Origin of the sequence: Streptomyces sp. NPDC016459 (assembly GCF_040632845.1) — a bacterium.
Taxonomy (GTDB): domain Bacteria; phylum Actinomycetota; class Actinomycetes; order Streptomycetales; family Streptomycetaceae; genus Streptomyces.
The window spans coordinates 1-57,671 of sequence record NZ_JBEYCR010000024.1 but is presented as its reverse complement, the minus strand read 5'-3'; the positions used below and the strand labels follow the sequence as shown (position 1 = coordinate 57,671).

Here is a 57,671-nt window from a genome sequence, read left to right as displayed (position 1 = left end):
ACGCTCTCGAGGACGTGATCCGTGGTGTCCGGGGCGGCCTCCCGGGCGGCGGGGTAGAAGACCTTCTCCTCGATCCACGCGTGCGTGGTGAGTTCCCGGATCACCTCGTCCGCGATCTCCCGCTTCCGCTCGTACGCGTCGTCGTCCGCCCGCTCGAACTCCTTGAACAGCTTCTCCACGGTCTTGTGGTCGTCCCGGAGCAGTACGATCCCGTCCATCACGGGCCCCTTCCTTGTCGTCGGCCTCACGAGCGGTTGCCCCGGGCCGGTACTCCCATTCCTCGCCGTTGCGGCCGCAGTCACCCGCACCCCCGGCGGGAGGACCGCCGGGGGCACGGGTGGGGCCGATGCGCGCCCGTGGTCTAGGAGGCGCGGTGCTTCAGGTCGTCGACGGCCTTCGTGCCGCGCTTGCGGCCCTTCTCGCCGGCCTCTCGGGTCTTGCCCTTCATCTGGTCGGCCTTGCCCTCGGCCTCCAGCCCCTTCTTGCCCGTCGCCTTGCCGACGGTCTCCTTGATCTTGCCCTTGCCCTTTTCCATCCCGCTCTTGGCCATGAGTCGATTCCTCTCTCGTCAGCCTCGGTTCCCGCCGCCGTCGAGCGCGTCGACGATCGCCGCCGAGAAGGCGTCGAGGTCGTCGGGCGTACGGGAGGTGATCAGGGGGTGGGCGCCGGAGGTGTCGACGACGACCTCCTGGTCCACCCATTCACCCCCGGCGTTCTCCAGGTCGGGGCGGAGCGACGGGTAGGACGTCAGCTTCCGGTCCCGGGCCAGCCCGCTGTCCACGAGGAGCCAGGGGCCGTGACAGATGGCGGCCACCGGCTTGCCGGCCTCGGCGAACGCCGAGACGAGGCGTCGTGCGTCGTCGTCGGTGCGCAGCTGATCGGCGTTGAGGGTGCCGCCCGGTACGACGACCGCGTCGAACCCGTCGGCCGTGGCCTGGGTCAGTGTCGTGTCGGCCTGGACTGCGGAGCCCGGCCGGCGGTCCGAGACGAGGGTCTGAACGGGCTCGTCCTTCTGCGCGGCCACCGTCACGCGGGCGCCGGCCTCGCGCAGGACGGCGATCGGCTTCTCGAGTTCGTCCTGCTCCGTCCCGTAGTTCGTGGTGAGGACGAGGACGTTCTTTCCGTCGAGGGCGGGCTTTCCGTCGAGCGACACAACGTGTTCCTCTCTTGCGGTCCGGTGCGGTCCTACCCCCCATCGTCTCTACGGCTGACCGTCTGCGCGCCGATCAAACCTGTCGAAAGCAAGAGGAGTTCCGCAGCGCACATGAACTGGTACAGATGGGGGAAACCCCGACGCGGCGAGGCGGGGACCCCTCGACATGGAAGACATCACGCCCGGACGAAACGTCCGGGTGCGTTCATGCACGTCCGCCTGGACGCGCCTGCCCTCATCGCCCTGGGCTCGAATGCAGTAGTGGCGACGACACGCATGTACGAATTACGGCAGAATCGTGTCAAACATCACCATAACGGGCATCCTCCCCTCAGGACGTTCGACTGACGGGACCCCCGCCGCTCCCGCCCAGGGCAGCGACGCAGGCCCACCGCCACCGTCGAAGGAGCTTTCATGTCCACCGTCGGAGACCGCTCGGCCACCTCGCCCCACGCGCCGGAAGCCGCAGGTCCGCCGGGAGCCGTGACGCGTCGGGCGGCGCTCGACGGTCTGCCCGAGCCGACCTGCCCCACCGCCGTCTCGACGGACGACGCCCGGACACTCTCCGCCGCGCTCTTCGAGCGGCTGCGGGTCCTGGAAGAGGGGACCCCGGAGCACGCCTACGTCCGGAACACCCTGGTGGAGCTCAACCTCAGCCTAGTCAAGTTCGCCTCCCGCCGGTTCAGGAACCGAGCCGAGCCGGTGGAGGACATCATCCAGGTCGGCACGATCGGTCTCATCAAGGCGATCGACCGCTTCGACCCCGGGCGCGCCGTCGACTTCTCCGCCTTCGCGCTGCCCACGATCGTCGGCGAGATGAAGCGTTTCTTCCGTGACACCAGCTGGGCGGTACGGGTGCCCCGTCGGCTCCAGGAGATGCGGATCGACCTGGCCAAGGCGGCGGACACCCTGGAGCAGGGTCTCGGTCGGCGTCCCAGCCGCGCGGAGCTGGCCGCGCAGCTCCACCTGACGGAGGACGACGTCACCGAGGGCCAGCTCGCGGCGCACGGCTATGCCGCCCGGTCCCTGGACGTCCCCGCGGGGGACGAGGAGTCCGCCCCCGGCGCGAGCCCGCGGCACCTGGCCGCCTGCGAGCCCTCGTACGAGCTGATCGAGTCCCTCACCTCGCTGCGGCCGCTGCTCGACCGGCTGCCCGAGCGGGACCGGACCATCCTGGAACTGCGTTTCGGCGAGGAGCTGACCCAGGCGGAGATCGGCAAGCGGATCGGCCTCTCCCAGATGCATGTCTCGCGTCTGCTGACGCGGATCCTCCAGGAGCTCAGGACGGGTCTTCTCCAGGAGGACCCCACTGAGGACCGGACGGACGGCTGATCTCCAGCCACACCACCTTCCCCGTCACTCCCTGTCCCCTGTCCTCGCTGCCCCAGTCGCCGGCCAGCCGGTCGAGCACCATGAGCCCGTGACCGCCGGGCAGCGCGGGCGACCGGGCCTGCTGGACGCTCGGGTGCTCGGGGCTGGTGTCGGCGACCTCGACCCGCAGCCCGGCCCGCCCGTGCCGCAGGACCAGTTCCTCCGGACCGTCGGCGTGCAGACACGCGTTGGTGACGACCTCCGACACCAGGAGCAGCACGTCCTCGACCCGCTGTTCCGCCTCCTCGGTCTCCGGAGGGATCCAGCCCCAGTCCCTCAGCGCGGCGGCGGTGAAGTCCCGACACCGCGCCACCACCCCCCGGGTCCCGTACAGCGCGAGCCGGCGCACCTGCTCCGGGAAGCCGTCAACGCTCTCGGGCATGTCATCCGCCGCCTTCGCGGCCGCGTCCGGCGAGTGCCTCGTCCGTGCTCTCGTACACCTCGAAGACGCTTCGGGCGCCGGTGATCTCGAACATCCGGTCCACCGGTTGCCGCAGTCCGGAGAGTTCAAGCCTTCCGCCGGCCTCCACGATACGCATCCGGGCCCTGAGCAGCGCGTTGAGTCCGGAGGAGTCGCAGAAGCCCAGGCCGGAGCAGTCGACGATGATCCGCCCGCTGCCGTCCCCCTGCTCCAAGGCCTCGCGCAGGGGCTCGACACCGTCGCGGTCGAGCTCGCCCGCCAGCACCAGGACGACGGCGTCACCGCCCGGCACGGGCCGGACGTCCACCGCGAACCGGCCTGGCAGTCCCTCCCCTTCTCCGGCACGCTCTTCGTCCACCATGCGCTCACCAGCCTTCTCTGTACCTTTTGCCCTTTCTCCACCTGTCCCATGCGCATGCCGCGCCCGCGCCGCCCGGGCGCGGGCGGTCACACGGGGCCGGTGCGGTCGGGGCCCGCCCAGGGGCGCGCGGTCGCGGGTGCCGTGGCACGCGGACGGCGCCCGTACGAAGTGCGGGCGCCGTCTGAAGAGGGGTGCGCGGGACCGGGGTCAGGCGCGGACGATGTTCTCCGCCTGCGGACCCTTCTGGCCCTGCGTGATGTCGAACGTCACGGCCTCGCCCTCGTTGAGCTCGCGATAGCCGTTGCCCGAGATGTTGGAGTAGTGGGCGAAGACGTCCGGTCCGCCGCCGTCCTGGGCGATGAAGCCGAAGCCCTTCTCGGAGTTGAACCACTTCACGGTGCCGCTGGCCATGCTCGTCCTTCTGGTCAATCCGGCAGCGGCCCCGGTGTCGGTCCGCTGCGGCGCCCTCTTGCGGGCGTCCACTGCAGTCCTCCCCCACCCCGCCCGTCCCTACACTCACCGTTCCGATCTTCTTACAGGACTTCTCGCACGGCCGGGCACGCGGTCACTCCACCGACTCCCACCACGCTCCGCCCCGGGTGTCCCCGGCCGGCGGAGGATCGGTCACTCCCTCGCGGAGGGCGAGCCGGGAGACGATGCGGTAGCGGTCGCCCCGGTAGAGCGAGCGGACGTACTCGACCGGTCTGCCCGTGGTGTCGGCGGTGGTCCGGTCGAAGAGCAGGGCGGGCGAGAGGACCGGTACGTCGAGGAGCGCCGCCTCCTCCTCGCTCAGTACGGTCGGCTCGATGGACTGGACGGCGTGGGCGGTCCGGATGCCGCGCTTCTCGCGCAGGTGGGCGTAGAAGCCGCCCTCCATGTCGGCGGCGGTGAGTCCGGGCACGAGGTCGGCCGGGAGGTACAGGTGCTCCAGGGCGATCGGAGCGCCGTCGACCTGGCGGAGGCGGGTGACGTGCACCAGCTCCGCCGCCGGGGAGAGCGTCAGTTTGCGGCCGATCCGCGCACCGGCCCGTACGGTACGGAGTTCGAGGACCGTGCTCGTCCAGGCGCCGCGGCCCCGGGGCTCGCCGGGCGCCCGATGTTCGGCGACCAGTTCCTGGGTGATCTTGGCGGGTGCGACGAACATGCCCCGTCCGTGCTCCCGTACCAGCAGGCCCGTGGCGACGAGTTCGTCGACGGCCGCGCGCAGCGTGGGGCGGGAGACCCCGAGGGTGGCGCAGAGCGTGCGCTCGGAGGGGATGGCGTCACCGGGGCGGCGTCCGTCGATCACGGTCAGCAGATGCTGCCGCACCCGCTCGCGCTTGAGCTCCATCGCGTCCCCTCCCTGGTGCGCCGTCGGCCGGAGGGTCCCCTCCCCCGGGGTTTCCCCGTGCGCCGTCGGCTGGGGGTCAGTATGCATCTCCTTCGGTCGAGGAGGTCACGAGGCCGTCGCGGGTGAAGTCGAGCCGGGAGACGATCCGGTAGCGGTCGCCGCGGTAGACCGAGTGCACGTACTCGACGGGGCGGCGGGCGGTGTCGAGGGTGAGGCGTTCGATCAGCAGCGCGGGCGAGAGGACGGGGACGTCCAGGAGCGCGGCCTCGTCCTCGCTGACGACGGTGGGTTCGATCGACTGGGTGGCCTCCTGGACGTGGACCCGATGGTGCTCGCGCAGGTGGTCGTAGAGGTCGCCGGCTTCGAGTTCCTCCGGGGTGAGGGCGGCGCCCACCAGGTCCGCCGGGATGTGCAGGTGCTCGATGGCCATGGGCGCGCCGTCGACCAGCCGGAGCCGTGCGACGTAGAGCAGTTCGGCGGCGGGTGAGAGGCGGAGTCTGCGTCCGATGCGGGCGCCGGCCCGGACGGTGGCGGACTCCAGGACGGTGCTCGACCAGCTGCCCGAGGCGCGCGGGACGGTGAAGGCGGCGTCGTCCGGGGCGAGTCGTTGGGTGATCTTGGCGGGGGCGACGAACATGCCGCGGCCGTGCTCCCGTACCAGGGCGCCCGTGGCGACGAGTTCGTCGACGGCCGCGCGCAGGGTGGGGCGGGAGACCCCGAGGGTGGCGCAGAGCGTGCGCTCGGAGGGGATCGGGTCGCCGGGGCCGCCTCCTTCGATGAGGCCCAGCAGGTGCTCCCGAACCCGCTCCCTCTTCAGCACTCCGCTGGAGGAGCCGTCCTTCATGCCGCTCTCCCTGACTGGTCAACTGGTAAGTCCGATACTAACGGGCTCCGTTGTGCTGTCGATGGGTGAACAGCTCATGGTTTTCAAGGGATTGACGGCTCCATCGGTCCGTGCCACCTTCTGGTCACACACCTGACCACTTGACCAATTGGTCAACCATGCATCGAGGTGCCCGTGAAGACTCGTCCCCTCTCCGGCCCCGTCGCCCTCGCGGCGGCCGTCGCCCTCGCCGCCACGGCCTGCGGTGGTCCGGGCGACCCGGTGACCTCCGGCGGACCGGAGAAGGTCACCGTGTGGATCATGAAGGACAGCGTCACCGACGCCTTCCTCGACCGCTTCCGCTCCGGCTTCGAGGCGGAGCACCAGGACATCGACCTCGACATCCAGATCCAGGAGTGGGACGGCATCGGCGAGAGGGTCACGGCCGCCCTCGCCAGCAAGGACGCCCCGGACGTCATCGAGGTCGGCAACACCCAGGTCGCGCAGTACGCGGCGAGCGGCGGCGTGCGCGACCTCAGCGCGAAGACCTCCGAGCTGAACGGCGCCGACTGGCTTCCCGGCCTCGCCGAACCGGGGAAGGTGGACGGCAGGCAGTACGGCATCCCGTGGTACGCGGCCAACCGGGTCGTGATCTACCACAAGGACCTCTTCGCCAGGGCGGGCGTCACCGCGCCGCCGAAGACGCAGGCCGAGTGGCTCGCCGTCACCGCGAAGCTCGACCGGGGCGCCACCCAGGGCATCTACCTGCCCGGCCAGAACTGGTACACCCTGTCCGGCTTCGTCTGGGAGGAGGGCGGCGACCTCGCCGTCCAGGAAGGCACGACGTGGAAGGGGGCGCTCGACACCCCGCAGGCCCTCGCGGGCATGGACTTCTACTGGAAGCTCCAGGCACTCGGCAAGGGCCCCAAGGACGCCGACGAGGCCAAGCCCCCACAGGCCGAGGTCTTCGCCAAGGGTGACGTCGCCCAGATCATCGCCGTCCCCGGCGGCGCGAAGATCGTCGAGGAGATCAACCCCGCGCTCAAGGGGAAGCTCGGTTTCTTCCCCGTCCCCGGCAAGTCCGCCGAGAAGCCCGGCGCGGTCTTCACCGGCGGCTCCGACCTCATCGTCCCGGAGGCCTCGACCCACCCCGACGCCGCCTACGAGGTGGTCAAGGCGCTGGCGGGCGAGAAGTGGCAGACGGACATGGCGCGGACCATGAGCTACGTCCCCAACCGCACCTCCCTCGCCCATGTCATCCAGGACGACGAGGGCACGGCCGCCATGGCCGCCGGCGCGGCCCGTGGCCGGGCGACGCCGAACTCCCCCCAGTGGGCGGCCGTCGAGGCCACCAATCCCATCAAGCAGTACATGACGGCCGTGCTCACCGGCACCGATCCCGCACGGGCGGCCGCGACCGCGTCGCAGAGCATCACCAGGACGCTCGGCTCGTGAGACGGCCGAACGGGCCGGTCCTCTGGCCCTACCTGCTGGTGGCCCCGACCGTCATCGGCGGGGTGCTCCTCCTCGCGTACCCCCTCGTCCGCAATCTGCTGATCTCCCTCCAGGAGTACGGCATGGGCGAACTCATCCGCGGCGGCGCCGGGTTCGTGGGGCTGCGCAACTACCGGACGGTCCTGGCCGATCCCCAGTTCTGGGAGGTCGTCCGGCGCACCTTCTGGTGGACGCTGGTCAACGTCACGCTGATCATGGTGATCGGCACCCTGGTCGCCCTGATGATGCAGCGGCTCGGCCGGTGGGCGCGCGTCCTGGTGACGAGCGGGCTCGTCCTGGCGTGGGCGAGCCCGGTCATCGCCACCACGACCGTCTTCCAGTGGCTCTTCGCCTCGCGCCTCGGGGTGGTCAACTGGGTTCTCGTTCGGCTCGGGTTCGAGTCCTTCGAGGGCTACTCCTGGCTGGCCGACGGTCCCGCCGCGTTCACCGTCCTGGTCCTGCTCGTGGTCTGGCAGTCGGTCCCCTTCGCCGCCATCACCCTGCACTCGGCGCTGCTGACCGTTCCCGCGGAGCTGTACGAGTCGGCCCGGCTCGACGGGGCCGGTGCCTGGCGGATCTTCCGCTCGGTGACGCTGCCCCTCCTGCGCCCGATCTTCGGTCTCGTGCTCTGTCTGGAGGTCATCTGGGTCTTCCGGTGTTTCGCCCAGATCTGGGCCGTGACCAAGGGCGGGCCCGGTGAGGCGACGACCACCCTGCCCGTCTACGCCTACCAGGTGGCCAGGTCCCTGCACCGCTACGACCTCGGGGCGACCGTCTCGACCCTGACCGTCCTCCTCCTCGTGGCCGTGCTCCTCGCCTACTTCCGCCAGATGCTCCGACAGGAGGCCGACCGGTGACACCGCGCGCCCTGCGCCGACTCCCCCTGAACACCGCCGCGGCACTCGTCTTCGTCCTGGCCGTCTTCCCGGTGTACTGGATGGTCCTCACCGCCTTCAGGCCGACCCGTGACATCCAGTCCGAGACCCCCCGGTTCCTGCCGGGCTCCGTCACCCTGGAGCACTTCCGCAACGCGGTGGCGGCAGACGGCTTCTGGATCTTCTGGCGCAACAGTCTGCTCGTGACCGCCGGGTGCGTCCTGCTCGCGCTCGTGGTGGCGCTCGCCGCCGCCTTCGCCGTCGCCCGGATGCGCTGGCGCGGCCGGCGGGGCTTCATCCTCATGGTCTTCCTGGCCCAGGTGGCGCCGTGGGAAGCGCTGTTGATCCCGATGTACGTCATCGCCCGGGACGCCGACCTGCTCGACCGGCTCGCGACCCTCAGCCTGGTCTACTTCATGATCACCCTGCCGTTCACCATCGTCACCCTCCGCTCCTTCCTGGCCGCCGTCCCGGCCGAGCTGGAGGAGGCCGCCCAGGTTGACGGCTGCACCCGCGCCGCCGCCTTCCGGCGGGTCACCCTGCCCCTGCTCGCGCCCGGTCTGCTCGCGACCTCGCTCTTCGGGTTCATCACCGCCTGGAACGAGTTCGCCTTCGCCAACATGCTGATCATCAAGAACCAGGACGACCGCACCCTGCCCGTGTGGCTCTCGTCCTTCTCCAACGTCTTCGGCACCGACTGGGGCGCCACCATGGCCGCCTCCACCCTCTTCGCCCTGCCCGTCCTCGTCCTCTTCCTGGTCCTGCAAGGCCGGGTCGCCGCCGGAATGACCGGCGGAGCCGTGAAGGGATAACGCCCCGCGATGCCCCTGCCCCGACTCGTTCCCGAACCTACCCAACTGTCCTCCCTGCCCGGCACGTTCACCTTCGACGCCACGACCGCCCTCAAGGTCTCGCCCGGCGCCGACGCCGCCGCCCGACTGCTCCGCTCCCTCCTCCGCCCCGCCACCGGGCTGCCGCTGCCCGCGCGCTCCGACGGCTCCGTCGTCCTGGCCGTCGACCCCGCCCTCACCGGCCTCGGGGAGGAGGGGTACGGCCTCACCATCGGCGTCGAGGGCGTGCTGCTGCGGGCCGCGCGCCCGCAGGGCCTCCTCGCGGGCGTCCAGACGCTGCGCCAGCTCCTGCCCGTCGAAGCCCTCCAGGGCGAGCCCGTGCCGGGCGTCGCCTGGTCCGTCCCCTGCGTGCAGATCACCGACATCCCCCGCTTCCCGTGGCGCGGCTCCATGCTCGACGTGGCCCGTCGCTTCCGCCCGGTCTCCTACCTGCGGCGTTACGTCGACCTCCTGGCCCTCCACAAGCTCAACGTGCTCCACCTCCACCTCACCGACGACCAGGGCTGGCGCATGCCGGTCGCCGCGCTCCCCCGGCTCACCGAGGTCGGCGGGCTGCCGCACGGAGGGGCCTACACCCGCGCCGAACTCACCGGCCTCGTCGCGTACGCGGCGGAGCGCGGTGTCACCGTCGTGCCCGAGATCGAGATGCCCGGCCACGTCCGGGCCGCCCTCGCCGCCTACCCCGAGCTCGGCAACCACCCGGGCCGCACCTATGACGTCTGGGACCGGTGGGGCGTCTGCGACACCATTCTCGGCGTCCACGACGAGGCCCTCGACTTCTGCCGCACCGTCCTCGACGAGGTCATGGACGTCTTTCCCTCCCCGTACGTCCACATCGGCGGCGAGGAGTGCCCCACCACCGAGTGGCACACCTCCCCCGCCGCCCTCCGCCGGGCAGCCGAGGAAGGGCTGCCCGGCCCCGACGCCCTGCACGGCTGGTTCATGGAGCGGGTCGGACGCCACCTCCTCGACGCCGGCCGCGTGCCGCTGTCCTGGACCGAGAACGGTGCCGACCTCCCCCCGTACTTCACGGTGATGCCCTGGCGGGACGCCGACCACGGCCGCACCGCCGTCCGGCGCGGCCACCGGGTCGTCATGGCACCCCACCGGACCACCTACCTCGACTACCCCCAGTCAGCCAGCCCGGCGGAGCCGCCCGGCCAGGCCGGTGAGGTCGTCGACCTGCGCACGGTCCACGGCAACGACCCGGCGCCCGCCGACTGGACGCCCGAGGAGTCCGCCCGGGTCCTCGGCGCCCAGGCCCAGCTGTGGACCGAGTACGTGCCCACCGACGCGCACGCCGAATACCTCACCTTCCCCCGGCTCTGCGCCCTGGCCGAAGTCGTCTGGACGGGCCGCCACGACTGGCCCGGCTTCCAGGACCGCCTCCGCCACCACAGGACCCGGCTCGACACCCTCGGGGTGCCGCGCCGTCTCGCCCCCACGTCCCCGTGACCACCCCCGTACCCCCGCTCCACCCCATCCAAGGAGAGGAATCCCCCATGAGCGACCCGACGAGGACCAGGAAGCTGCGGCTCCGCGCCGCGCTCGCCGCCGCCGCGGTGACCGGGCTCGGTGCCACCGCCCTCACCGCGCTCCCGGCAGCGGCGGCCGGCGAGGCCGTCACCGTCCAGTACCGGCAGAGCGCCACCGGGAGCGACCAGGTCGAACCCTGGCTCAAGGTGGTCAACACCGGTACGGCGAGCGTCCCGTTGAGCCAGGTCAAGGTCCGCTACTACTTCAAGGCCGACGCGGGAGCCTCGTACACCTACGCCTGCTCCTGGGCCGTGAAGGGTTGCGCGAACCTCACCGGGACCTTCGGCACCCTGGCCCATCCCACCGCGACCGCCGACCGCTACCTGGAGGTCGGCTTCACCGCCGGCGCCGGTTCGCTCGCCCCGGGCGCGGACACCGGCGACATGCAGCTGCGCTTCCACCGCTCCAACTGGCAGCCGCTGAACCAGAACGACGACTACTCCTTCGGACGGGACAGGACCACCTACGCCAACTGGTCCAAGGTCACCGCGACCGTGGGCGGCGTCCCGGTCTGGGGCACGGCCCCGGCGGGGAACGAGCCCACCCCGACGCCCACGGACCCGACGACGCCTCCGCCCGCGGGAGGAGCGGCGCTCTTCGACGACTTCGACTACACCGGTCACACGGACCCGTCGATCAACGCCCACGGCTGGAGCGTGCGCTCCAACTCCGGCGGTCCCGGCGTGCCGGGCGCGACCTGGGCCCCCGAGAACGTCACCTTCGCCAAGGAGGGCACGAACTCGATCATGAACCTGCGGACCTCGACCGCCGGGACCGGCGAGTCGACCCGGCACACCGAGATCCTGACCCGGGCGACGAAGTTCAAGAACGGGACGTACGCGGCGCGCGTGCGGTTCTCCGACGCGCCGCTCTCCGGCCCGGACGGCGACCGCGTCGTCCAGACCTTCTTCACCATCAACGACCTCAAGGCGCCGATGGCCGACGACTACGCCGAGTACGACTTCGAGTACCTCCCCAACGGCGGCTGGGGCGAGCCCGCCAACATCCTCTACACCACGTCGTGGGAGACCTACCGGCCCGACCCGTGGGAGGCGGTCAACGCGCACTCCGAGGTACGGGCGAGCTACGCCGGCTGGCACGACCTCGTCCTGACCGTCGACGACCAGGCGATCGTCTACTACGTCGACGGCCAGGAGTTCGGCCGGCACGACGCGCGCTACCTGCCCGAGCGCCCGATGTCGATCAACTTCAACCAATGGCTGATCGACCTGGCCGGCCAGACGTCGACGACCCCGCGCGCCTACGACCAGAAGGTCGACTACGTCCTGCACGTGAAGGACCAGGTGCTGACACCGGCCCAGGTGGCCGCGAAGATCGGCGCGTACCGCTCGGCGGGCACCACCTTCGAGGACTCGGTGCCGGCCGCGTAGCAGCGGGGCGGGTGCGGTAGGCGGGGGGCCGGGTCACGGAACGACCGTGGTCCGGCCCCTCCACCGTGTACCAGGGCGGGGCCGTCCGTACGCCCGAGCGAGACGATCACTCGTCAATGAGTTGCTCCGCCGTCCCGTCGGGCACGCCGCGAAGCCGGCCGAGGTGGCGCGTGACCGGCGCCGCCCTGTCGCGCCGGCCGGCGGACGTGACGGTGAGCGCCACCTCGTCGGGGACACCTGCGCCGACGGGCTCGACGGCCCCGACGCGCCCGCGTGGGACACGCTCGTCAAGGCGGTGCCGCATCTCCTGGGCGTCCTGGAGACCATCGAGGACCGCGCCCCGCTGGGCGCCTGGGCCCTGGACCGGCTCGGGCACCTCACCAGTCTTTCGAGCTGTCCCCGCTGACCCGCGGGCGTGTCAGCGGGTCCATTCCTGCAGGACCGCCGCGATCCGACGGACGTCGACGCGGCCCTCGGCCACCCGCTCGACGAGGTCGATGGCCTCCTCCGCCGTCACGCTCACCGGGAACCCGGACGCGTGGAGGTAGGCCGCCGCGACGACGACGCCGTACAGCTCGTTGGAGTGTTCGAGGGCGGGGACGCGCACGAACTGCTCCAGGAGCGCGGCGGCCCGGTGGTGCGGCTGGTCGTAGACCGGGATGTCCATCACACGGAAGACATGGCGGGCACGGGCCGCCTCGAACGATCCCCAGTCGGAGATCTCCGGGTCGCCCGGGATCTCCGCCTGGGCGACGTCGAGCAGCCAGGACAGATCTATCCGCAGCAACGTCACGGACCCGGCTCAGGCTGCGTCGGCGCCGGGCCGCGCGGGGCCGCCGAACCGCTCCGCGAAGGCCTTGCCGTGCTGGTCGACGAAGGAACGCGCGCCTTCCACGAACCGCGTGCGCGTCAGGTCGGCGTCCAGGACCCGGCCCGCGTAGTCCTCGGCGGGCACGTGCCTCTCGGCCGCGGCCCGCTCCAGCGCCTCGTACGCCTCGTCGCTGATCTCGATCCTGATCTCCCGTGCCATGCGCCCACGGTAGCGGTCCGCCGCCGGGCGCGGCAGGGGGCCGGTCGACGGCCTGTGATCGGATAGGGCCATGGATTCTCGGACCCTGTACCTGTTCAGCAGCGCGGCCCCGCCGGTCTTCGACGTCGCCCGGGTCATCGAGGAGGCCCAGGCGGACGGCTGGGACGTCTGCCTCGGTCTCACGCCGACGGCGGCCCGTTGGCTCGCGCACTCCCTCGACGGCCTCGCCGTGCTCACCGGCCACCCCGTGCGCTGGGACTACGGTTTCCCCGGCGACCCGGAGCCGTGGCCGCGCGCGGACGCGATCGTCGTCGCGCCGGCCACGTTCAACACGGTGAACCGGTGGGCGCTCGGCATCACGGACACGTGGCTGGCGGGGGTGGTCGCGGAGGGCATCGGGAAGGGGATCCCGATGGCCTTGATGCCGTGCGTGAACTCCGCGTACGCCGCGCATCCCCAGTTCGAGCGGTCGATCGAGACGCTCCGGGGTGCCGGAGTGCGGGTCCTGTACGGCGAGGGCGGGTTCGTACCCCACGAGCCGGGCGAGGGGGATCCCACGACCTTCCCGTGGCGTGCCGCCCTGGACGCCGTGGTGGACGTCCTCGACGTCCCGGCCTGACCGCGGGGACGCGGGTCCTCGTACCTCGCTGCCCGTGACCACGTGCGTCCCGGCCGGGGAGGGCGATCGCCCTCCCCGGCCGGGACGTGGGGCAGCGATGCGACCCGCCGCCGATTCCGCTAGCCGGCCCTGACGCGCAGGAAGGTGACCGAATGGGCGGGGAAGGTGTGCGTGAAGGTACGGCCGATGCCCGCCAGCGTCGACCTGCGCGGCTGGATCGGGGAGGCGTCGGCGCTGTTCACCGCGTCCGGCGCGCCTTCCAGGGTGGTCAGCCGGGCGGTCGGGGCGACGTCGACGGTGCCGAGGTCGATGCTCGTACGGGCCGCGGTGGCCTGGGCGTTGACGACCTTCACGACCAGGTCGCCCTTGTCCCTGGTCACCACGTGACGGAAGGGTTCGGCGGTCTTGTCGTCGGTGAAGGAGCCCCACTTCTGCCCGTCGAGATAGAGGGTGACCTGACGGCCCCGTACCTGGACGTGGATGTCGTAGGGGCGGCCCGTCTCGATCGTGGTGGCGTTCTCCAGCAGGGTCTGCTTGCCTCCGTCGGTGGTCTTCTCCACGGCGGAGCGGGTGTTGCCCCAGCCGCCGAGGTTCCACCAGAAGAGATTGCCGGTGTCGCGTACGCCGAAGGCGACCAGGAAGCCCTCCCGGCCGGACTTCTTCGTGGCCCTGACCTTCAGGTCGTAGTCCTGCCAGCCCGTGTCACCCGCGGTGACCAGGGTGTTCTCCGCGGCCTCGTCGGACTGGACGTACGCTCCGTCCTCGACGGCCCAGGCGCCCCGTCCGGCTGCCGGCGTCCACCGGGAGGCACCGGCGGAGAAGTCGTCCTTCAGCAGGGACGTGCCGTTCGCGGCGGTGACCTCGACGTCGTCGTAGGCGGCCGCGGTGGCCCACGTCGACAGGCCGATCGCGCCGGTGATCGGGCCCGACACGGAAGGTGTGGCGGAGGCGCGGCTCGGTACGACCCGGTCACCGGTGTTGTTCATGAACAGCTTCTGGACCTCGTAGCTCGTCGAGCCCCAGGAACGGTTGTTGTCGAACCAGATCATGTCCGGCCGCCACTGGTTCTGGTGCACGTCGGCCAGCAGCGGGGCGTACGAGGCGAGCTTGACGACGTCGGCGTTGCGCTCGAGGCCGGTCATGAACGCCGCCTCGGACAGGGCGTTGGAGAAGCGGTTGTCGCGGGAGGCGTACTCGCCGAGGAAGACCTTGGGGCCCGTGCGGTCGTAGGAGTCGTAGCGGTTGTTGTTCTCCAGGAACCACTGCGGGGTGTTGTAGTAGTGCTCGTCGACCAGGTCGACACCGGCCTGACGGTTGAGGTCCCACAGCCGGTCGAAGGTGGCGCCGCCGGAGGAGGGGCCGGAGTTGGAGACGATCGTGATCTCCGGGTACCTGGCCTCGATGGCCTTGCGGAACTCGGTGAAGCGGGCGAAGAAGGCGTCGGGCAGGTTCTCCTCGTTGCCCACGCCCAGGTGGGTCAGGCCGAAGGGCTTCGGGTGGCCCATCTCGGCGCGCTTGCGGCCCCAGGGGGAGGTGACGGGGCCGTTGGCGAACTCGATCAGGTCAAGGGTGTCCTGGATGTGCCGCCTGAGCAGCGCGGGGTCGTCGGTCGCGCGGTTCTCCCCGCAGCCGGTGACGAGAGCGGGTACGACGGGCAGCGGCATCGCGCCGATGTCCTCGGAGAACTGGAAGTACTCGTAGTATCCGAGGCCGTAGCTCTGGTGGTAACCCCAGAAGTTGGCGTTGACCGCCCGTTGCTCGACCGGGCCGATCGTGTCCTTCCACTGGTAGGAGCGGCGGCGTTCCCAGTTCGGGGCCTCGTAGGCGTAGTGGCTGCCGGTGTTGACCAGGCAGCCGCCCGGGAAGCGGAGGAAGCCCGGGTCCAGCGCGGCGATCTTGTCGGCGAGGTCCTTGCGCAGCCCGTTCTTGCGGCCCTTGTAGGTGTCGCGGGGGAAGAGCGAGACCATGTCGAGGCGCAGGGTTCCGGCACCCCGACCCGTCACCGCGAGCCGTCCGGCGGTGGTGGTCACCTTGGGGACGAGCGTGCCGGTGTACTTGGCCCAGCGGTCGCCGCGCACGGCGATGTCCAGCGGTGCGCTCAGGACGGTGCCGTCGCCGGAGCGCAGTTCGGTCGTGAGGCGCGTACCGGCCGCGCTGTCCGTGCGCGCCCAGACGGAGAAGTCGTACCGTGCGCCCTCCTTGAGGGCCATGCCCGCGCCGTAGCCGCTGTTGACGATGCCGAAGCGGCCGGTGGCGCCGCCCGTGCCGGCGAGGTCGAGGCGCAGGTGGGTGCGGTTGCGCTCGTTCAGCCGCTGGGCGTCGTCGACGGCTTTCAGGGTGCCGGTGGCACCGCCGGACGAGGTCTGCTGCCAGGAGGTCAGCGGGGTGTAGGCGCGATTGTCGACGGGGCTGTACTCGAAGGAGCGGTTCTGTACGAGTTCGGCGTAGAGGCCGCCGTCGGCGGCGTTGTTGATGTCCTCGAAGAAGACGCCGTACATGGTGGGGTCGATCGCCGGTCCCGTACGGTCGGCGTCGACGGACAGCGTGTAGTCCGTCACGGCGGGGTCCGCCGCCGCCGGGGACTGCGTGAGGAGACCGGTCGCCAGCGAGGTGGCGAGCAGGCCACTGACGAGGACACCGGCTTTTCTCGTGGTGCGGTTGCGCGTGCGCAAGGCGGCTCTCCTTGAGGTGGACGGTTCGGGTCGTCGTGCTCTCGGTGCCCGGTGCCGTACGGGCGGGGCCCTGGCGTTCATCGGCATGCGGACTCCCGTCGGCCCGATGTGCGCGGTGACGTCAGGGCGTCGTCGCGCTGCGGCGCGCGGGCGGGTGCGGCGCGCCGCGGCGGTACCGGGGGTGGTCACACGCTGCCGGGGTTGCCGTAGTACGCGTCGGGCCCGTGCTTGCGCGTGAAGTGCCGGTCCAGTACGTGCTGCGGGGGTTCGACGGCGCCCAGGGTGATGGTGTGGAGGGCCATCTCGGCCACCGCCTCGCAGATGACGGCGTGTTCCAGGGACGTGGTGGCGTCGGTGCCCCAGGTGAAGGGGCCGTGGTGGGCGACGAGGGCGCCGGGGATCTCGCGGGCCCTGGTGTCGTCCCGGTCCAGCAGGTCCACGATGACCTGACCGGTGTTGTACTCGTAGTCCTCGGCGCACTGCTCCGGCGTGAGGGCGTCGGTGACGGGGACGGGGCCGTTGAACGTGTCGGCGTGGGTCGTGCCGAGCACCGGGATGGGACGCCGTGCCTGGGCGAAGGCGACGGCGTGTGTGGAGTGCGTGTGGGTCACGCCTCCGATGGAGGGGAAGGCCAGGTAGAGGCTGCGGTGTGTCTCCGTGTCGGTGGACGGGCGCAGGCGGCCGTCCACGACCCGCCCGTCGGACAGGGAGACGACGACGAGGTCCTCTTCGCTCAGGATCTCGTAGGCCACTCCCGAGGGCTTGATGACGAAGACGCCGGCCTGTCTATCCACACCGCTCACGTTTCCCCAGGTGAGGGTGGCGAGCCCGGCTCGGGGGATGCGGAGGTTGGCCTCCAGTACTTCTCGGCGCAGCTCCTTGGAAACGGTCGTGCTCACGCGGTGCTCCGTCCTGGGCGGGAGGCGGTCATGTGCGCCGCCGCGGGGCGGCGGGGGTGCGGGGCGGGGGTGGTCACAGGCGCTGTGCCAGACGGTGGTAGGCCTGGTTCCAGCGCAGTTCGCGCGTGAAGCTCCGAACGGTGGTGTCCTGGTCGATGACGACGAGCTCCGTGCGCAGCATCTCGGCGAGGTCGTCGAGCTCCTCGCCGCCGAGGGCGGTGGTCAGCACGGTGTGGTGCGGTGCTCCCGCCGTCAGCCAGGCCTCGGTGGAGGTACGCAGGTCGGGCCGGGGGCGCCAGACGGCCCGGGCGACGGGGAGCCGGGGCAGCGGCTCGGGCGGGGAGATGACGTCGATGTGATTGGCGACGAGGCGGAACCGGTCGCCCATGTCTGCCATGCCGACCACGACGGCCGGACCGGGGGCCGCGTCGAAGACGAGCCGGACCGGGTCCTCGCGGCCGCCGATGCCGAGCGGGTGGATCTCGCAGGTGGGTGTCGCCGTCGTCAGGGAGGGGCAGACCTCGAGCATGTGGGCGCCGAGGATGAGTTCCTGGCCGGGCGTGAGGTCGTAGGTGTAGTCCTCCATGAAGGAGGTGCCGCCGGGCAGGCCGTGTGCCATCGCCTTGAGCGTGCGCAGCAGGACGGAGGTCTTCCAGTCCCCTTCGCCGCCGAAGCCGTAGCCGTCCGCCATCAGGCGCTGCACGGCGAGGCCGGGCAGCTGGCGCAGGCCGCCGAGGTCCTCGAAGTTGGTGGTGAAGGCGCGGAAGCCGCCCTCCGTGAGGAAGGTGCGCAGTCCGGCTTCGATCCGGGCGGCGTAGCGCAGGGAGTCGTGGCGTTCGCCGCCGGGTCGCAGCTCGGGTGCCAGGGCGTAGAGGTCCTGGTATTCCTTGATGAGCGCGGTGACGGTGTCCTGGTCGGCGGCGTCGACCGCGGCGACGAGGTCGTTCACGCCGTAGGTGTTGACCGAGACCCCGAACCGCAGCTGTGCCTCGACCTTGTCGCCTTCGGTGACGGCGACGTCGCGCATGTTGTCGCCGAACCGGGCGAGCTTGAGGGTGGTCAGCTCGGAGCGGCCGATGGCCGCGCGGGCCCATCCCGCGACGCGGTCGGCGACGTCAGGGGTGGAGACGTGGCCCGCCACGGTCTTGCGGGGGACACCGAGGCGGGTCTGGATGAAGCCGAACTCCCGGTCGCCGTGAGCGGCCTGGTTCAGGTTCATGAAGTCCATGTCGATGGTGGACCAGGGCAGTTGACGGTTGGCCTGGGTGTGCAGATGGAGCAGGGGTTTGCTCAGGGCGTCGAGGCCGGAGATCCACATCTTGGCCGGGGAGAAGGTGTGCATCCAGGCGATCAGGCCGACGCAGCGGTCGTCGGCGTTGGCCTCCAGGCAGATCGCGCGGATGGCGGCCGCGTCGGTGAGCACCGGCTTCCACACGAGGCGGACGGTCATCTGCGGCTGGTCGGCGAGGGTCGCGCAGATGGCGCGTGACTGGGTGGCGACCTGGGCCAGGGTCTCCTCGCCGTAGAGGGCCTGGCTGCCGGTGAGAAACCAGATCTCGCGGTCGGGCTGGGGAAGCGTCATGTGGCGTGTGCTCCTCGGAGGTGCTGGGGTGGAGAGGTCGGGGCGGTGCGCCGGTGCGCGGTCCGGTCAGTCGGCGGTCGTGGTGTGTGCGGCGTTGCGGATCCGTCGCAGGCGGTGCAGGAGGAGGTCCGCGCCGGTGCCGAAGTGGTCGTGCAGGGCGCGGTACTCGTGGAAGAGCGCGTCGTAGGCGTCCGCCCGCGCGGGGTCGGGTACGTACGCGTGCCGCTGGACGCTTCCCATGGCGCGGGCGGCGGAGCGGACGTCGGGATAGGCGCCGGCGGCGACGGCGGCGTGGATGGCCGAGCCGAGTGCCGGCCCCTGTTCGGAGGTGCCGAGGGAGACGGGGCGGCGGAGCACGTCGGCGTGGATCTGCATGAGGAGGGCGTTCTTCTTCAGGCCCCCGGTGACGATGAACTCCTCGACGGGAACCCCGCCGTCCTCGAACGCCTCGACGATCATCCGGGTGCCGTAGGCGGTGGATTCGAGCAGAGCCCGGTAGACGTCCTCGGGCCGGGTGTCGAGGGTCAGTCCGGCGATGACTCCGGACAGGTGATGGTCGACCAGGGTGGAGCGGTTGCCGTTCATCCAGTCCAGGGTGACCAGGCCGTGCGCGCCGACCGGCTGTCCTGCGGCCTTGCGGGTCAGGAGCTGGTGCAGGTCCTCGCCCGAGGCGGTGGCCTCGGTGCGGTAGTGGTCCGGGACGCCCTGTCGGAGCCACCAGGCGAAGATGTCGCCGACCGCGCTCTGACCGGCCTCGTAGCCGTAGGCGCCCTCGACGATGCCACCGTCGACGACGCCGCAGATGCCGGGGACCTCGGCGAGGGTGGCACCGTTGAGGACGTGGCAGGTGGAGGTGCCCATGATGGCCAGCATCCGGCCGTTCTCCACAGCGCCCGCCGCGGGCGCGGCCACGTGGGCGTCGACGTTGCCCGCGGCGACGGGTACGCCTTCGGGGAGGCCGGTCCAGTGGGCGGCCCGGCTGCTCAGGGTGCCGACGCGGGAGCCCAGTGGGGACAGGGGGTGCTCCAGGCGCGTGGCGGGGAAGTCGGCGAAGTCCGGGTGGAGTCGGGCGAGGAAGTCGGGCGAGGGGTAGGCGCCGTCCTGGTGGATCCCCTTGTAGCCGGCGGTGCAGGTGTTGCGTGACTCGGTGCCGGTCAGTTGCCAGACGATCCAGTCGGCCGCCTCGATCCAGCGGGCGCAGGCGGCGTAGACGGCGGGGTCCTCCTCCAGCACCTGCAGGGCCTTCGCGTACTGCCACTCGGAGGAGATCTTGCCGCCGTACCGTGCGATCCACTTCTCGCCCCGTGCGTGGGCGAGGGCGTTGATGCGGTCGGCCTGGCCCTGGGCCGCGTGGTGCTTCCACAGTTTGGGCCAGGCGTGGGGGCGGTCGGCCCATTCGGCTGTGAGGGCGAGGGGGGTGCCGTCCGGTGTGGTCGGCAGGACGGTGCAGGCGGTGAAGTCGGTGGCGATGCCGATGATGCGGGTGGGGTGGACTCCGGCGTCGGCGACCGCCGCCGGGACGGCGGTGCGCAGGACGTCGCGCCAGTCCTCCGGGTGCTGCAGGGCCCAGTCGGGGTGGAGGGGGGCGCCGGTCCGCGGGAGACGGTCCTCGATGACGGCGTGGCGGTACTCGTGGACCGCCGAACCGAGTTCGGCACCGTCCCGGACCCTGACCACGACGGCACGCCCGGAGAGGGTGCCGAAGTCGACTCCGATCGTGCAGGCCTCGGGATCGTGGCGGTCCGCAGGGCCGGAAAGGGCGTGTGTGGTCACGATGCGGTCTCTCCTCGTGGGCGGGGGGCAGAGAAGCGCCCCCGCTGATTGTTAGCGCTCATATTGGGGTTCGACAAGACCCACGTGCACTTCCGTCGAACTCGGTAAGGGAAATGGCCCGTCGGAAGTGAGCGCTCACTTTCACGGTCGCAGGACAGCCCGGCGCTCCGCTTCCGGCACGGTCGGCAGGGAGCGGGGCGGCGGGCGGAGGGCTGCGCGGGCGGGACGCCACGCGGTCGGGGCACCGCGGGGGCAAGGCGCCGCACAGGCAGGGCGCCACGCGGGTGAGGTGCCGCGCAGGCAGGGGCCCCGCGCGGGCGGGACCACACCCCCGGCACCGGGGGGCGGACGGGAAGACGACCCTGGCGCCGGGGCGGACGGCAATGCCGCCTCGGCGCAGGCGGGCCCGGCGGAACGGCGACCCCGACGCCGACCAGCGGACGGGAATGCCGCCTGGGCGCCCGCGCCGGACCGGCGGAACGACGACCCCGACGCCGACCAGCGCACGGACCTGTCGGAGACGGTCACAAGCACGGCGGCGGAAGCGGAAGCCGCCGGTCGTCTGAGACGTCACCGTAAGGACGCGAGGCCGGCGGCGCCAGCGGCGGTCGCGTCAGGCGTCGCTCGAAGGGCGGGTGCTGGCGCGCATGATGAGCTGCGGTTCCACCAGGAGGTGCTCGGCCTTCCGGGCGCGCCCCTCGATGTGGTCCACCAGGAGCCCGATGCTCCGGCGCCCGATGGTGGTGAAGTCCTGGCGGACCGTCGTCAGCGGCGGCGGGAAGTACTCGGCTTCCGGGATGTCGTCGAAACCGGCGACGGCCACCTGTCCCGGAGTGCGGATGCCGGCTTCGCGCAGCGCCCGCAGGAGACCGAGCGCCATCTGGTCGTTGGCGACGAAGACGGCGGTGACCGGGGTCGCTCCGCGACGGGCCAGGACGAGTCCGGCGAGTTCCTGCCCCGCCCGGTACCCGGACAGCGGGCTCCAGTCGCCCGCCAGTACGCGTGGCGGGCGGATGCCGCTCTCCTCCAGGGCGGCGCGCCAGCCCTCGGCGCGGGCCTCGCTCTCCAGCCAGTCGTCGGGGCCTCCCACGTGCCAAACGGTGTCGTGCCCGGCGGCGAGCAGGTGTTCCGTGACGAGGCGGGCGCCGAGCTCCTGGTCGAGGGAGACTCCGGGCAGGTCGAGCTGGTGACCGCCCTCCACGGTGACCACGGGGAAGGGCGCGGCGAGTTCGGCGAGCGCCTGTACGTGCGAGCGCTGGGGGGTGATGGCGACGACACCGTCCACGCCCCATGACGCGAGGTGGTCGATGGCGTCCTTGAGTCCCTGTCCCTCTCCGGTGCGCAGGTTGACGGTGGAGACGAGGTAGCCCTCGTCCCGCGCCGCTTCCTGAACACCGGTCAGGGTGCTGGCCGGGCCGTAGAGGGAGGTGTTGACCGCGATGACGCCCAGGGTCTTCGTGCGGCGCGTCACCAGCGCCCGTGCGGCGGAGTTGCGCCGGTAGCCGAGCCGCTCGATGGCCAGGGTGACCTGCTCGCGGGTGGCCGCACGCACGTTGGGGTGGTCGCTCAGCACCCGGGAGACGGTCTGGTGGGAGACGCCCGCCTCTTTCGCGACGTCGGCCATCGTCGGCGGGCGGACGTCTTCCGCGGAATGTGCCACGTTTGCCTCCCTTCTTTCCGCTCACGGCTGTGTATCGATGTGAGAAAAAGCCTAGCGCCTCTTGTATCACATCGGTGTGAGCGCTAACAATCTAGCTCCACCGGGGCTGCCGGGCCCCGGCTGCCACGTCGCGACGAGCTCTTCCGGTGGTGCGAGGACACGCGCTGCCGCCGAGCCCGTTCCGGACCGAACAGAACGCCCTCGACGACGGGATTGCCAGGTAACGCCCATGAAGAAGCTCCGAGCCGCGTCCGCCCTCCTGACCGTGACCACCGCTTGTGCCCTGCTCCTCACCGCCTGCGGGCAGAACAGCGAGGGAGGGAGCCAGGAGTCGAAGGCCGAGAAGGACCTGACCATCGGCATCGCCATGCCCACCAAGTCCTCCGAGAGGTGGATCGCCGACGGCCGGAACATGACCGAGAGCCTGAAGAAGGCCGGTTTCTCCACGACCCTGCAGTACGGGGAGGACGACCCCGACCAGCAGGTCGCCCAGATCGAGAACATGATCACCCAGGGCGTCGACGCCCTCGTCGTGGCCGCCATCAACGGTGAGGCCCTGTCCAACGTCCTCCAGCAGGCGGCGGACGCCCACATCCCGGTGATCTCCTACGACCGGCTCATCCTGGGCTCCGCGCACGTCGACTACTACGCCTCGTTCGACAACGAGAAGGTCGGCGAGCTCCAGGCCACGTACATCGTCGAGAAGCTGGGGTTGAAGGACGGCTCGAAGAAGGGCCCCTTCAACATCGAGCTGTTCGCCGGGTCCAACGACGACAACAACACCAAGTACTTCTTCAACGGCGCCATGAAGGTGCTGAAGCCCTACCTCGACAAGAAGCAGCTGGTCGTGCGCTCCCAGCAGACCCAGCTCAGCCAGGTCACCACCCTGCGGTGGGACGGCGGGACGGCGCAGAAGCGCATGGACGACCTGCTGACCTCCTCCTACTCGACCGCGCGGGTCGACGCCGTCCTCTCCCCCTATGACGGGATCTCCATCGGCATCCTGTCCGCCCTGAAGTCCGACGACTACGGGAGCGCCGCGAAGCCGTTGCCGGTCGTCACCGGCCAGGACGCGGAGGTCGCCTCCGTGAAGTCGATCATCGCGGGTCAGCAGACCCAGACCGTCTACAAGGACACACGGGCTCTCGCGCAGGTCGCCGCGAACATGGTGCGTGCCGTACTCGACGGCAAGAAGCCGGAGATCAACGACGACACCACGTACGACAACGGCAAGAAGGTGGTTCCGGCCTACCTGCTCGACCCGGTCAGCGTCGACAGGTCGAACTACCGGAAGGTCCTGGTCGACTCCGGCTACATCGACGCCGAGGAGCTCCGGTGACCTCGGCCGCGGCTCACCGTTCCTCTGCCTCCGCACCGGCCCCGCTCCCGGCCGGCCCCGTCCTCCGGATGCGCTCCATCGTCAAGACCTTCCCCGGAGTCAGGGCACTGTCCGACGTGACCCTGTCCGTGGAGCGCGGCGAGGTCCACGCCCTGTGCGGGGAGAACGGTGCCGGCAAGTCGACCCTCATGAAGGTCCTGTCCGGCGTCCACCCGCACGGCACCTACGAGGGCGAGATCCTCTTCGACGGCGAGCCGTGCCGTTTCAAGGACATCAGGGCCAGCGAGCGGCGCGGCATCGTCATCATCCACCAGGAGCTCGCACTCGTTCCGTACCTGTCGATCGCCGAGAACATCTTCCTGGGCAACGAACCGTCCCGACGGGGGATCATCGACTGGCGTCGAGCGCTGCGGCGTGCTGCGGAACTGCTCGGACGCGTCGGCCTCGACGAACATCCCGAGACCCGGGTCGCCGACATCGGGGTCGGCAAGCAGCAACTCGTGGAGATCGCGAAGGCGCTGGCGAAGGACGTCCGGCTGCTGATCCTCGACGAACCCACCGCCGCCCTCAACGACGAGGACAGCGCCAAGCTGCTCCAACTGATGCAGGAGCTGAAGGGCCAGGGCATCACCTCGATCATCATCTCGCACAAGCTCAACGAGATCGCCCGGATCGCCGACTCCGTCACCATCCTGCGCGACGGGCGTTCCATCGAGACCCTGGACGTCAGGGACCCGGCCACCACCGAGGAACGCATCATCCGCGGCATGGTGGGACGGGACCTCGACAGCCGCTTCCCCGACCGCGCCCCGTACGGGGGCACGGCCGGGACCGACCCCGCCCTGGAGATCCGGGACTGGACCGTGCGCCACCCCCTGGACCGCGGCCGCAAGGTCGTCGACCGGGTCTCGCTCCAGGTCCGCCGCGGGGAGATCGTCGGCGTCGCCGGACTCATGGGGGCCGGCCGGACCGAACTGGCGATGAGCGTCTTCGGCCGCTCGTACGGGCGTTACGAACAGGGCTCCGTCCTCAGGGACGGCCGTGAGGTGCGGACCCGTACGGTTCCCGAGGCGGTCGCCCACGGCATCGCGTACGTCACCGAGGACCGGAAGCACTACGGTCTCGACCTCGGGGACTCCGTGAGCCGGAACATCTCACTCGCGTCCCTCGGCGCGCTGGCCCGGCACGGCATCGTCGACGGGCACGAGGAACGCAAGGTCGCCGAACGGTACCGGCGGACCATGAACATCAAGGCGCCGAACGTCCTGGAGCCGGTCGGCCGCCTCTCCGGCGGCAACCAGCAGAAGGTCGTTCTCAGCAAGTGGATCCTGTCAGGACCGGACGTCCTCATCCTCGACGAACCCACCCGCGGAGTCGACGTGGGAGCCAAGTTCGAGATCTACACCGTGATCAACCGGCTCGCCGCCGAGGGCAAGGCGATCCTCCTCATCTCCTCCGAGCTCCCCGAACTGCTCGGCATGTGCGACCGCATCTACACCATGGCCGCCGGACGGCTGACCGGCGAAGTCGCCCGCGAGGACGCCACGCAGGAAGTGCTGATGCGGCACATGACGCAGGACCCTCCCCCACCGCCGGCGGGCACGGCGGGCACCACCCCCAGCGAAGGACACCAGGCATGAGCACCGACGTCAGCACGAACACCACGACAGCGTCGCCCCCGGGCGGCGACGGCACCCCGGCCGCCGGGGCACCGGTGGTCCGGGTCCTCCTGGACGGCGTCCGGCGGAACATGCGCCAGTACGGGATGCTCTTCGCCCTCGGCCTGATCGTGCTCCTGTTCCAGATCTGGACGGGGGGCGACCTCCTGCTGCCCCGCAACGTCTCCAACCTGGTGCTGCAGAACAGCTACATCCTCATCCTGGCCATCGGCATGATGATCGTCATCATCTCCGGGCACATCGACCTGTCGGTGGGCTCCCTGATGGCCCTCGTGGGTGGCGTCGGGGCCGTCCTCATGGTCGAGCACCGTCTCTCCTGGCCCGTCGCGGTGCTCCTCACCCTCCTGCTGGGAGCGGTCGCCGGCGCGCTGCAGGGGTTCTTCATCGCGTACGTCGGCATACCGTCGTTCATCGTGACCCTCGCCGGCATGCTGCTGTTCCGCGGGCTCACGGAGATCTTCCTCAAGGGGCAGACGCTCGGCCCGTTCCCGGACGGGCTGCAGAAGGTCGCCAACGGCTTCCTGCCGGAGGTGGGGCCTCGGACCAACTACCACAACATCACCCTGCTCCTGGGCCTGGGGCTGATCGTCTACGTGGTGTTCCAGGAGGTGCGGGACCGCCGGCGCCAGCGGGAGTTCACACTGGAGACCCTGCCCACGGGCCTGTTCGCCCTGAAGGTGACGGCGTTGGTCTCCGCCGTCCTGGTCACGACGCTCCTGCTCGCCAGCTACAAGGGCGCGCCGGTGGTCCTCCTGATCCTGGCCGTGCTGCTGGTCGGTTTCGGTTACGTGATGCGCAACGCCGTGATCGGGCGCCACGTGTACGCGATCGGGGGGAACCTGCCCGCCGCGAAGCTGTCGGGGGTCAAGGACAGGAAGGTGACCTTCGCGGTGTTCCTCAACATGGGGATGCTCGCGGCGCTCGCCGGGCTCGTGTTCGCGGCGCGCTTCAACGCGGCCTCGCCGAAGGCGGGGGTGAACTTCGAGCTGGAGGCCATCGCCGCAGCGTTCATCGGCGGGGCGTCGATGAGCGGTGGCGTCGGCACCGTGCTGGGGGCCATCATCGGCGGCCTGGTCCTCGGTGTGCTCAACAACGGCATGAACCTGGTCGGGGTGGGGACCGACTGGCAGCAGGTCATCAAGGGACTCGTGCTGCTCGCCGCGGTCGGCTTCGACGTGTGGAACAAGCGCAGGGCGGGCGCCTGACCTCGCTCCGGACATGCTGGTGCCCGCCGGCGCTTTCGTCGGCGGGCACCACCATGTCCGGATGTCCTGCCCGCGATCAGTCGCGGGTGCTGAACCGCAGGACGGTCGTCGACCGGTACTCGTCGCCGGGGCGCAGCACCGCGGAGGGGTCGTCGGGGCGGTTCGGGGAGTCGGGGAAGTGCTGGGTCTCCAGCGCGATGCCGGCGCCCGCCCGGTACGGCGTGCCGCTCTTTCCCACGACGGTTCCGTCGAACTGCCCCGCGGTGTAGACCTGGAGGCCCGGCTCGGTCGTCAGCACCTCCACGCACCGGCCCGTGGCCGGGGCATGGAGAAGGGCGGCCCGCCGCAGCATGCCGCTGTACGGGCTCAGGACGAAGTTGTGGTCGTATCCACCGCCCGTGTGCAGGGGCCGGCCGCCGGGGCGGGCCAGTGCCTCGGCGATCCTGAGCGGCTGACGGAGGTCGAACGCGGTGCCGTCGACGGGGCGGTGGTCCCCGCGGGGGATGAGGTCCGCGTCGACCGGGGTGAAGTGGGCCGCCTCGACGGCCAGTTCATGGTCGAGGATGTCGCCCGCGCCCTCGCCGTCGAGGTTGAGGTAGGCGTGGTTGGTGAGGTTGACCAGGGTGGCGGCGTCGGTGACCGCCGTGTAGGAGAGGGTCAGTTCGCCGTCCCGGCCGATGAGGATGCCGACGGTGACGTCCAGGGTTCCCGGGAACCCCTGGTCACCGTCGGGACTGCGGAGGTGCAGCAGCACACCGGTCCGGTCAGGGGAGTGCACGCCTTCCGCTTCCCAGATCCGGTTGTCGAACCCGTCGGTCCCGCCGTGCAGACAGTGGCCGTCGGCCTGGGTGGTGAGCTGGTACGGCTCGCCGTCCAGGGTGAACCTGCCGTGCGCGATGCGGTTGGCGTAACGGCCGACCGTGGCGCCGAAGTACCGGGCGCCGGTCGCCGTCAGCGCAGGGTCGCGAGGGGCGAGGACGATGTCGGCCGGGGTGCCGTGCCGGTCGGGCACCCACAGACCGTGGAGACGAGCGCCGCGGGTGTGCACCTCCGCCACGAGCCCGTCGGGAAAGCCGAAGGTCCAGCGTTGCCCGGTGACCGTGCTGGGACGGCAGGTCGGCGGGCCTCCGGCGAAGGGGGGCGGGGACGGGTTCATACGGGGTCCTTGTTCGCAGGGGACGCGGCCGTGACGTGGATTGCTCACTCCCCCCGGCGGGATCCGCCGAAGAGACGCTGGAGGAGGATGAACACGAACAGCAGGCCGCCGATGACGATGCGGGTCCACCAGGAGCTGAGCGTGCCCTGGAAGCTGATGATGGTCTGGATCAGGCCGAGGACCGTCACGCCCAGCGCGGTCCCCAGGACGAAGCCGGAACCTCCGGTCAGCAGCGTCCCGCCGATGACGGCGGCCGCGATGGCGTCGAGTTCCATGCCGACGGCGTGCAGGGCGTAACCGGACAGCATGTAGAAGGTCAGGAGCAGACCGCCGAGGGCGGAGCACAGGCCGCTCACGGCGTAGACGGCCACCTTGGTGCGTCCCACGGGCAGGCCCATGAGGCGGGCGGAGGACTCGTTGCCGCCCAGGGCGTAGACGGTACGGCCGAAGCGGGTGTGGTGCAGGACGAGGAAGGCGAGCACCAGCACCACCAGGGCGACGACCACGCCGATCGAGACGAACAGGCCTCCGGGCAGGAGGACCCGGGTCTGGGCGATGCGGGTGGTGGCCGGGTCGGTGAGGGAGATGGACTCCGTGCTGATCATGTAGCAGAGGCCCCGTGCGAGGAACATGCCCGCGAGGGTGACGATGAAGGGCTGGATCTCGAAGGCGTGGATCACCCAGCCCATCAGCGCGCCGCCGCCGGCGCCGACCAGCAGCACCACCGGCACGGCCAGGGCGAGGGGCAGACCGTTCAGTTCGACGAGCCAGGCCGTCAGCATGGTCGAGAGGGCCACCATGGAACCCACGGACAGGTCGATGCCGCCGGTGAGGATGACGAACGTCATGCCGATCGCGACGACGAGCAGGAAGCCGTTGTCGACGAGGACGTTGAGCAGGACCTGCGCGGAGAAGAAGCCTTCGTACTGGACGGAGCCGATCGAGAACATCGCGATCAGGAGGGTGGCCGTCACCACGAGCGGCAGGCGGGCGGCGTGCCGGGCCGAGAGCTGGTGGAGCGGCTTGGTGAGGGAGGCGAGGGTGGTGCTCACGGGTGGACCTCCTGCTTGCGGGCTCCCCTGTCGCCGGCAGCGGTGGCCGGGGCTGCCGGTCCGCGACGGCGTGAGAGCCGCGCGCGGAACGCGGACGACTGGACGAGACACACGACGATGACGACCAGGGCCTTGAAGACGAGCGTGGTCTCCGGCGGTACGCCGAGGGTGTAGATCGTGGTCGAGAGGGTCTGGATGATCAGCGCGCCCAGCACCGTGCCGCCGAGGGAGAACCGGCCGCCCGTCAGAGCGGTGCCGCCGATGACCACGGCGAGGATCGCGTCCAGCTCGATCCACAGGCCCGCGTTGTTGCCGTCGGCGCTGGAGACGTTGGAGCTGATCATCAGACCGGCCACGGCCGCGCATACGGCACTCGCGACGTAGACCATGACCAGGATGCCGCCCGCCCTGATGCCCACGAGCCGGCTCGCGACCGGGTTGCCGCCCACTGATTCGATCAGCATGCCCAGCGCGGTCCGTCGGGTGACGAGGGAGGTGACGGCGATGAGCGCCGCGGCGAGCAGGACGGCGAAGGGCAGGGTGAGCCAGTAGCCGCCGCCGATCATCTTGTAGGCGCTGCTGGACACGCTGATGATCTGCCCGTCGGTGATCAGCTGCGCCACGCCGCGGCCGGCGACCATGAGGACCAGGGTGGCGACGATGGGCTGGACGCCCAACCGGGCGACGAGGCAGCCGTTGACCAGTCCGATCGCGGCCGCGACACCGACCGCCACCGCGACCGCCGACAGGACGGTGCCCAGGCTGCCGGGATCCTCGGAGGTCGCGATGTGCTCGCACGCGAGGGCGCCGGCGATGGCCACGGTCGAGCCGACCGAGAGGTCGATGCCCCGGGTGGCGATGACCAGGGTCATGCCGAGCGACACCAGGATCAGGGGGGCGCCGAACTGGAGGATGTCGACGAGGCTGCCGTACAGGTGGCCGTTCTGGACGCGGACGGCGAAGAAGTCGTGGGTGAGGGCGACGTTCCCCAGCAGCAGGGCGGCGAGGACGGCGGCGGGCCAGAACAGCCGGTGCTCGGTGAACCGCCGGGCACCGGCCGCCGGACGCGTTCCGGCGCCCGTGTCGTCAGGTGGGGTCATGAAGTGGCTCCGGTGGCTATGGCGCCCAGGATCCGGTCGGGCGTCAGAGACGGGTCGTTGGGGAGAGTGGCGACGAGCCGGTGGTCACGCAGTACGCCCACGCGGTGGCTCAGGCGCAGCACTTCCTCGAGTTCGGCGGAGATGAAGAGGACCGCGGTGCCTTCCGCGGCCAGGCGGGTGACCAGTTTCTGGATCTCCGTCTTGGCGCCGATGTCGATGCCCCGGGTGGGTTCGTCCAGGATCAGCAGCTCGGGGTCGGTGAGCAGCCACCGGGCGAGAAGTACCTTCTGCTGGTTGCCTCCGCTGAGGTTGCGGACCTGGGCCTCGGGGGCGGCCGGGCGGATGTCCAGCACCTCGATCCACCGGGCGGCGATCTCGTCCTGCCGGGCGCGGGAGAGGGGTCTGATCCAGCCCCGTGCGGCTTGGAGGGCGAGCACGATGTTCTCGCGGACCGTGAGTTCGCCGATCAGGCCCTCGGCCTTCCGGTTCTCCGAGCAGAAGGCGATTCCGCGGGCGATCGCGGCCCGCGGGGATCGCAGCACGGCGCGTCGGCCGTCGATCCGGAGCTCGCCTCCGTCGGCGTGGTCGGCTCCGAAGAGCAGTCGGGCCGCCTCGGTGCGTCCGGAGCCGAGGAGTCCGGCGAGGCCGATGACCTCGCCGCGGTGGATGTCCAGGTCGTAGGGCTGGACGGAACCGGTCCTGGTGAGCCCGCGGGCGCTCAGGAAGGGCGCGTCCGTGGGGTCGGAGGTCGCGGTGGTACCGGTGTGCGAGGTCTCCGCCAGTTCGTCGAGAGTGCGCAGTTCGCTGCCGACCATGCGGTGGACCAGGGTGACGGGGGTCAGCTCGTCGATCCGGTACTCGCCTTCGAGCCGTCCGTTCCGCAGGACGGTCACCCGGTCGCAGAGGTCGAAGACCTGGTCGAGGAAGTGGGTGACGAAGAGGATCGCTACGCCTCGGTCACGTAGTCGGCGCACCAGGGCGAACAGTTGGGCCACCTCGTCCCGGTCGAGGCTGGAGGTGGGTTCGTCGAGGACGAGGACCTTCGCCCGGATGTCCACGGCCCGTACGATCGCGACGAGTTGCTGGACGGCGAGGGAGTGCGCGCTGAGCGGCAGCCTGACGTCGAGATCGAGTTCCAGCTCGGTGATGAGCTGCGCCGCGCGTGCGTGGAGGGCCGACCAGTGGACCAGTCCCAGGCGTCGGGGCTCACGGCCGATGAGGATGTTCTCGGCGACCGAGAGGTTGGGGCACAGGTTCACCTCCTGGTAGACCGTGCTGATCCCGGCGTGTTGCGCTTCCAGCGGCTCGGCGAAGCGCTGGGGGCGTGCGTCGACGGAGATCGTTCCCGCGTCGGGCGGGTGGACCCCGGTGAGTACCTTGATGAGGGTCGACTTGCCGGCGCCGTTCTCCCCCATCAGCGCGTGGACCTCGCCCGGGAAGAGGCGCAGGTCCACGCCGTCGAGGGCGAGGACTCCGGGGAAGGCCTTGCGGATGCCGCGGGCCTCCAGGACCGGCCGGTCGGTGCGGGTACGCGCGGTGGGGGTGGGTGGGGCTGCCATCCGCCCTCCTCTCCTGTCGGGGGGCGGCTCGTGGGCCGCCCCCGGTCCGGTGCGGGCGGAAGGTCAGTACTGCCGGCCGGGCAGGGCGGCCGCGGCCTGGTCCTGGGTGAAGACGCCCTCCTTGACCTCGACCCTTCGCGGGACGCTCTCCCCCGCCGCCACCTTCTTGGCGAGTTCCATGAGCTGGTCGCCGAGGAGGGGGTTGCACTCGACCACCACGTTGATCTTCTTCTGCTGCATGGCGACGAAGGCGTCCTTGATGCCGTCGACGGAGATCACCTTGATGTCGACGCCCGGCTTCCTGCCCGCTTCCTCGATGGCCTGGATGGCGCCCAGTGCCATGTCGTCGTTGTGGGCGTACAGGACGTCGATGTCCTTGTGGGACTTGAGGAAGGCCTGCATGACCTCCTTGCCCTTGGCACGGGTGAAGTCGCCGGTCTGGGAGGCGACGACCTTGAACTTGGGGTCGCCCTTGACGGCCTCGGCGAAGCCGGCCTTGCGGTCGTTGGCGGGCGCGGAGCCGGTGGTGCCCTGGAGCTCGACGACGTTGACCTGCGCGGAGGTTCCCTCGTACTCCTTCACGAGCCACTTGCCGGCCTCCTGCCCCTCCTTGACGAAGTCGGAGCCGAGGAAGGTCTGGTAGAGGGAGGTGTCCGCGGAGTCGACCGCGCGGTCGGTGAGGATCACCGGGATGCCGGCGCTCTTGGCCTCCTTGAGGACGGTGTCCCAGCCGGACTCCACCACCGGGGAGAAGGCGATGACGTCCACCTTCTGCTGGATGAAGGTGCGGATCGCCTTGATCTGGTTCTCCTGCTTCTGCTGCGCGTCGGAGAACTTCAGCGTGATGCCGGCCTTCTCGGCCGCCTCACGGACGGACTTGGTGTTGGCGGTACGCCAGCCGCTCTCGGCGCCCACCTGCGCGAACCCCAGCACCAGTTTTCCGTCGGAGGGGCCCTTTCCGGCACCGCCGGTGCTGCCGGTGGTCGCTGGTTCAGTGGTGCAGGCGGTGAGCACACTGCCGGCCAGAGCAGCGGCGGCGATGATGCGAAGGGCTCTGTGGGCCATGTCGTGTTTCCTCTCGAAACGTGCGTGACACCGAGGCGGAACCGTGAAGGCGACGGGCCCGGTGGAGGTGTGGCTGCGCGTGGGACGGTGGCTGCGGGCGAGCGGGTGAAGCGTCGGCCCCGGCGATCGGCGGGCTGGCGAACGCGACACATTGTGAGCGCTAACGCGGACGTAACTCAAGGGCTCGTACGACCGTTACCGGTTCTTGATGCACGGGAGAGGGATTCGGCGGACGCACGGAGAGGCGACCCAAGGACCAGGCGGGGCTTGTGATTGCCAGCGAAAGACTGGCTCTCACGCCGAGCCGGAAGGCCTGGGCGGAGATCGCGGCGTCCCGTCGCCGTCGCCCCCTTCAATAGCCGAACGCCGAGTATTGACCTCGTGCTTGTGAGCGTTAACATCCATATTGTTCGTCCTCCGTGCTTGCGCACGGGAGCGGAGGGCGCACCTGCTGACGCGCGTAGGTTCGCGCCGCCCCGGCCGCCATCCGGTCGACACTCCAGCAAGAAGAGGGAACCGGTATCTTCCCAGCTCAAGGGCCTCTTTTGAGCGACCTATGCTGGTGGCGGCGCTGCCGACTCCTCCGGCAGAACAGACCGGACCGGGGGCGTTGATGCGGGGAAACGGCGAGACGGTGTTGCTGGACGTGCTGGCCGGTGCGGCCGAGGCCGCGCCCGGTCAGCTGATCGTGCATGTGCGCGGCGACGGCGACGAACGGACCGTCACACACCACGCACTTCTCGCCGACACCCTGCGGGTCGCCGGAGGGCTGCTCGACGCGGGGCTCGCGCCGGGGAGCCACGTGGTGGTACCGGCCGAACGGAGCGAGGAGTTCCTGCCGCTGTTCTGGGGCGTCGTCGCCGCCGGTCTCGTACCGGTTCCGCTCGCCCCGAACGTACGAAGGGTCCTGCCCGTCTGGGAGTTCCTCGACCGGCCGCCGGTGGCCGTCGGCGAGTCCACCGCGCCGCTGCTCGACGCCCTGCCCGACTCCGTACGCTCCCTCACGCTCGGCGCGCTGCGGGAGCACCCCGCTCCGTCGCGGCTGCCGGAACGCGCCCCCGGTGACGTGGCGTTCCTGCAGTTCTCCTCGGGCAGTACGGGGACACCCAAGGGGGTCGAGCTGACCCACGCCGCCGTCCTCGCCAACCTGACGCAGATCCGTGCCGCTGCGGGCATCACCTCCGAGGACGTGATCGCCACCTGGATGCCGTACTTCCACGACATGGGGCTGATCGGCACCCATCTCGTCCCGCTGGCGGCGCGGATCAAACAGGTGCGGCTCGAACCCCTCACGTTCGCCAGGCGTCCCGCATGGTGGCTGGAAGCGGCGGAACGGCACCGGGCGACGCTGCTCTCCGCCGCCAACTTCGCCCTGGCCCTCGTCGAACGGCGCGTCCCGGAGGACGTACTCGCGCGTCTCGACCTGAGCCGTGTACGGATGATCCTGGTCGGCGCGGAGCCGATCTCGCCGGCCGTGTGGCGGCGCTTCGCGCGCCGGATGGAGCCCACCGGGCTCGCGGCCGGCGCACCGCAGCCCGTGTACGGCCTCGCGGAGGCCACCCTCGCCGTCACCTTCCCACCGCCCGGCGAGGTGGCGGAGCCGCTCACCCTGGACCGGGCCGCCCTCGGCCTCGGCCGCGCGGTGGACACCGTGCCCGGTCCCGACGCGGTCGAGCTGATGGACGTCGGCCGTCCCGTGCCCGGGTGCGTCGTGCGGATCACCGACCACGCGGGCGAGCCCGTCGACGACCGCCGCGTCGGCCACATCGAGGTCCGGGGCCCGCAGGTGGCCCGGGGCTACCACCGGGCCACGGAGGCGACGGCGGACGCGTTCGTCGACGGATGGCTGCGCACCGGTGACCTCGGTTTCCTGCGCGACGGACGGCTGTGCGTGACGGGTCGGTCCAAGGACGTCCTCTTCGTCGACGGGCGTACGTTCCACGCCGCCGATTTGGAGGAGGTGGCCGCCGGCACACCGGGGCTCGGGCGTGGCCCGGTCGCCGTCGTGGGCTCCACCGATCCGGCGGGCCGGGGCGAACGGGTGGTGGTGTTCCTCGCGGCTCCGTCGGCGGCCGCGCCCCTGTCCGTGTCTTCGGGGCTCTTGCGCGAGGTCCGGAACCGGGTGCGGGTGGCGGTGGGCCACGACGACGTACGGGTCCTGGCCCTGCCCGTCCGGGCCTTGCCGCGCACGACGAGCGGCAAGCTCCGGCGCGGGGCGCTGCGCGATCGCTTCGAACGCGGGGAGTATCCGCAGATCCGGGAGCGGGGGGCGACGGGGTGGCTCGGGGCGGGGCGGGAGGGCGGCGCGCCCGGCGTGGGGGCCTGGCGGGAAGCCGAGGCGGTTGGCGTGGGGGCAGAGAGCGACGGCGGGTCGGCTGGGGTCGGGGTGGGGGGAGAAGGCGGCACGGCTGACGTGAGGGCTGAGCGGGAAGGCGGCGGGGCTGGCGTTGGGGCGGGGGGCGAAGGCGGGGCCGCTGACGCCGGGGCAGAGGGCGAAGGCGGGCCGGCCGGTTCGGGGACCGGGCGGGAAGGCGGCGCGGCTGATGCCAGGGCAGGGGGTGAAGGCGGGGCCGCTGGCGCCAGGACTGAGCGGGAAGGCGGGGCGACGCGGAAAGTTCGTAGCGCGGTCGGGAGGTCGGCGTCGCGCCCCGCGCCCCGGTCCCTGTCCGAGGTCGAGGCCGTCGTCCTCGGTGTCTGGGCGCGGGTCCTGGGGCTGCCCGTCGAGGAGATCGGGTCCCACGACGACTTCCGTGCGCTCGGGGGCTCGTCGCTCAAGGCGATGGAGGTCCTGGCCGCCCTGGAGGACGAGTTCGACGCCCGACTGCGTCCGTCGGACATGCGCGACCACGCCACCGTGGCCGCGCTCGCCGGGATGCTCCTCACGGCCGGCGATCCGTCCGACGACCCGTCCGACGGCCCGTCCGACGGCCCGTCCGACAGGCGTGCCTCGGGCGGGCCCCCGTCGTCCCCCTCCCCCGAGCGGTCAGCCCATGGGGTCGAGCCCGTGGTCGCCGTGTCCGCGGTGGCCTGTCGTCTTCCCGGGGCCGACACCCCGGAGGCGTTCTGGGACCGGCTCGTCGAGGGCTACGACGCCGTCACCGGTGTACCCGCCGGACGGTGGGCGGACGCCTCGGACCGCGAGGGACGCTGGGGCGCCTTCCTCGACGACCCGGCCGGATTCGACGCGGAGTTCTTCGGCATCGGAGACGAGGAGGCCCGGACGACCGACCCCCAGGCACGGATCCTCCTGGAGCTCGCCCACGAGGCCCTGGAGCGGGCCGGGTACGCGGGTGCGCGCCGACGGGGACGTCGGGTGGGCGTCTTCGTCGCCGCCGGTGAGAGCGGTTACCGACGGATCCTGGAACAGGCTTACGGCGAGCGGGAGTTGCCGGTGTCCGCGCTGACGGGGAACCTCCCCAACATGCTCGCCGCCCGCGTCGCTCACTGTCTCGACCTGACCGGGCCCGCGCTCGCCGTCGACACCGCGTGCTCGTCGGCGCTGGTCGCGTTGCACCTGGCGCGCCGCAGTCTCCAGGCGGGCGAATGCGACATCGCGGTCGTCGGTGGCGTCCACCTCAACCTGACACCCAGCGGGTACGCGCTCCTGGAGAAGGCACAGGCGCTGTCCCCGACCGGGCGCTGTCACGCGTTCAGCGCGGCGGCCGACGGCTTCGTCCCCGGGGAGGGCGGCGCGGCGCTGGTCCTGACGCGTCTCGACGAGGCGGAGCGCGCCGGTGATCCGGTCCTGGCGCTTCTCCGCGGCACCGCCGTGAACAACGACGGCCGCTCGCTGAGCCTGATGGCCCCCAACCCCCTGACACAGCGTGAGGTCATCACGCGCGCCTACCGCGAGTCGGGCGTCGACCCCGACACCGTCTCCTACGTCGAGGCCCACGGCACGGGTACGCCGGTCGGTGACCCCGTCGAGGTGCGCTCGCTCGCGCACGCCTTCCCTCCGCGCGCCGACGGGACGCCCAGGCTGCTCGGCTCGGTGAAGACCAACGTCGGGCACCTGCTCAACGCCGCCGGGATGCCGAGCCTGGTGAAGGTGGTGCTCGCCCTCGGCCGGCGCCGGCTGCCGCCGCCCCCGCGTCCCACGGCCCCGGCGCCCGCGCTCGACCTGGCGGGTTCCGGTTTCGCCCTGGTGGACGAGGAACGGGCCTGGGCGGCGCCCGGTCCGCTGGTCGCGGGGGTCAGCGCCTTCGGCTTCGGCGGGACCAACGCCCATGCCGTATTGGAGGAGGCACCCGTCCAGGCCGTACGGGATCCGGCACGCGACCACACCGTACGGGAACCGACCCGCGCCCGTTCCGTACCGGATGAGGCACCAGCCCCTCACGTGCTGGACGCGGCACCCGCCCCCTCCGTACGGCACGACGCACCCGCCCCCTCCGTACGGGACGACGGACCCGAGGAGGCGCCCGCCCCGGCTCCGCGCCGTTCGGCGGCTGCGGCGTCGGGCGGTCCCCGGCTGCTGACCCTGTCGGCGTGCGGAGCGGACGGGCTGCGGGCCGCCGCGGTCGGGCTCGCGAATCACCTGCGGGACCACCCCCATCTCGACGAGGGCGATGTCTGCGCCACCGTCGCCGCGGCCCGGGACGAGGGGCCCGACCGCCTCGCCGTCGTCGCCGACGGCGACCTCGCCGACCGGCTCGCCGCTCTCGGCGGGGCCGCACCGGTCGGTGACCCGGTGCGGTCGCGGGCACGTCTCGTGCTCCTCCTGCCAGGGCAGGGCACACGGCCGCTCGGCCAGGCGCGCGCCCTGTACGCGGACGCCCCGGCCTTCCGGGAGGCGCTCGACGAGGCGTCCGGTCATGTGGGGCTCGTCGGCGGGCGCAGCCTCAACGCCTGGTGTCTCGACACCGACGTCCCGCCCCGCGCGCTCGCCGGAACCGAGGTGGCGCAGCCGCTCCTCGTCGCGTACGGCGTGGCGCTCGCCCGCCAGGTCCGGGCGTGGGGCATCACCCCGGACGCGGTCGCCGGGCACAGTGTCGGTGAGATCACCGCCGCGTGCGTCGCCGGGACGCTGTCGCTCGCCGACGCCGTACGGTTCGCCGCCGAGCGCGGCCGGCTGATGGCGGAGCTGTGCGCGCCGGGCGCCATGGCGGCGGTGCGCTGCGACGAGGCCACGCTCGCCCCTCTGGTGGCGGGCGCTCGGGGCGCTCTGACTGTGGCGGCGGTCAACGGCCCCGACCAGGTCGTCCTGGCAGGGACGGAGGCGGCTGTCGAGGGCGCCCTCGACGAACTCGCCGCCCGGGGGATCGCCGCGCGCCGTCTCGGTGTGGCGCGGGCCTTCCACTCCCCCCTGATGGAGCCCGCGCTCGACCCGCTCGCCGCCGCCGCACGTGCCCTCACGTTCCGGACATCGGCCACGCCCCTGCTCAGCACGGTGACGGCCGCGTGGCAGCCGGTCCTGGACCCGGTGTACCTGCGGGACCACGCGCGGCGGCAGGTCCGCTTCGGCGCGGCCGTGGACCGCCTCCTGAGCGAGGGTTACGACACGTTCGTCGAGCTCGGTTCCTCCTCCCTCGGCGGATCCGTGCGCGCCGTCGCGGCGGGGCGTCCACGCGGATCCCGGGTGCTCGCGCTCACGGCGGGGAACCGGGACGGCGCACGGGGGCTCCTCGACGACGTCGGCCGGCTCTGGCAGCGGGGCGTACCTCTGGACCGTACGGCGATGGACGCCGGGCGGCGCCGGGTCACCGTACCGACGTATCCGTTCAGGCGGCGCCGCCACTGGCCCGATGCCGTCCCCGTGCCTCGTCCGTCGCTGCACGGGTTCCATTGGGACGACGCTCCTCTGACGCCCGGCCCCGGGCCGCGCACCGTCCTCGTCGGCGGCCCTGACTCGCCGTTCGCCCGCGCGTTCGCCGAACGGCTCACCGGGCGCGGTGTCACCGTCCGACGGGCCGGGGAGCCTCTGCCCGACGGTGTACCCGCTCCCTCCGCCGCCGTGCTGCTCGCCGGCCCGGCCGTGGAGCCGGACTCCGCGGCGGAGCTCGACGCGGCCCACCGTGCCATGGTGACCGCGCTTCAGGACCTGCTGCCGCACCTGGCGCTCCACCGCCCGCGCGTGCTCGTCGTCACCGAGGACGTCCATGTCACCGGTACCGGGCCGGAGCGCCCGCGTCCCGCGCAGGCGGTGCTGACCGGCCTCACCCTGGCGCTGCCCGAGGAGTTGCCCGGTGTCGAGGCCCGCAGCGTCGACCTGTCGACCCTGGACGAGGTCGCCGTACGGCTGGACGCGCTCGACCACGAGCTGTCGGCGCGGGCCGTGCCGACGGACGGCGGCGGAGGCGGATTCGAGCCGGCGCCCGTTCTCGCCTGGCGTGGGGGCCGCCGTCTTGGCCGGGCCTTTCGGCCGGTGCCCCCATCGGTCGTCGACGGGCCCGGGTCGCGGGAGGTCCTGCCGGTCGACGGCGTCTATCTGATCACCGGCGGGGCGGGCGGAGTCGGTGGCGCGCTCGCCCGCGGCCTCGCCCGGCGGGGGCGGCCGACGCTGGTCCTCACCGGTCGCTCGACGGTGCCGCCCGAGGGGCTCCTCGCCGAGCTCCGTACGCTCGGCGCCACCGCGGAGTACCGCACCGCCGACGTGTCCCGCGAGGCCGACGTCGAAAGGCTCCTCGCCGGTCTCCCGCGCCTGGACGTGCTGATGCACGCGGCCGGTACGGTGCGCCCCGGGACGCTGCGGGCGAAGTCGCCCGACGACGTGGCCGAGGTGCTGGCCGCGAAGACGCGGGGCACCCTTCTGCTCGCCCGCGGCCTCCTCGCCCACGAGCTGCGTCCCGCCCTGTGTGTCGCGTTCTCGTCGGTCGCCTCGGTGCTGCCGGGCCTGGCCGGGGCGATAGGTGACTACGCCGCCGCCAACGCGTATCTCGACGCCTTCGCCGTCGCCGAGCGTGCGGCCGGCCGCCCGTGGCTGGCCGTCAACTTCGCCGCCTTCGCCGGTACGGGACTGCTCGCGGCGAGCGGCGCGTCGGTCGTCGGCACCGGTGCCGGGCGCGGGCCCGTGGCGCTGGAGACGGAGGCCGCGCTCGACGCGCTGCGGGCCGCCTGCCGTACCGACGCCGGGCAGCTGATGGTGGCCGACCTCGTGTCGGCCCCCGCTCCTGCCGCACCCCCGTCGCCGGAAGCGGGCGCGGCAGCCGGAGCGGGGGCGGGGGCGGGGGCGGGGGCGGGCGTAGCGCGGGCCGCCGCCGCGCAGCCGTCGCCGCCGCAGGGGACGGGCGTCGAGCCCCGCGCGCGCCGCCCCGAAGCGGCAGGTGGCGTACAGGCCGTCCTGCGGCTGCTGCTGTCGGAGGCCCTGGACGTGTCCCCGGACGACCTCGGGGACGACGTACCGCTGCTCGGTCTGGGTCTGGACTCGCTCATGGCCGTCGATCTCGTCAAGCGGCTGGAGACGGAGCTGAACCGTTCCCTGCCCATCACGCTGTTCTTCGAACACCGGACACTGGGGGAGCTCGCCCGCCAACTCGGATCCGAGGACGTCCTGCCCCCCACCCCCGGCCCGGACGCACCGTCGGCGGGGGCGGCCGGCCTCGGCATTCCCTTCTCCCTGACACCGGTTCAGCTCGCGTTCCACACCCTCGGTGAGTTGTACCCGGACGTCGCCGCCTACGGGTACGTGACCCAGGACGTCAGGGGCCCGCTCGACGCCGACCTGCTCGGCAGGGCGCTCGGGCTGCTCGCCGAGCGGCACGCGATGCTCCGTCTCCGGATCCTCCCCGGGGAGGCCGGGCCCACGCAGGTCGCCGTCCCGTCCGGTCACGAGCCGGTTCCCCCCTGGTACGAGGTGCGCGACCTGCCCGGTGACGTCCCGGCCGGGGAGGAGCTGGCGCGGCTCGAAGAGGCCTTGCGCAACCGGCCCTTCGACCTGACCTCGGAGGCCCCGATCCGGGCGGTGCTCGCCCGCACCGAGATCGCCGACACCGCCGGGGCGACCGGAGCGGCCAGGGCGGCCGCAGCGGACGGAGCGACCGGGGCGACCGGGGCGACCGGGGCGACCGGGGCGACCGGGGCGACGAAAACGGCCACCGGGAACGCGCGGGCCGCGCGGGCCGCCCGCACCGGCGGCGTCGCCCGGGCCCCCGAGGCCGCCGTCTCCGCCCGTCTCGTCGTCGTGGTGCATCACGCAGCCGCCGACGGCTTCAGTCTGAACGTCCTCGGCGAGGAGCTGTGGACGCTCTACACGGCCCTCTCCCGGGGCCGCTCCCCCGGACTCCCGCCGCTGACAACCGACTTCGCCACCTACGCCGCGCACGAGCGGGCGGAACGGTCGGAGGCGGCTCTCGCCGAGGACCGGGCGTACTGGCGCGAGGTGCTCGCCCGGAGGGGTGCGCCGCTCGCGCTGCCCTACGACGGGGATCCGCTGGGGCCGCCCGCTCCCCCACTCCTCGCCCACCAGGTGACCCCGGGGCCCGGCGTGTCGGCCGCGCTGCGCGAGGTGGCCGCGGCGCACGGCGTGTCGCTGTTCCACCTGCTGCTCGCCGCGTACGCGCGCTGTCTGTCCCGTTGGGGCGGGGGCGAGGAGAACGTGTCGGTCAACGTCGCACGGGCCCGCCGCGAGACGCGGCTCCCCGGGATCGACCGGCTGGTGGGACCCCTGGCCGACACCCTACCGATCCCGGTCCACGTCCGCCCGGACGACCCGGTGCTCGCGCTGGCGGTGCGACTGCGTGACGCGTGGCCGGAGAGCGAACGGCACGGTCGGCTGACGAGTGCGGATCTCGCCCGGCTCATGCCCGTGGACGGGGCGGGACCGCGTACGGCGGGGCCCGCGTCGTTCAGTTTCGCGCGGTTCCCCGTCTCCCTCGACTCCGAGTGCCCGGTGCGGGTCCGTCCGACCTCGGCCGGGACGGCCTCCGCCGCCACCCGGCTCAGCCTGCTGTGCTGGGAGTCCGAGGGGGAGCTGTCGTTCTCGTGGAACTTCCCGGCCCGGCTGTTCGAACGGACCACGATCGCGCGGCTCGCCCACGAGCACCTGGCCGAGATCACCGAGGCCGCCGGGCTCACGGCGACGACCGGCCCCTCCCCCACCCCTTCGGGCGAGCCCCCGGAGGTCCGCCCGGACGTGCACCCGGACGTGCACCCGGACATCGTCGCCCGACTGTGCGCCCGGTTCCGTGCGACGCCGGACGCGGTCGCCGTCGACACGGGTGACGGCGTCATGACCTACGCCGAACTCGACCGGGCCTCTCGCGCGCTCGCCGGGCGCCTGCGCGCCCACGGCGTCGCCCCGGGTGACCCGGTGGGCCTCCTGACCGCACCGGGCGCCGACACCGTGACGGGTGTGGTGGGCATCCTGCGCGCGGGAGCGGGCTGGGTGCCGCTGGACGCGGCGCATCCGCCCGCCCGTCTGGCGGACCAGCTGGAGCGGTCCGGCGCCCGTACCCTCGTCTGTCATGCGGAGACCCGCGCGTCGGCGGCGGAGCCGGCCTCGGCCGCCGGCGTCACCCTCGTCATGCTCGACAGTCCCGCGTCCGAACCGCTTTCCGGGACACCGGAGTTCCCGGCCTCCGGACCCGACGCACTCGCGTATGTGATCTTCACCTCCGGTTCGACCGGACGCCCCAAGGCGGTGCCGATCACCCGTCGCGCGATGACCAACTACCTCGACTGGGCGCTTGCGACGTTCGCGTACGACGCGGGTGACCGCCTCGCACAGACGGCGTCGGTCTGCTTCGACGCATCGGTACGCCAGCTCCTCGCGCCCCTGCTCGTCGGGGCCACGGTGGTCACCCTGCCCAGACAGCTGCTCCGCGATCCCGAGGCGTTGCTCGACCGCGTCGAGTCGGCCCGGATATCGGTGTGGAGTTCGGTCCCGAGCCTCTGGTCCCGGCTCCTCGAAGCCGCCGAGACCCGGGTGCGGGACGGCGCACCGCCACCGGACCTGTCGGCCCTGCGGTGGATCCACGTCGGCGGCGAGGTGCTGCCTCCCGCCCATGTGCGCCGCTGGTACGACCTGTTCGGCCCCGGTCAGCGGATCGCGAACCTGTACGGGCCCACCGAGGCCACGATCAACGCCACGTTCCACATCGTCGGCAGCCGCCCCGCCGACGACGTACGGGTCCTGCCCATCGGCACGCCCCTCACCGGTACGGAGGTCGACGTGGTGGCGGCGGACGGGCGGCGCTGCGCGTCGGGTGAGCCGGGCGAACTGCTCATCGCGGGTGTGGGGCTCACGCCCGGCTACCTCGGCGAACCCGGCCTGACCGCCGCCGCGTTCGTGGAGCGCGACGGGCGCCGCTGGTACCGCAGCGGTGACCGGGTCCGGCGCGACGGGGCCGGTGTGCTGGAGTTCCTCGGCCGACTCGACGACCAGGTCAAGGTCCGCGGGCACCGGGTGGAACCGGGCGAGATCGAGTCGGTGCTGCTCGCGCACCCGGCTGTCGCCCGCGCTGCCGTGGTCCACCGGGACGAGCGGCTGAGCGCCTTCGTTCAGCGCCGGCCGGGCGTGCCGGCTCCGGATTCCACGGTTCTGCGCGCGCACCTGGCCCGGACGCTGCCGGAGTACATGCTCCCGGGCCGGATCCATGTCGTCGACGACCTTCCCCTCACGGGGACCGGGAAGATCGACCGTGCCCGGCTCGGGATGCCGGGGCGGAGGCCGGTCGCCGGGTCTGCGCCCGGGCCCGTCACGGGGTCTGCGGCTGGGCCCGTCACGGGGTCCGCGCCCGAGGCCGTCGCCGGGTCCGGGACTGCCGCCACGCCCAGGTCCGTCGCCGGGTCTGCACCTGAGTCCGTCGCCGCGCCCGGGTCGGTCGCCGGGTCTGCGACCGAGGCCGTCGCCGGGGACAGGTCCATCGCCGCGCCCGGGTCCGTCGCGGGGTCTGCGGCCGGGACCCCGGGTCCCGTTGTCGGGGCCTTGGGTACGCCGACCCCACTCCCGGCTTCCACGCCGCCCACCACACCGACCGAAGTCCTGCTCGCCCGCGTCTGGTCCGAGCTGCTCGACACGGAGGAAGTCCGGCGTGAGGACGACTTCTTCGAACTCGGCGGCGACTCCTTGCTCGTGCTCCAGGTCTTCGCCCGGCTGCGCGAGGAGATACCGTCCCTGCCGAGGCCCACGGTCGTGTACGCCCACCGCACCCTGGGCGCCCTCGCCGCCGCCATCGACCGCACCCCCACGGACGCGGAGACCGTCGACAACGCGGGCCCCGTCCCCCGGGGTGACGCGCACGGTCCTTCCCCGTTCCCGCTCACTCCCTCCCAGCGCGGCTTCCTCCTCGCGGAGGCGATGGCACCCGGCTCCGACACGGCGTGGCTGTCGTGTCTGCGGATCGACGGGCCGCTGCGGCGAGACGCGTTCCAGCGGGCCGTCGACGCCTGTGTGGTGCGGCACCCGATGCTGCGGACCGTGTTCCCCGCCGGTGCTCGCCCGCCGGTCCAGCAGGAGCTTCCGCCCGCCCTGCGGCTCCCGGTCGACTTCGAGACCCTCGCCGAACCGGGCCTCCTTGCGTCGCGGATCGCCGAGGAACGGGCCCGCCGCTTCGAGCCCTGGGCATGGCCGCTGCTGCGCCTGCGGCTGCTGACGCTCGGGCCCGCCGAGCACGCGCTCGTCGTGCACGCGCACCATCTGATCGGTGACGGCTACAGCGTGGCGCTGCTCGGCCGGGAGCTCCTCTCCGTCTACGACCGGGTCGTACGGGGTGAGTCCGCCGAACTCCCGCCACTGCACGGCACGTTCCGCGACCATGCGAGCCTTCAGGAACGCCTGCCGTGCTCCGCCGAGGGCAGGGCCGGGCTCGACGAGCCCTATCGGCGCCCGGTCCTCGGGGGTCGCGTCGGCGCCGGGTCGCCCGACCCGGTCGCCACGGCACCGCCGTACCGCTCCACGGGGTTCACCCTCGACGCGGACCAGGTCGCCGCGTTGCGCGGGATCGCCTCCGACGCGGGTACGACGCTCTTCGCGCCGGTCCTCACCGCGTACTACCGGACGCTGGCCGCGACGACCGGGCAGGACGACCTGATCCTCGGCCTGGCCGTCTCCGGCCGGGACGACGCGCGGCGCGACGCCGACCGGGTGTTCGGGCCGTACGCCGCCGCCGTACCGCTGCGGCCTGGCCCACCGCCCGGTGCGGGAGGGGCGGGCCGCACGTTCGCCGAGGACCTGCGGGCGGTCGTGGCCGAGGTGGAGGCGGCTCGTACGGAAGGAGTCGGGGCCTCTCGGGGGGACGGCGGGCTGCCGCCGGCCGCGCAGTTCTTCTTCACGTTCCTGGACTTCTCGTCGCTCGGCCCGCTGCGCGGCGACACGCTGAGTCTGCGGTGGGACGAGGGCGACGCCGTCCTGGCGCCCCCTCCGGCGGGCACGGACACGTTCCTCGCGGTGCGTCCGGTCGGTGCGGGAGAACTGAGGGTGACGCTTCGCGCGTCCACCGCCGCCTTCCCCGACGAGACGGCGTTCGCCGCGTTCACCGGCGCCCTGCGGAGCGGGATGACGGTGGACGTACGGGCAGGGGCGGTCCCGGACGCGGCTCCAGTCATGGCGCCGACTCCCGCCCAGGAGTCGGCAGCGGTCCCGGAGTCGGCTCCCGCCCAGGAGTCGGCATCGGTCCCGGAGTCGGCTTCGGTCCCCGATTCCAGGCCGGCGTCGGCACGGGCATCCGCATCGGCATCGGCATCAGCCCGCGTGTCGGCCGCGGGGTTGCCTCCCGCCTTCGGCGTGTCGTTGGACTCCGCTCTCGTCGGCTACCTTCCCCCGCCCGGTCAGCTCGCCGCGCTCGGCGGAGCGGAGGTCGACGCGGCGTCACGTGACGAGCTGCGCCGACTGCTCTTCCCCGACGGGCGTCCCCGGCTCGTCGAGGAGATCGGTACCCGGCTCGGGCGGTCCGGATTCGTCTGCCTTCCACTGTTCGCGGACGAGCTGGCGTCGACGCCCGACCTGGCCGGGCGCACGGCCCTAGCCGTCGAACACGCGGCGGCGCTGGGGGCTCGCTGTGTCTCCCTCGCGGGCATGATCCCGTCCCTCACCGCGTACGGCTACGGGGTCCTGCGCGAGACGGCCACGCCGATCGCCGTCACCACCGGGCATGCGGCGACGGTGGTGTCCGTGGTCACGACCGTCCATGCCGCGCTCGCGCGGACGGGTCGTGACCTCGGCGGTCTGGTCGTCGCGGTGGCCGGTCTCGGCTCCATCGGCGGTTCGTCCCTCGAACTGCTCCTCGCGCGGGCCGCCGAACCGCCCGCTCGGCTGCTCCTGTGTGACGTCGCGGGCAGTGCGCCCCGGCTGCGGCGCCTGGCCGACGACCTGATCGCCCGCGGTCTCGTCCGGGGCGTGGAGGTCCACGAGTCCGGTCCTGCGCTGCCGGCAGCCGTGTACGAGGCGGACGTCCTGGTCACGGCGGTCAGCGGAGGCGGGGCGGTGCTCGACGTGTCGCGGTTGCGGCCGGGCTCGATCGTCGTCGACGACTCGTTCCCGCACTGCTTCGACGTGGCGGGCGCCCTGGCGAGGATGCGGGAGCGGCGGGATGTGCTGATCGTCGGCGGGGGTCTGCTGTCCGTCGGGGCGGTGGAGCGCCGGACGGCGCCGGGGCTTCCGCCGGCAGCGGCGGCGGGGTACGCGGCGCGGTCGGGGCTCCCCGGCACGATCGCCTCGTGCCGGCTCGAGTCGCTGCTCCGTGCAGCGCACCCGCAACTCCCGCTGGTCCACGGCCTGGTGGACGGCCGGATCGCGAGGGCCCACTGGCGGGTCATGGAGGAGGCGGGCGTCGAGGCGGGGCCGCTGCACCTGCTGGGGCAGGTGGCGGGCGCGGAGGACGGCGACCTCGAAGGGTTCCCGTCCCCGCGCACGCCCCCCGGAGGGGGTCCGTCGCCGGACCGGGCCAGGGCGAGCTGACCGCCGCCCCGGCGCGGTGGTCCGCGCGGTGCACGAGGACGGCGGCGTGGGCCCGGCGGAGCGGTTCGTCACTCGGCCGGGCCCACCGCGCGCCCGAACGGCACGGAGCCCCAGCGCGTACGTACCCACCGCTTTCACGACCGCCGCGGAGCCCCGGCGCGTACGCACCCATCGCGTACGCGACCGGCACGCAGACCCCGACACCTACACGTCCACCGCCTTCACGACCGGCGCGGATCGTCCCTCCCTACGCCCACGTCAGGTCGCTACTGTCCCACCCTGCCGTCGACGCACTCGCGCAGCAGGTCCGCGTGCCCGCAGTGGCGGGCGTACTCCTCGATCCGGTGGACCCACAGTTCGCGGACGGCGGTCTCGTCCCGGATCACCCGGGCACCCAGGTCCGGCCACGCCAGGAGCGCGGCGTCGGTCGCCGCCTGTTCACGCGCGAGGTCGGCGAACGCGCTGTCGACGAGCGTCTGTTGCGCGACGGCTCCTTCGAAGTCGCCGTCGGCGTCCCCGTACAGCGTCGGTTCCGGGTCTCCCGGCGGGATCCAACCCCGCCAGTCCCGCTCCACCTCCGCGAGGTGGCGGACCAGTCCGAGCAGGGACATGGTCGACGGCGGCACCGAACGGCGGGCCATCTGCTCCGGGTCCAGTCCTTCGCACTTCATCCGCAGGGTCAGTCGGTAGCCGCTCAGGAAGTCCTGGAACGTTGCCAACTCACCTTCCGGACCGGGTCCTTCGCTGTTGCGGGGATCCTTGTCGGGGTCCGCCCACATGTCGGGGTAGACGCTGGCCTCGCTCCACCGCTCGGGCGTGTCGCTCTCTGAGTTCACGGTGCCGAGGATGCAGAGCGGAGGCCCGATGTACAAATCATTAATCGTGCCCATTTCACGCAGGAGTGCGTGAGAAGGCGTGTGGGCCGTGGAGGCGATGCGAAGGGATCATTAAGAAACCTTGTTGAATAAGCCCGCTCGCCGGTTGCCCTCTTGATTTGCTCCTGCCAACCCGCACAGGGTTCTCTCGAACGTTTGACGCCCCACACGTCAACACGAGGAGAGATCCCCTTTCATGGCAACTCACAAGCGATCCCACGGTCTTCGCAACGCGGTCATCGCCACAGGTGCGGCAGGCGCCGTCACCGCGGCACTGTTCGCGGGCAACATCGCCGGGGCGGCCGCTCCGGCGACAGGGACCGTGCACGGACTCGGCGCACCGGGCGCCGTGTCCGGCAGCTTCGTCGTCATCCTCGACGCATCCGCGAACAAGGCGGAACTCGCGAAGAAGTACGGCGGCACCCTCGAACGCTCCTACGGTTCCGAGGTCAACGGTTTCTCCGCGTCCGGCCTCAGCGTCGACGAGGCCAAGCGGCTGGCGGCCGACCCCGCCGTCGGGACGGTCGTGCAGAACAAGCGCTTCAGCATCAACGAGACGCAGGACAAGCCCCCGTCCTGGGGCCTGGACCGGATCGACCAGGCCGACACGGCCGGTGACCAGAAGTACGCCTACCCCGACAACGGCGGCGAGGGCGTGACCGCGTACGTCATCGACACCGGCGTGCGGATCTCCCACCAGGACTTCGGTGGCCGGGCGAGCCACGGCTTCGACGCCGTCGACAACGACGCCACCGCCGACGACGGCAACGGCCACGGCACCCACGTGGCCGGCACGATCGCCGGCACCTCCCACGGCGTCGCCAAGAAGTCCAGGATCGTCGCAGTGCGCGTCCTCGACGACAACGGCTCCGGCACCACCGAGCAGGTCGTGGCGGGCATCGACTGGGTGACCCAGAACCACTCCGGGCCCTCGGTCGCGAACATGAGCCTCGGCGGCGGCGCCGACGAGGCGCTGGACGCGGCGGTGAAGCGGGCCATCTCCTCGGGGGTGACCTTCGCGGTGGCGGCGGGCAACGAGTCCTCCGACGCCGGGCAGGGCTCGCCGTCCCGGGTGCCGGAGGCGCTGACCGTGGCGTCCAGCACCAAGGACGACCAGCAGTCCTCGTTCTCCAACTTCGGCGCCGTGGTGGACCTGTACGCGCCCGGCTCGGAGATCACCTCGGCCTGGAACGACAGCGACACCGGTACGAAGACGATCTCCGGTACGTCGATGGCGGCGCCGCACGTGGCGGGCGCAGCCGTCCTGTACCTGGCGGCCAACCCGTCGGCGACGCCCGCCGACACCGCCGCCGCGCTGACCGGGGCGGCCACGGCGGACGCGATCAAGAACCCCTCCTCCGGCACCGCGAACAAGCTGCTGAAGGTGGCCCCGTAGTCACCACCGCTCCCCGGCTCGCACCACCGACCGGCGTGACGGCCGCGCCGTGAGCCGCTCGGAAGGCGGCCCTCCCCACGGAGGGCCGCCTTTCCTCGATCCACCGGCGACACGGGCTGCGGCATCGTGCTGCGATGCCGCAGACGCCGCCCGCCGTGTTCCGGACCCCCTACGTCTGGTCCAGGATGAACGTGCGGAGCGACGGCTCGACCATCACGTACACCAGCGGGCGACGACGGCTCGGCCCCCGGGGCGCGCACAGCGCGATCAGCGTCGCCGTCGGCGAGCCGGACGAGGAGCCCAGCGCTCGAAGGGGCGACGGCCGAGTCCCGTCGTCACCCTGACGGCCGGGCGTCCCACCGGCCGACCACGCCCGGGAGTTCGACCCGGGACCGGATGCCCAGCCTGGCGAAGACGCTCCGGAGGTGGTGGTCCACCGTCCGGGGGCTGAGGGTGAGGCGGTCGGCGACCTCCCGGTTGGTGGCGCCCCCGGCGACGAGGCGGGCGATGCGCTGCTGCTGAGGCGTCAGCCGGCCGAGCGCCGCCGGGTCCGTGACCCCGCCGGTGGTGCCGCCGGTGGCACGCAGCTCGGAGCGGGCGTGCTCTGCCCAGCCCTCCGCCGCGGCCCGCTCGAAGGTGACCAGGGCGTCGCTCAGCGGACCACGGGCGTCGCCGGGCCGCCGACGGCGCCTCAGCCAGGTGCCGTAGGCGAGGAGCGTACGGGCGCGTTCGAAGTCGTTGCCGCAGCTGTCGTGGCGGCGGACGGCCTCACCGAACCAGTACGCCGGCTCCTCGCCCGGCGCCAGCAGCGCCCGGCAGCGGGCCAGTTGGGCCGGTGCCGTGCCGTCGATGCCCTGGACGGCCCAGATCGCGTACTCCTCTGCCGCTTCCCGTGCCTCGGCGCGCCGCCCGGACACGACGGCCGCCTCCACGAAACAGGGGATCACCAGCATCCGCAGCGCGAAGTGGCCGCTCCGTGGGCCCTGGCGGACGAGGGGAAGGAGCCGCGCGGTCGCCTGGGCGGCGAGACCGTGCCCGAACTCGGCTCTGGCCAGCGCCCATTCGGCGAGGGTCGCGGCCTGGACGAGGCCGTGCGGGCGCGCGGTGTCGAGGGCCCGCCCGGCGTGCTCCGTCACGGTCCGCCCGTCACCCGCCACCGAGGCGACGAGGGCCAGGACGGCGTGCTGGTGCGCGGCGACGTTGTGCTGGCCGGTCTGCTCGGCCGCCCGCAGTCCCTCGTGCGCGGTGCGCGCGGCTCGGCTGTACCGGCCGGCCCTCAGTTCGGCGTAGGCGAGGTGTTCCAGGACCCGGGGCACCAGGGCGCTGCGGTGCTCGGCGCGGGCGCGGACGAGCGCACGGGCGTGGATCCGGGCCGCCGACGCGGTGTCGCCGAGCACGAGCGCCGCGGAGCCCGCCCGCAGGAGCAGGCGCGGGTCGTCCTCGACGCCGTCCCGCGCGACCACCCGCGCCAGGACGGAGCGGGCCTGGTCGAGGCGGATGTCGAGGGCGGCGCGCAGCCCCACGACGAAGTCGCGTTCCGTGCCCCGGGCCGCCTTGCCGGGGTCGAGGGCGGCCAGGCACGCGGCGACGTCGCCCCCGGCCCAGGCGGCCTCCATGGCGAGGAACCGGGCGTCTGACGCCTCGGCCGGCTCCCGGTCGCCGAGCAGTTCCGCCGCTTGCAGCAGCGCCTCGTGCGCGTCCATGACCGGGCCGCCCGCGAGCGCCGCGAGACCGCGGACGAGCTGGGCACGGCCGCGGACCACGGGAGTGAGGGCGCGTACGGCCGGGGGCGGGCCGAGCCGGTCGGCGCGGTGCCCCTCGCCGCGGACGAGTGTCGGGTCCGACGCCGGGACGGGTGGAGGGACCGGGGCGATCCCGGAGGGGGCGGAGGCGAGCGCCGCCCGGCCCAGGAACGGGTCCTCGAAGCGGAGCGCGTCACCCGTGCGGCACAGCAGCCCGCCCGCGATCAGGCCGTCCAGCGGCTCGACGGAGGTGCGGGTCGCCCGCGCGGTGGCGAGGACCGCGCCGAGACCGACCTCGTATGCCTGCGACGATCGCCCCGCTCCGGCCCGTTCCGGCTCGCGGGGACGGGGGCTTCCCACGGGCGCGGCCGTGCCTTGAGGGAGGTCGGCGGGGTGCGGCGGCTCGGCGGCTTCGGAACGGTTGAGGGACCCGGCGTGGTCAGGGGCTTCGGAGTAACCGGGGGGTTCCGGGGCCGGGGTGTCGACGTGGGTGCGGCCGGGGGACTTGGGGACTGGAGTGTCGGCTTCGCTGCGGCCGGGCGGGTGCGGCGGGTCGGTGGCCTCCGTGCGGCCGGTCAGGGCGACCACCGCGAGCAGCCTGCGGGAATCCGCCGGGAGACTGTCCACGAGACCGCCGTACACCTCGGCGAGGACGGCGCCGTCGACGAGGGGCCGGGACGGGACCGCGGTTCCGGTCACGGGAGCGGAGGCGAGCCGCCGTACCGCCGCGGCGAGGACACCGGGGTGTCCGGCCGTCTCGTCGAGCAGCCGCTCCACGAGCCCGGCCGACGGCGGCACCGCGCACAGGTCGCCCAGGAGGGCCCGCGCGCCGTCCCGGGTGAGCCGCCCGAGCCGTACGGCCTCCGCGTCCGGCACGTCGGGGAGACGGTGGTGGCGGGCCGCCGACACGAGCCAGACCGTGCCGCCCCAGCGGCTCCCCGGCTCGCGCCAGGCCGTGGTGAGCGCGGCGCGCGAGTGGGCGTCCCACAGGTGCAGATCGTCCAGGCAGATCAGGGCGGGACGGCCGGCGGTCAGACTTCCGACTGCGGCGGCGAGGCCTGCCTCGCCCCGCGCGAGCCGGAGCGCGCGGCGCCCGGCGGGCGGGTGGGGCGCGAGGGCGGCGCACAGGGATCGCACCCCGCTCCACGGCCCCCGGTGCGGGGGTGCGGCGACGCAGAGGGCGGTGCCGGGGAAGTCGTGGGCGGCCCGCGCGAGCAGCGCGGTGCGCCCCTCACCGGGGTCGCCGGTGACGAAGAGGACGCCGCCCGTTCCGGTGCCGGCGCCTGCTGAGAGCCGGGCCACCGCGGCGAGTTCGGTCGTACGGTCGTACAACCGCGGGCCGGGGGCGGCGGCATGTGTCGCTCCGCTCACGACGATCACGTTACCGACCCGTAGGTATCCGCGGAAGGCTCCCGGGCGTGGGCGTGGGCAAGGGCCCAGACCCGGGAGCCGTGTCCTGTGACGGCGCACAGAGCGTCCGGACGCCGGCCGTCGATCGTCAGGAACCGAGCGGGCAGGTGCCCCGGTACTCCTCGATCGTCAGGCTGGGCCGCGGCAGCGGGCAGAGGAACTGCTCGTACCGGGTGTCGTCGTCGATGAAGCGCTTGAGCCAGGAGATGCTGTACTTCGCGATCGTCGTGTTCGAGGTGTTCGGGGTGAAGTGCGTGGCGCCGTTCAGCTCCAGGTACGCCTTGTCGAGCGAGCTGGGCAGGCTCTGGTAGAAGGGCTCCGAGTGGCTGGAGACGGGGGCGACCGTGTCACCGTCCGCACCGATGATGAGGGTGGGCGTGCGGAGTTCGGGCCAGGTCTTGTCCGTGTTCCACCCGGTCAGGGGGATGGCGGCCTTCAGCGAGGGCCGGCTCTTGGCGGCTTCGAGGCTGCCGCCGCCGCCCATGGAGTGGCCCATGACGCCGAGGCGGGTGGCGTCGATCCTGCCCCGCACGGTGCTGCGCTGGGTCAGGTGGTCGAGCGCGGCCAGGAGTTGGCGTCCGCGGCTGTCCGGCTGGTCGACGGTGCTGAGGGTGTCGATGGTGAACACGACGAAGCCCTGCGAGGCGAGGCGCGGTCCCAGCCATGCGATCGAGGACTGGTAGGCGGTGAAGCCCGGCGAGATCACGACCGCGCCGAACGTGCCGTCGCTCGTGGACGTCGGGTAGTAGATGGTGCCGCCTCCGAAGCCGCTGGCGGCGAGGGAGGAGACGTTGGTCTCGGAGACGGCGTACGGGCCGCGCAGGGCCTCGATGCTCGACTGGGTGGGGGCGGGGCCCCGCTCGTACGGGTTGGCGGCGGTACCGGCGGCGCTGGCACCCGGGGTGGCGAGCAGGGTGAGGCAGGCGGCGGTGGCGGTGGCGGCTGCGGCAAGGTGTCGATTCACGACGGAGTCGTCCTCTCGTGTCGTGTGGCGGCCACCCTCGGCTGGAACCGGGGGCGGCACGTCCTGGACTGGCCCGGTCACTGTCGACGCGGCGCGGCACGCGGGCATCGGCAGAACCACCGGTCTCCCGTCACGACGGGACCGCCCGGCGGCCGGGGCGGGGGGTTCGGCAGGGACGGCGGAGCCCCGCGTACCCTCACCGCCCGGCGGCCCGGACGTGGAGGACACCGCGTAACCTCACCGGCCCGACGGCCCGGACCTGGGGACACCGCGTAACCTCACCGGCCCGGCGGCCCTGACGTGGGGGGCACCGCGTAACCTCACCTCGGAATGGCGGCCGTCGCGGGACAGCGGCGGAGCGTACGAGGGACATCGGGTCCGGGGCGACGCGGATCGCGGGACGACGGACGCAGGGCGAGCGGGGAACGGACGATGACGCAGGTGCGCGGGCGGGGGACGGAGCCGGGCGGGGACGAGCGGGACCGGGCCGCGACCGTGCGCGTCTTCGTCGCTCTCGCCCCTCCCGACGAGGCGAAGGACGAGCTGGCGCGGGAGTTGGGCGCCGCGTACGACGCGTATCCGCGCCTGCGGTGGAACCGCATCGAGGACTGGCACATCACGCTCGCGTTCCTCGGCGAGCTCCCCGTCGCGACCGTTCCGCTGCTGCGTCCGCCGTTGGCGGACCTCGCGGCCTCGCTGCGGCCCGTCGAGCTGGCGCTGCGCGGCGGAGGGCACTTCGACGAGCGGGTGTTGTGGAGCGGGCTCGCCGGGGACCTGGAAGGGCTGCACGCACTCGCCGACGGCGTCCGTGCCGTGGTCAGGGACTGCGGTGTCCCCTTTGAGGACCGGCCGCTGCGTCCCCATCTGACGCTGGCCCGCGCCCGCCGCGACGATCAGTCGAGCGTGGTGGACATCGCCGGCGGACTCGCCGGATTCACCGGCCGTCGTTGGCGGGCGGAACGCCTCCATCTGGTCGGCAGCGACTTCGGCCGGGGGCCCGGGCCGATCCGCTACCGCGACATCGAGGCCTGGTCCTTCGACGGGCGCTGAAGCGTCCCGGGTCGGTACGGGTCGCAACCGTTCGGGGGCCCTGACGCGTGTTTCCCTGTGCAGTGATCGCCACGGAGGAAAGGAAAAACGTTGTCCGTCTCAGGTCTCACCCCGTCCCGTCGCACCGCTCTCGCCCTCGGCGCCGGCGCCGTGCTGGCGTCCGCGTCCCCCCTCGTCGGGTCGGCGTACGCCTCCTCGCCCGGACCGACGAACGCCGGCGGGAAGGGCCCCGGCGGTAGGCGCCTCGTCGCAGAGCTGCGGGAGCTGGAGCACCGGCACGCGGCCCGGCTCGGTGTGTTCGCCCACGACGTGCGGTCGGGGCGCTCGGTGGCGTACCGCGCCGAGGAGCGTTTCCCGATGTGCTCGGTGTTCAAGACCCTCGCCGTCGCGGCCGTGCTGCGCGACCTCGATCACGACGGCACGTTCCTGGCGCGGCGCATCCGCTACACGGAGGCGTACGTCAAGCGGTCGGGCTGGTCCCCCAGGACCGAGCTGCCGGAGAACCTCGCCCACGGGATGACCGTCGCCGAGCTCTGCGACGCCACCCTGCGCTACAGCGACAACACCGCAGGGAACCTGCTGCTCCGCGAGCTGGGGGGCCCGACCTCGGTCACGCGGTTCGCCCGGTCGGTCGGTGACGGTACGACGCGGCTCGACCGCTGGGAGCCCGAGCTGAACTCGGCGGAGCCCTGGCGGGAGACCGACACCACGACGCCCCGCGCCATCGGCCGGACCTACGGGCGGCTGCTGCTCGGCGACGCGCTCGCGCGCGAGGACCGGGAACGGCTCACGCGCTGGATGCTGGCCAACACCACGAGCGGTGAGCGGTTCCGCAAAGGGCTGCCCGCGGACTGGCTCCTCGCCGACAAGACCGGCGGCGGCCGGTACGGCGGTAACAACGACGCGGGGGTCACGTGGCCGCCGGACGGCGGCCCGATCCTGCTCGTCGTGATGACGACGCGGTTCGAGGAGGACGCCCCGCCCGTCGATCCGCTGGTGGCCGACGCGGCGGCTCTGGTGGCGGCGGAACTCCGCTGACGAGGGCCGGGACGCACGTGCTCGGTTAAATGGGTTGAGCGTCGTCTCCGGCTTTCCTAGGCTGTGGGCACACGCTGAAAGGAGGTGGTCCGAGAACATGGTTTCTTTTCGGATTCGTGAGGTGACTGCGGGCTAACGGCCTGCCGTCGCACTCTGTGCACCTCGGCAGGTCACCTGCCGAAAACCACGCAGTCACCCGACCCGTGGGCCGCCGGTATTCCGGCCGGCTCCCGTCCGAACTCGAGCGGACGGGACCAAGGCCCACGGGTCGTCCGCGTTCCCGGACACCTGGCGCCGGACGCTCCCCCTCCGGTCCCGCACCCCTTCCTGCCTGTGACGGCACCCACATCCGTCCGGAAGAAACGATCTTGCGTTCACGTCCCCGTCGTGGTCCGATGTCCTGTCTTTCTCATGATCGTCATATAGGGGGCAGAATGACCAGAGGTATGGACCGGCGTTCCGTCATGCGCGGACTGGCCACGGCCGGAGCCGGCGCGACGGTGGGGGCACTGGCGACGGGGAGCGGACCGGCGTACGCGGCGGGTTCCGGGGACGACCCGTACAGCGTCGACGTCATCAGCAAGGGCGCCGACCCCACCGGCGCGACCGCCAGTGACGCCGCGTTCCGCGCGGCCGCCGCCGAGGTGCTCGCCTCGTTCCAGCCCGGCCCGATCTCGGGAGCGATTCCGAAGAAGGTCCTGGTCATTCCGCCCGGCACCTACCTTCTGACCCAGCCGGACTCGCTGCTGCCGAACGTCAACGGCGAGGGCAACGGCGGCATCGTCGACGGCGTGTCGATCACCGGCTACGGCAAGCGGCTGTCCCGGATCGTGTACTCGCCGGCGGCCGACGACACCACGCTGTGGACGAACTACCAGCGCTACAAGAACATCCGGATCTCCGGACTCACCTTCACCAGCACCAACCCCACATCGAGCTTCAACTACGCCTACTCCTCGGCCGACTACGGCGTCCAGGACACCTGGTACACGGACGTCGAGTGGCGTGGCAGCTGGAAGCGCGGCATCGGTCTTGACGGCCCGGCCACGACGTCCAACCTCAACAGTGAGATGGGCTGGGACCACTGCCAGGTCGGCGGCTCCTACTCCGACGCGTTCCTCGTCCTGGGGATGACCCCGGCGGCGACGCAGCAGGACCAGTTCCTCAACTACTGGTTCCGCGACTGCAAGGTGGAGTACCAGTCGGGTGTGTTCGTGAAGAACAACCGGGGCGGCTCCATGAACTTCATCGGCGGCTCCTACATCCTCACGGACGCCGCGTCGAACGGTACGTTCTTCCAGCTCACCGCCGACGCGACCACCCGGGCCGACTCCGTCGCACGGCTGTACGCCCAGGGCATCCGGTTCGAGCTGCGGGGCGTGGGCCACAAGGTGATCGACTCCCGCTGGTACAAGGGGAACATCACCTTCGTGTCGTGCGACGACACCGCCCTCAGCTTCAAGTCCTGGGCGCCGAACGCGGTCACCCACGTGTACGACTTCCACGCGAACGGCGCCCGGGGTCCGATGGTGCGGTACGAGGACTGCGGGCTGATGGGCTCTCACCAGCTGACGACCGGGGCCACCGCGACCACCTCCGGCAAGGTGCTGTACGACGGGTGCCGGTTCATCGACATGTCGACGGCGACCGGGACCACCGGGTTCCTCCGCTGGACCGGGGCCGTCGCGCCCCGCTACGAGATGCGTGACTGCCTCATCGGCGCGAACCACCTGGCGGACGTGAAGAACCCGGCCTGATCGCCGAACCCCGCCCGCCGCCGTCGGGCGGACCCCGCGCGGACCGCGACACGTTTCGCGGTCCGCGCGGCGGTTCATCGCACGTACACCTGGACTTCGGGCCTCCGGCCGTCCGGGGGCCCCGGGCCGACACGGAGAGGCAGCACGCTCACGCAGGACCGACCCCCCTGCAGAGGAGAGTTGCGTGACTCGCCCCACCACCGCCCGTTCGCTCGCGCTCGTCATGACCACGGCGCTCGCGGCAGCGGCCCTTGCCGTACCGGCCCAGGCCCACCACCGCGCCTCCGGAAGCCCATTGCCGACCGTGACACCCCGCGCGGAGACGCCGGTGCTGCACGACGACGAAGCGGGCGGCAACGCCGACGCCGACGACCCGGCCATCTGGCGCAACGCCGCCGCCCCCGGCCGCAGCCTCGTCATCGCGACCGCCAAGGAGGGCGGCCTGCGCGTCTACGACCTGGACGCGCGACCGGTGCAGTCGATCGCCGCTCCCCCGGCCGCCGGTCCTGACGACGTCCCTGGCCGCTTCAACAACGTGGACCTCGTCCAGGGCCTGCGGCTCCCCTCGGGCCGGGCCGACCTGGCCGTCACCAGCGACCGGGGCCACGACCGGCTGCGTTTCTACCGCATCGACCGCGACCGCGCCGGCGGCCCGCTCACCGACATCACCGACCCGGCGGCGCCGCCCGTGTTCTCCCGGGACCAGGCCGAGATCAACGACCAGCGGACCGCCTACGGTCTCGCGACCTGGACGGACCGCGCCACGGGCAAGTCCTTCGCCCTCGTCAGCCGGCGGGAGCGCACCAGCATCGCGCTGCTCGAACTGCTCCCGGCCGCGGGCGACAGGATGACGTACCGCAAGATCCGCACCCTGGACCTGCCCTCCACGTTCCGGCTGCCCGACGGCACCTCGTGGTCCCCCTGCGGCGAGCCCGAAGAGCTGCCGCAGGTCGAGGGCATGGTCGTCGACCCCGCCGACGGCACCCTCTACGCCGGGCAGGAGGACATCGGCGTCTGGCGCCTGCGCGCCGACCTCACCGGCACGCCGAAGCTGATCGACAAGGTCCGCGAGTACGGCGTTCCCGGCGTCTACGACGAGGAGACCGAGGAGTGCGCGCCGGGCGCCGACCCCGGCTTCGGCGGCAACCGGATCTCCGCGGACGTCGAGGGCCTGACCCTGGTCACCGAGTCCGACGGCGACGGATACCTCCTCACCTCCAGCCAGGGCGACAACACCTTCGCCGCCTACGACCGGGAGCTCGGGGACGACAACGAGTACGAGGGCGGGTTCCGGGTCGGGGCCGCGCACAGCGCGCTCGACGGCTCCGAGGAGTGCGACGGCGCCGCCGCCCTGAACGCCCCCCTCGGCACGAAGTACCCGCGCGGCCTGCTCGTCGTGCAGGACGGACACGACGCCCCCGCCGACGGCGACCGCGCCGCGACCAACTTCAAGTTCGTCGACCTCGGCACCGTCCTGGACACCCTCGACGACTGAGCCTTCCTCCGGCCGCTCCCCCGGGCCGGGGCCCCCGCCCCCCGGGGGGCGGGGGGCGGCCCGGGCGGGGTTCACGCGGGGGTGGGGTGAGGCGCCACCCCCGGAGGCGTGGGC

General features: G+C 72.3%; 40 protein-coding genes and 1 pseudogene (1 of these 41 running past the window's edge). 18 read left to right on the top strand and 23 right to left on the bottom strand.

Translation table 11 applies throughout. The annotated features are described in order from the left end of the window. From ABZ567_RS30915 to ABZ567_RS30905, 3 genes are all read right to left on the bottom strand, one after another. Positions 1 to 218, bottom strand: partial view of a hemerythrin domain-containing protein gene (locus ABZ567_RS30915; RefSeq protein ID WP_360796310.1) — the beginning only. It extends 256 nt beyond the left edge of the window; the window shows 218 of its 474 coding nt (coding positions 1–218); it begins with the start codon at positions 216 to 218; the stop codon falls past the left edge of the window. 143 nt (positions 219 to 361) lie between these two features. Further along, positions 362 to 550, bottom strand: a complete 189-nt coding sequence (locus tag ABZ567_RS30910) for a CsbD family protein (RefSeq protein WP_360796307.1) — start codon at positions 548 to 550, stop codon at positions 362 to 364. 18 nt (positions 551 to 568) lie between these two features. Continuing rightward, the gene (locus ABZ567_RS30905) at positions 569 to 1,153 is read right to left on the bottom strand and encodes a type 1 glutamine amidotransferase domain-containing protein (protein WP_360796304.1); all 585 of its coding nucleotides are present in this window, start codon (positions 1,151 to 1,153) and stop codon (positions 569 to 571) included. A 414-nt stretch (positions 1,154 to 1,567) separates the two neighbouring features. On the opposite strand from ABZ567_RS30905, the gene ABZ567_RS30900 reads away from it, so the two are divergent. After that, positions 1,568 to 2,485, top strand: a complete 918-nt coding sequence (locus tag ABZ567_RS30900; RefSeq protein ID WP_360796301.1) for a SigB/SigF/SigG family RNA polymerase sigma factor — start codon at positions 1,568 to 1,570, stop codon at positions 2,483 to 2,485. Here the strand turns inward: ABZ567_RS30900 and ABZ567_RS30895 are convergent. The 5 genes from ABZ567_RS30895 to ABZ567_RS30875 form a co-directional block, all read right to left on the bottom strand. Further along, complete coding sequence (locus ABZ567_RS30895; protein ID WP_360796298.1) at positions 2,433 to 2,906, bottom strand: ATP-binding protein; 474 nt, start codon at positions 2,904 to 2,906, stop codon at positions 2,433 to 2,435. The genes ABZ567_RS30900 and ABZ567_RS30895 overlap by 53 nt on opposite strands. A 1-nt stretch (position 2,907) precedes the next feature. Further along, positions 2,908 to 3,306 (bottom strand): STAS domain-containing protein, encoded by a 399-nt coding sequence (locus ABZ567_RS30890; RefSeq protein WP_360796295.1) that lies wholly within the window; start codon positions 3,304 to 3,306, stop codon positions 2,908 to 2,910. Between the two features lie 207 nt (positions 3,307 to 3,513). Then, positions 3,514 to 3,717, bottom strand: a complete 204-nt coding sequence (locus ABZ567_RS30885) for a cold-shock protein (protein WP_360796293.1) — start codon at positions 3,715 to 3,717, stop codon at positions 3,514 to 3,516. A 154-nt stretch (positions 3,718 to 3,871) separates the two neighbouring features. Then, a complete protein-coding gene (locus ABZ567_RS30880; protein ID WP_360796291.1) occupies positions 3,872 to 4,636 on the bottom strand; it encodes a GntR family transcriptional regulator in 765 nt (254 codons plus the stop codon). A gap of 76 nt (positions 4,637 to 4,712) precedes the next feature. After that, positions 4,713 to 5,480 (bottom strand): GntR family transcriptional regulator, encoded by a 768-nt coding sequence (locus ABZ567_RS30875; protein ID WP_351218422.1) that lies wholly within the window; start codon positions 5,478 to 5,480, stop codon positions 4,713 to 4,715. Between the two features lie 174 nt (positions 5,481 to 5,654). On the opposite strand from ABZ567_RS30875, the gene ABZ567_RS30870 reads away from it, so the two are divergent. From ABZ567_RS30870 to ABZ567_RS30845, 6 genes and pseudogenes are all read left to right on the top strand, one after another. After that, positions 5,655 to 6,914, top strand: coding sequence for an extracellular solute-binding protein (locus ABZ567_RS30870; protein WP_360796288.1), 1,260 nt, complete (start codon positions 5,655 to 5,657; stop codon positions 6,912 to 6,914). Beyond that, positions 6,911 to 7,810, top strand: coding sequence for a sugar ABC transporter permease (locus ABZ567_RS30865; protein WP_360796285.1), 900 nt, complete (start codon positions 6,911 to 6,913; stop codon positions 7,808 to 7,810). Before ABZ567_RS30870 ends, ABZ567_RS30865 begins: the two co-directional genes overlap by 4 nt. Continuing rightward, entirely contained in the window at positions 7,807 to 8,640 is an 834-nt protein-coding gene (locus tag ABZ567_RS30860) for a carbohydrate ABC transporter permease (protein ID WP_360796282.1), read from the top strand. Before ABZ567_RS30865 ends, ABZ567_RS30860 begins: the two co-directional genes overlap by 4 nt. A gap of 9 nt (positions 8,641 to 8,649) precedes the next feature. Then, the gene (locus ABZ567_RS30855; RefSeq protein ID WP_360796279.1) at positions 8,650 to 10,134 is read left to right on the top strand and encodes a beta-N-acetylhexosaminidase; all 1,485 of its coding nucleotides are present in this window, start codon (positions 8,650 to 8,652) and stop codon (positions 10,132 to 10,134) included. A 47-nt stretch (positions 10,135 to 10,181) separates the two neighbouring features. Continuing rightward, positions 10,182 to 11,606: a cellulose binding domain-containing protein gene (locus ABZ567_RS30850; protein ID WP_360796276.1), complete on the top strand. Its 1,425-nt coding sequence runs from the start codon at positions 10,182 to 10,184 to the stop codon at positions 11,604 to 11,606. 217 nt (positions 11,607 to 11,823) lie between these two features. Continuing rightward, a pseudogene (locus ABZ567_RS30845) lies at positions 11,824 to 12,026 on the top strand (DUF2236 domain-containing protein); the annotation flags it as partial. On the opposite strand, the gene ABZ567_RS30840 reads toward ABZ567_RS30845, so the two are convergent. Both ABZ567_RS30840 and ABZ567_RS30835 read right to left on the bottom strand, forming a co-directional pair. Beyond that, entirely contained in the window at positions 12,025 to 12,399 is a 375-nt protein-coding gene (locus tag ABZ567_RS30840) for a fic family toxin-antitoxin system, toxin component (RefSeq protein WP_360796274.1), read from the bottom strand. The pseudogene ABZ567_RS30845 and the gene ABZ567_RS30840 overlap by 2 nt on opposite strands. A gap of 9 nt (positions 12,400 to 12,408) precedes the next feature. Beyond that, positions 12,409 to 12,636: a hypothetical protein gene (locus tag ABZ567_RS30835; protein WP_360796271.1), complete on the bottom strand. Its 228-nt coding sequence runs from the start codon at positions 12,634 to 12,636 to the stop codon at positions 12,409 to 12,411. A gap of 70 nt (positions 12,637 to 12,706) precedes the next feature. On the opposite strand from ABZ567_RS30835, the gene ABZ567_RS30830 reads away from it, so the two are divergent. Then, complete coding sequence (locus tag ABZ567_RS30830; protein ID WP_360796268.1) at positions 12,707 to 13,255, top strand: flavoprotein; 549 nt, start codon at positions 12,707 to 12,709, stop codon at positions 13,253 to 13,255. Positions 13,256 to 13,374: 119 nt separating this feature from the next. On the opposite strand, the gene ABZ567_RS30825 is transcribed toward ABZ567_RS30830, so the two are convergent. The 5 genes from ABZ567_RS30825 to ABZ567_RS30805 all read right to left on the bottom strand — a co-directional run bounded on the left by ABZ567_RS30825 (position 13,375) and on the right by ABZ567_RS30805 (position 21,841). Beyond that, the gene (locus ABZ567_RS30825; protein WP_360796265.1) at positions 13,375 to 15,927 is read right to left on the bottom strand and encodes an alpha-L-arabinofuranosidase C-terminal domain-containing protein; all 2,553 of its coding nucleotides are present in this window, start codon (positions 15,925 to 15,927) and stop codon (positions 13,375 to 13,377) included. Between the two features lie 185 nt (positions 15,928 to 16,112). Beyond that, on the bottom strand, positions 16,113 to 16,826 hold the full coding sequence (araD, locus tag ABZ567_RS30820) for an L-ribulose-5-phosphate 4-epimerase AraD (protein ID WP_360796263.1): 714 nt from the start codon (positions 16,824 to 16,826) through the stop codon (positions 16,113 to 16,115). 73 nt (positions 16,827 to 16,899) lie between these two features. Beyond that, on the bottom strand, positions 16,900 to 18,408 hold the full coding sequence (araA, locus tag ABZ567_RS30815) for an L-arabinose isomerase (RefSeq protein WP_360796260.1): 1,509 nt from the start codon (positions 18,406 to 18,408) through the stop codon (positions 16,900 to 16,902). 66 nt (positions 18,409 to 18,474) lie between these two features. Beyond that, on the bottom strand, positions 18,475 to 20,181 hold the full coding sequence (gene araB / locus ABZ567_RS30810) for a ribulokinase (RefSeq protein WP_360796257.1): 1,707 nt from the start codon (positions 20,179 to 20,181) through the stop codon (positions 18,475 to 18,477). Between the two features lie 613 nt (positions 20,182 to 20,794). Further along, on the bottom strand, positions 20,795 to 21,841 hold the full coding sequence (locus ABZ567_RS30805) for a LacI family DNA-binding transcriptional regulator (RefSeq protein ID WP_360796254.1): 1,047 nt from the start codon (positions 21,839 to 21,841) through the stop codon (positions 20,795 to 20,797). A 229-nt stretch (positions 21,842 to 22,070) separates the two neighbouring features. Between ABZ567_RS30805 and chvE the strand changes: the two genes are divergently transcribed. The 3 genes from chvE to mmsB all read left to right on the top strand — a co-directional run bounded on the left by chvE (position 22,071) and on the right by mmsB (position 26,064). Next, positions 22,071 to 23,180 (top strand): multiple monosaccharide ABC transporter substrate-binding protein, encoded by a 1,110-nt coding sequence (chvE, locus tag ABZ567_RS30800; protein WP_360796251.1) that lies wholly within the window; start codon positions 22,071 to 22,073, stop codon positions 23,178 to 23,180. 68 nt (positions 23,181 to 23,248) lie between these two features. Next, positions 23,249 to 24,820, top strand: coding sequence for a multiple monosaccharide ABC transporter ATP-binding protein (gene mmsA / locus ABZ567_RS30795; RefSeq protein ID WP_360796319.1), 1,572 nt, complete (start codon positions 23,249 to 23,251; stop codon positions 24,818 to 24,820). Next, positions 24,817 to 26,064 carry a multiple monosaccharide ABC transporter permease gene (gene mmsB / locus ABZ567_RS30790; RefSeq protein WP_360796248.1) on the top strand — a complete coding sequence of 416 codons (1,248 nt, stop codon included), beginning with the start codon at positions 24,817 to 24,819 and terminating at the stop codon, positions 26,062 to 26,064. Before mmsA ends, mmsB begins: the two co-directional genes overlap by 4 nt. Positions 26,065 to 26,140: 76 nt before the next feature. Here mmsB and ABZ567_RS30785 read toward each other — a convergent pair whose 3' ends face one another. The 5 genes from ABZ567_RS30785 to ABZ567_RS30765 all read right to left on the bottom strand — a co-directional run bounded on the left by ABZ567_RS30785 (position 26,141) and on the right by ABZ567_RS30765 (position 31,996). Then, complete coding sequence (locus tag ABZ567_RS30785) at positions 26,141 to 27,220, bottom strand: aldose epimerase family protein (RefSeq protein ID WP_360796246.1); 1,080 nt, start codon at positions 27,218 to 27,220, stop codon at positions 26,141 to 26,143. Positions 27,221 to 27,264: 44 nt separating this feature from the next. Next, positions 27,265 to 28,272: a galactofuranose ABC transporter, permease protein YjfF gene (gene yjfF / locus ABZ567_RS30780; RefSeq protein ID WP_360796243.1), complete on the bottom strand. Its 1,008-nt coding sequence runs from the start codon at positions 28,270 to 28,272 to the stop codon at positions 27,265 to 27,267. Beyond that, entirely contained in the window at positions 28,269 to 29,372 is a 1,104-nt protein-coding gene (locus ABZ567_RS30775) for an ABC transporter permease (RefSeq protein WP_360796241.1), read from the bottom strand. Before ABZ567_RS30775 ends, yjfF begins: the two co-directional genes overlap by 4 nt. Next, positions 29,369 to 30,931, bottom strand: coding sequence for a sugar ABC transporter ATP-binding protein (locus ABZ567_RS30770; protein ID WP_360796238.1), 1,563 nt, complete (start codon positions 30,929 to 30,931; stop codon positions 29,369 to 29,371). Before ABZ567_RS30770 ends, ABZ567_RS30775 begins: the two co-directional genes overlap by 4 nt. A 63-nt stretch (positions 30,932 to 30,994) precedes the next feature. Next, positions 30,995 to 31,996, bottom strand: a complete 1,002-nt coding sequence (locus ABZ567_RS30765) for an ABC transporter substrate-binding protein (protein WP_360796235.1) — start codon at positions 31,994 to 31,996, stop codon at positions 30,995 to 30,997. Between the two features lie 613 nt (positions 31,997 to 32,609). Here ABZ567_RS30765 and ABZ567_RS30760 point away from each other — a divergent pair. Then, on the top strand, positions 32,610 to 45,830 hold the full coding sequence (locus ABZ567_RS30760; protein ID WP_360796232.1) for an amino acid adenylation domain-containing protein: 13,221 nt from the start codon (positions 32,610 to 32,612) through the stop codon (positions 45,828 to 45,830). Between the two features lie 266 nt (positions 45,831 to 46,096). Here the strand turns inward: ABZ567_RS30760 and ABZ567_RS30755 are convergent, their stop codons facing one another. Continuing rightward, complete coding sequence (locus ABZ567_RS30755; protein ID WP_360796229.1) at positions 46,097 to 46,666, bottom strand: DinB family protein; 570 nt, start codon at positions 46,664 to 46,666, stop codon at positions 46,097 to 46,099. A 235-nt stretch (positions 46,667 to 46,901) separates the two neighbouring features. On the opposite strand from ABZ567_RS30755, the gene ABZ567_RS30750 reads away from it, so the two are divergent. Then, the gene (locus ABZ567_RS30750) at positions 46,902 to 48,101 is read left to right on the top strand and encodes a S8 family serine peptidase (RefSeq protein ID WP_360796227.1); all 1,200 of its coding nucleotides are present in this window, start codon (positions 46,902 to 46,904) and stop codon (positions 48,099 to 48,101) included. 134 nt (positions 48,102 to 48,235) lie between these two features. Next, a complete protein-coding gene (locus ABZ567_RS30745; RefSeq protein WP_360796224.1) occupies positions 48,236 to 48,445 on the top strand; it encodes a hypothetical protein in 210 nt (69 codons plus the stop codon). Here ABZ567_RS30745 and ABZ567_RS30740 read toward each other — a convergent pair. Beyond that, positions 48,437 to 51,214 carry a LuxR C-terminal-related transcriptional regulator gene (locus ABZ567_RS30740; RefSeq protein ID WP_360796221.1) on the bottom strand — a complete coding sequence of 926 codons (2,778 nt, stop codon included), beginning with the start codon at positions 51,212 to 51,214 and terminating at the stop codon, positions 48,437 to 48,439. The genes ABZ567_RS30745 and ABZ567_RS30740 overlap by 9 nt on opposite strands. A 127-nt stretch (positions 51,215 to 51,341) precedes the next feature. Beyond that, positions 51,342 to 52,166 carry a dienelactone hydrolase family protein gene (locus tag ABZ567_RS30735; protein ID WP_360796316.1) on the bottom strand — a complete coding sequence of 275 codons (825 nt, stop codon included), beginning with the start codon at positions 52,164 to 52,166 and terminating at the stop codon, positions 51,342 to 51,344. A 483-nt stretch (positions 52,167 to 52,649) separates the two neighbouring features. Between ABZ567_RS30735 and thpR the strand changes: the two genes are divergently transcribed. From thpR to ABZ567_RS30715, 4 genes are all read left to right on the top strand, one after another. Then, entirely contained in the window at positions 52,650 to 53,267 is a 618-nt protein-coding gene (gene thpR, locus ABZ567_RS30730; RefSeq protein ID WP_360796218.1) for an RNA 2',3'-cyclic phosphodiesterase, read from the top strand. A 90-nt stretch (positions 53,268 to 53,357) separates the two neighbouring features. Next, the gene (gene bla / locus ABZ567_RS30725; protein ID WP_360796215.1) at positions 53,358 to 54,305 is read left to right on the top strand and encodes a class A beta-lactamase; all 948 of its coding nucleotides are present in this window, start codon (positions 53,358 to 53,360) and stop codon (positions 54,303 to 54,305) included. 446 nt (positions 54,306 to 54,751) lie between these two features. Beyond that, positions 54,752 to 56,062, top strand: coding sequence for a hypothetical protein (locus tag ABZ567_RS30720; RefSeq protein ID WP_360796212.1), 1,311 nt, complete (start codon positions 54,752 to 54,754; stop codon positions 56,060 to 56,062). Positions 56,063 to 56,285: 223 nt separating this feature from the next. Next, on the top strand, positions 56,286 to 57,557 hold the full coding sequence (locus ABZ567_RS30715; RefSeq protein ID WP_360796313.1) for a phytase: 1,272 nt from the start codon (positions 56,286 to 56,288) through the stop codon (positions 57,555 to 57,557). The last annotated feature ends 114 nt before the right edge of the window (positions 57,558 to 57,671 follow it).

Coding starts and splice junctions, on each gene's coding strand:
- ABZ567_RS30890 (WP_360796295.1), bottom strand. CDS start 3,306: ATGGTGGACGAAGAGCGTGCCGGAGAAGGGGAGGGACTGCCAGGCCGG.
- ABZ567_RS30770 (WP_360796238.1), bottom strand. CDS start 30,931: ATGGCAGCCCCACCCACCCCCACCGCGCGTACCCGCACCGACCGGCCG.
- ABZ567_RS30765 (WP_360796235.1), bottom strand. CDS start 31,996: ATGGCCCACAGAGCCCTTCGCATCATCGCCGCCGCTGCTCTGGCCGGC.
- ABZ567_RS30830 (WP_360796268.1), top strand. CDS start 12,707: ATGGATTCTCGGACCCTGTACCTGTTCAGCAGCGCGGCCCCGCCGGTC.
- mmsB (WP_360796248.1), top strand. CDS start 24,817: ATGAGCACCGACGTCAGCACGAACACCACGACAGCGTCGCCCCCGGGC.
- ABZ567_RS30900 (WP_360796301.1), top strand. CDS start 1,568: ATGTCCACCGTCGGAGACCGCTCGGCCACCTCGCCCCACGCGCCGGAA.
- ABZ567_RS30760 (WP_360796232.1), top strand. CDS start 32,610: ATGCGGGGAAACGGCGAGACGGTGTTGCTGGACGTGCTGGCCGGTGCG.
- ABZ567_RS30835 (WP_360796271.1), bottom strand. CDS start 12,636: ATGGCACGGGAGATCAGGATCGAGATCAGCGACGAGGCGTACGAGGCG.
- ABZ567_RS30875 (WP_351218422.1), bottom strand. CDS start 5,480: ATGAAGGACGGCTCCTCCAGCGGAGTGCTGAAGAGGGAGCGGGTTCGG.
- ABZ567_RS30750 (WP_360796227.1), top strand. CDS start 46,902: ATGGCAACTCACAAGCGATCCCACGGTCTTCGCAACGCGGTCATCGCC.
- ABZ567_RS30880 (WP_360796291.1), bottom strand. CDS start 4,636: ATGGAGCTCAAGCGCGAGCGGGTGCGGCAGCATCTGCTGACCGTGATC.
- araA (WP_360796260.1), bottom strand. CDS start 18,408: ATGACGCTTCCCCAGCCCGACCGCGAGATCTGGTTTCTCACCGGCAGC.
- ABZ567_RS30785 (WP_360796246.1), bottom strand. CDS start 27,220: ATGAACCCGTCCCCGCCCCCCTTCGCCGGAGGCCCGCCGACCTGCCGT.
- chvE (WP_360796251.1), top strand. CDS start 22,071: ATGAAGAAGCTCCGAGCCGCGTCCGCCCTCCTGACCGTGACCACCGCT.
- ABZ567_RS30745 (WP_360796224.1), top strand. CDS start 48,236: ATGCCGCAGACGCCGCCCGCCGTGTTCCGGACCCCCTACGTCTGGTCC.
- mmsA (WP_360796319.1), top strand. CDS start 23,249: ATGCGCTCCATCGTCAAGACCTTCCCCGGAGTCAGGGCACTGTCCGAC.
- ABZ567_RS30715 (WP_360796313.1), top strand. CDS start 56,286: ATGACCACGGCGCTCGCGGCAGCGGCCCTTGCCGTACCGGCCCAGGCC.
- ABZ567_RS30910 (WP_360796307.1), bottom strand. CDS start 550: ATGGCCAAGAGCGGGATGGAAAAGGGCAAGGGCAAGATCAAGGAGACC.
- ABZ567_RS30775 (WP_360796241.1), bottom strand. CDS start 29,372: ATGACCCCACCTGACGACACGGGCGCCGGAACGCGTCCGGCGGCCGGT.
- ABZ567_RS30895 (WP_360796298.1), bottom strand. CDS start 2,906: ATGCCCGAGAGCGTTGACGGCTTCCCGGAGCAGGTGCGCCGGCTCGCG.
- thpR (WP_360796218.1), top strand. CDS start 52,650: ATGACGCAGGTGCGCGGGCGGGGGACGGAGCCGGGCGGGGACGAGCGG.
- ABZ567_RS30885 (WP_360796293.1), bottom strand. CDS start 3,717: ATGGCCAGCGGCACCGTGAAGTGGTTCAACTCCGAGAAGGGCTTCGGC.
- ABZ567_RS30855 (WP_360796279.1), top strand. CDS start 8,650: ATGCCCCTGCCCCGACTCGTTCCCGAACCTACCCAACTGTCCTCCCTG.
- ABZ567_RS30850 (WP_360796276.1), top strand. CDS start 10,182: ATGAGCGACCCGACGAGGACCAGGAAGCTGCGGCTCCGCGCCGCGCTC.
- ABZ567_RS30720 (WP_360796212.1), top strand. CDS start 54,752: ATGGACCGGCGTTCCGTCATGCGCGGACTGGCCACGGCCGGAGCCGGC.